This is a genomic window from Mesorhizobium sp. LCM 4576 (assembly GCF_001854815.1).
Classification (GTDB): Bacteria; Pseudomonadota; Alphaproteobacteria; order Rhizobiales; family Rhizobiaceae; genus Mesorhizobium; species Mesorhizobium plurifarium.
Map to the genome: position 1 here is coordinate 1 of NZ_MDDT01000008.1, position 54,656 is coordinate 54,656.

Here is a 54,656-nt window from a genome sequence, read left to right on the forward strand (position 1 = left end):
GATGGGTACGCAGAAAGCAACGCCTGTAGTAGTGGGCGTTGAAGAGCGACAGCTGCTGATGGCCGTGAACGACATCAACCGTATCGTCGACCCTATCGTCGTGCATAAGACGGGCTAGGTCGCAGCTTTGCTATCGCGGCGAGGTGGTGCTCCCTGCGCCCAGCCCCTCGGCATCATAACAACCCTGCATAAGGCGGGCTCTCAAGACGACCGCGAAGGAGCGTATGAAGGGCCGACAAGCCATCGTTCACTATCTGAAATTCGTTTGCGCCGCCAATGCCGATGCCTTCATGGCCGTCCTTCAATACATTGCACATGTCAGGCATCGTCATGATCCACCTCAATTTCGGCTAGCGCACGTCAGGGTTTCGTCAGTCGCAGGGAGTATTCCATGCCAGAGCGCGCGATTGTTCAAAAACGACGATCCGCACGCTGGTTGTGGCGAATTACGTCTCGTCGGCGCTGCCGAAGGAGCTTCGCTCGCTCAGGTCGCGGCCGCACTGKGTAATCGGCGCATCATCGGTTGCAAGGGAGACGGCTTATGACAGGAGTTAACCGACGTGCGAATGCGCCAGGCGGATCAGGCCCCCGCTGGTCCCATGCTGGGTCCGATATTGGCGCTGGAAACGATGCCACGGCGTTCAGTTCGGTCATGCAGGGTCTGCACTCTGACAGTCGAGATTCAGGAACCTCCTCCGCTCAAAGGCCGCCTTCGACCAGCGATGCCCGACACCGCCCCTCACATGACCCTTCGGTAGATGCGCGTGACGTTCAGCCTGATGCTCGCTATCTGCCGGATCGCAGCGCGACAAATTGGGAGGAACGTTCATCGCGTTCCGGTACGGAGGGCCACGGTACCGGTCAGTCCAGCAGATTGCGGCCAAGTGCCTCGCACAGGCAATCCGCAACAGGCCTGGATCGCTCATCAAAAAGGCGGCGCATGAGTGGTGTCGCCGCCCAGAGCAGTGCACTCTCAGAACAAGAATCTAACGAAGGTCTAGACGCAATTTACTTCGCCCGGGACATCGTTGGATTCTCGTGTGCAGTAGTGGAGTATGACAGGCGGCTGCAGGGAGCGGATGACGGAATCCATGCAGACTTCGTGCAAAAGGCCGCCGCCCAGTTCAGAAGTCAATTTGTCACACGTTTCGAGGAAGATATACGCCGCGGGAAATCATGGGGCTATGCCACAGCATGCAACGCAGTAAGTCGCGAGGCCGGAGGTGAGGAAGGCGTCGACGCCTGCAAGGCGATTGCAGCTCGGGTGTCGCAGCTTAATGATAGGTTGATGTGCGAAGTGGAGCCCAAAGCTCTTTCGCTCTTCGCGGCGTCGTTTGGTCGGCATCCGCAGTCGAGAACGTGCCGCAATGCAACTATCAGAATAGCCCAATTTTGCCGCGATGAAGACAGGGCACTTGGGGGGCTGAATAGTCAAAGTCTGTCGTTGCTGGTGAACGGTTTTAGCAAGTGGCCGCAGCGGCCGGAAACTCGTGGGGGCGCGGAAGCCGTTGCCCGTGAGGTCGGCCGTCGCACCGAGCGACGTTTCCGGCTGTCTGATTTTGCGCAGCAAAACTTGGCGAACCTTGCAAATGGCTTCGGCAAGTGGCCGCAAGCAGGCGATTGCCGCGACGCTATGATTGCGCTCGYCGGGGAGGTCCTTCGCCGCACTCGCAGCGACCCCGGGCTCTCCGCTTTCAATCACCAGGACCTTGCGAACCTTGTAAACGGCTTCGGCAAGTGCCCGGAAGAGGAGGTCATTTGTCAAGCCACCGACATGATCGCTGGCGAGGTCCTGCGTCGCAGCCGGCACTCCAGGCTCTCTGAATTTACTCACCAAGAGCTGGCAAATCTTGTGAACGGCTTCTCCAAATGGCCGGCGCAGGACTCATTTCGGGGAGCCACAGTCGCGATTGCCGGGGAGATCCTGCGCCGTGACCAGCATTCCCGACTCTCCGATTTCAATCAGCAGGAGCTAGCAAACTTGGTAAACGGCTTCAGCAAGTGGCCACAAGACGTGTCGTCTCGCCAAGCCACGAGCGCGATCGCCGTGGAAGTTCTGCGTCGTGACCGCCGTTCCCGGCTCTCCGATTTCAACCATCAGGATTTGGCAAACTTGGTGAACGGCTTCAGCAAGTGGCCCGAAGACGTATCGTCCCGCCAAGCCATAGTCGCCATCGCCACACAACTTTCCAGCTGCGCCCTTAATGAAGGGCTCGCTGATTTTACTGCGCAGGAGCTGGCGAACCTGGTAAACGGGCTGAGCAAATGCCCCACCAATGCGGGCTGCCACCAAGCCACAGTCGCGATCGCCAGTGAGGTCATTGGCCGCCGCGWTCAACTTTCTGATTTTACTCACCAGAACCTAACAAACCTCGTTWACGGTTTCAGCAAGTGGCCGGACATGGCGGATTGTCGCGAWGCAGGGATCGCAATCGCCGGCGAGATTTTTAGCCGCGTCGACCAGCTCCCTAGTCTTACTCAGCAGGCACTGGCGACTTTGGTGAACGGCTTCAGCAAGTGGYCAGCAGAGGCGGCATCTCAGCAAGTCTCAGTCGGGATCGCCAGCGAGGTCCTTCGCCGGGCACGGGGCGACGCTGGGCTCTCGGACTTTGATTACAAGAACCTGACGAACCTGGTGAACGGCTTGAGCAAGTGGCCGGAGCAGGTGGCATCTCAACAAGTCGTTGCCGCGATCGCCAGTGAGGTTCTGCGCCGCGCCGAACTCTCGGATATTCCCCCCCAGGACCTGGCGAACCTGGTGAATGGCTTCAGCAAGTGGCCCGAAGAAGAATGGTCTCGCCAAGCCACCGGCGCAATCTCCAGCGAGGTCCTCCGCCGCGATCGGCTTTCTGACTTTACTCACCAGAACTTGGCGAACTTGGTGAACGGCTTCAGCAAGTGGCCGGACGGGGAGGGCTGCCGCGCCGCCGCCATTGCAATCGCCGGTGAGGTCTTTCGCCGCGCCGACCAGTTCTATGACTTTGCACCGCAAGCGTTGGCGACAGTGGTGAACGGTTTAAGCAAGTGGCCGCAAGACGCGTCGGCTCGCCAAGCCACAATCGCCATAGCCTCTGAACTGCGTCGCCGAGGCACGCGCCAGCTCGAGCTCTCTGAATTTAATCGCCAGGACATCGTGAACTTGGTGAACGGCTTCAGCAAATGGCCCGAAGAGGCGGATTCTCAGCAAGCCGCAGACGCAATCGCCAACGCACTTTTTTGCCGAGCCGACCGGCTCTCTGATTTTACTCACCAGCAGTTGGCGAACTTGGTGAACGGTTTTAGCAAGTGGCCGAATGGACCGAATTGTCGCGAGATGACGTTCTCAATCRCACGGGAGGTCCATCCCGGCCAGCTCTTTGACTTTGCTCCGCACGAACTAGCGAATCTAGTGAATGGTTTCAGCAAATGGCCGCATGCGGAGGACTGCCGCCAAGCCACGATTGCAACCGCGCATGAGATTCTGCGCCGCGGCGCCTTGCTCGGCGATTTCGCTCACCAGCATTTGGCCAATCTGGTGAACGGTTTCAGCAAATGGCCGGAAGCCCCTACCTGYCGCGACGCGGYGGCCGCTATCGCAGAGGAGGTTCAAGGCCGTCAGCTCTCTGATTTTGTTGCCCAAGGACTGGCGAACCTAGTGAACGGTTTCAGCAAATGGCCCGAACGGRCGTCATCTTATCAAGCCACGGTCGCGATCGCCAACGAGGTTCTTCGCCGAGGCACCCGGCACTCTCAATTTACTTCGCAACATTTAGCCAATCTGGTGAACGGTTTTAGCAAGTGGCCGGAAGAGACGAACTGTCGCGACGCGATGCTCGCAATAGCATCAGAAGTTCATGGCCGCGCCGTTCGGCTCTCCGATTTCAGTTCGCAGGAGTTGGCGAATCTAGTGAACGGTTTCAGTAAATGGCCAGACCAGGCCGGTTCTGAGCGAGCCACAGTCGCCATTGCCCACACGATCGTTCACCGCGCCGTCCGCCTCTCTGATTTTACTTCGCAGGAACTTGCGAATCTGGTGAACGGTTTCAGCAAATGGCCGGAATCGTCGTACCCTCGCGATGCCACGTTCGCCATCGCGGGCGAGGTTCTCCGCCGCCCCGCCCGGTTCTCTCAATTTACCTCACAACATTTGGCGAATCTGGTGAACGGTTTTAGCAAGTGGCCGGAGTCGCCGGAACCTCGCGAAGCCACGTTTGCGATTGCCGCTGAGGTTCTCCRCCGCGCCGACCTCTCCCATTTTGCCCCGGAGGGACTGTCGAACCTGGTGAACGGTTTCAGCAAGTGGCCAGACGGGGRGGACGGCCRCAGAGCCACAGTCGCGATCGCCAGTGAAGCACGTCAGCGCCAGTTCGCTGATTTCGCTCCGCGGTTAATGGCCATCTTGATGAACGGGTTTAGCAAGTGGCCGGAAGAGGAGACGTGCAGGCAGTCCACAATTGACATCGCGCGCAGCTTAGGTGCTCGGGGACAGCGATTTGGTGTATTCACCACACCTCAGCTTAGCCTGATCGTCAATGCTCTGTCGCGAATGATCGTGAGGGCAGAGGACAGTGGCGAGATAACAGACGCCGTTCTGCCGAAGGATCGGTTGCACAAACTCGCTCACTATCTGAACTATGATAATGAGCGGCTGGCGCAGGCCGGCCCTTTAGACATCACGATCATTTTCAAGGGACTGGGTAAGGCTCGACTGGTCGACGATCTCGGTTTGCTGGCATCGGCAGGGTTGAATCGGCTCTCGGAATTGCGTCAAGCCCCTGATTTTGCGACGCAGGTCGATCTGGAAACGATGGGTAACATGTGTGCGGCTCTGCTGCCATTGGCGCGCAGCCCACAGAAGCCGCTGCGCTGGCACCRCAGGCAGGCTCTGACGTTGCTGAACGACCTTCAACCGGTTCTTGAGCAGAAGATTGAAGCGCATCTGAACGCAAGCGATGCCGAGCGGACGCGCGGCCCGCTTGCGAGCCGCTCCCCCGCACTATCGATCTACCAGACGCTCAAGGCGCGTGCGGTGCTGGAGAGACTATTCAGGTCGCCGTATGTCGAGGGTAAGCGGGCCGACTTGCGGGTGCGGCAACAAGAGCTGGAGGGCAAGACCAAGGATATCCTGCACAGGACGCGCGGTCTCATTGAAGGCGACCTTTCCAACATGAGCTGGAACTTGATCGCGCAGATCGAGGCCGACAGTCCGGTGGATGCGTTAGACCTGTTCATAGAACAGGATGCGGCGGCGATCCAGGCGCAGCATCCGGCCTCAGTGTTCGACGTGCTTCAGGTGCTGCAGAGCATGGATCACGAGCCCAGGCCGCCGCAGGGCGATGCAGGACTGATGCGGTTGCCTGTGGTGGACATGCAGGGGCGRCCGTTGCCCGGCGAGCCCGAAACACGCTATTCGATTTTCCATCRCCTGACCTCGGGAAGACTGCCCGTGGTCGCCGTGCAACTGCCAGCGACCCCGAGTGCATTCATGCTGGCGCGGACGCTCACCGTCGATGGCGTGCCATACCGCATGGACCTGTTCGGCGGTAGCAAATTGAAGCCGCCGCGATTGAACGTGTCTCAGGTTGCCGCGCGTGCCCCAGGCGAGCCAACAAAGCCTTCCGGGGGAAAGTTGCTGGCAATCCCTTATGCCGAAACCGCACCCGGCACTGCCTTCGAGCAGCTCTCGCGCGCCTGGGCACCTTTCAAGGAGGCCTATTATTACACTCAGCGCAGGGGCTTTGCGGCGCCTCCGGCGATCAAAGATCTATCTCCTCACGACTACGCGTTGGAAGGCGCCTTCAAATTGGTGCTGCTGCCGGACCGTCCCACGGGCGAGGCGCACCCCTTCAGGCTGACGGGGCCGGAAGGGCCAATCGCGTTGCGACCGCATGACGGCTGCGGTTTCATAAAGGCCTCGCTGGCGAATCTCATGCCGGCCGTTCGTCGTGGCGGCGAGCAGGAAGACGGTCCGGACCGGGTGCTTGCCTATGGTGAGGCAAAGAACACGTCCCTCCCGGTCTCGGCGCTGCAACATTATCCGCGCAGCGAGCAAGTGGCGGATGAGGCGCGCCAAAAGGCTCTGACCTGGCTACGTAGCAAGGAAAGGCCACAGTTGACGTCCGAAGAGCTATTTCGCACGGTTACGGCGGCAAACATCAATGGTCCGGGCGCAATCGCCGTCCCGTCCGCCGACAGCTGCCTGCATGTGCCAACGCTCAAGAGCCAGACCTTGAGCAGTGGCGGCACGCTAATCGGGCGATCCCCTTATGACAAGCCGAACCTGAGGCCGTTCGCCGCTGAGCAAGTCAAGTCGGCGGTCGATGGAGATCCGACCGCCGTGTTTCTCGATAACTGCACGGCCATCCAATACAGCTTCAATGTCGCGCATAAGTCTGGCGAGGAACTAGCGGCCGACGATCCAACTTTGTTTGCGAAAGGCGTTCTGATCGTGGTGCCGGATGAGATGTGGCCCGCCGACTATTCCGACCGAGGGCTTGTGATGTCTTCCGAGGACGTCAAGTGCCATTCGAATTGGACCACGGGCAAGGACCGCGCGAAGGTGGACACGCCGGTCGACTGCGTCGGCATCCTCCAGGCGACGGAGGTGTTTGCCCCGGGCTCGGTGGTTGCCGTGCCGCCCAGCGAACAGAAAAAGCTTGACGGCGATTTCGACGGGGATAGCGTCATCATTATCGGCGATCGGCCGCTGCTTTACGAGCATGTGAGGCAATTCGATAAAGAGGAGCAGGCGCGCGGGCTTGGCTCGCTCAAGCCGCCAAAGTCCCATACTCCGGCGATTGACAACGGTCACTACAAGTTCGGTCGCGCCAGCCAGATCCTCGCTGCCACGCGGAACGTTCTGGAAATCTACACCGGCTTGCAGCGAGGCTTTCTGGCTCAATCCCACGAAGCGCGACAGTGGTTTGCCGAGCGTGCCATCTTCGGAACGTACGAAGGCATTCACCCACAGCTCAAGCGAAATATTCGAAGCCTGCTGGAGCAGGAGCGGGTCAGCGCTCTGAGCTTTCTGGACGCGCGCGAGATAGCGCGGCGTGAGATCGTACTTGCCAACCATCCGGTCGCGCGCGAGATGGCCGAATTGCTCCTCGCCGAGCTCGAGGCTTGGTCCGGGAGGCTGGAGGAGCAAGCCCTGCCCGAAACGGACACGAGCATGAGCGAGGCTCCTGTCGCAGTAAGCCAACCGCTTTCCGCGCTATTTCCGGAACTGGCGGAGAGCTACTCGGTAACGACCCAGCCACGCGAGCGCGTCCAGCTTCTGGTGGACCGTTACCCTGCACGCATCGATCCGCGACCCGATGGTTATAACCCACACGATCTCGTGCAAAGTACAAACAATCTCCTCAGCCTGGGTATCAAAGTCGGAACTGACGCCTATAAATCCGACACTGGCGCCCACACATTTATGTTCAAGAGCGGGTACCTTCAGCGCCTGCTGCAACAGATCCCGGGCCTAGCCACCGTACCATATGTAAAGAGCACGGCGGCGGCTCTCCACCACGGAAGCTTTGATTCCGATGCAGCCTTGAAGGAGCTGAAGGACAACCCCACTCTGGCGGCTTCCATCATGGAATCCTCGATTAAGTTCGCTGCGGAGCAAGGCCTTCTGTCCAGGCCCTCCAACCTCCGGCTCGCCGTCGGAGATAGCGACATGACCATAACGCTGAACCGCGAGGAGGCGTTGGAGCGCGCCAAAATCGAGTCGTCGCGTGCCAAAGAGGTGGAAGAGAACATCACTGCAGCGGCGCTCGGAGTTGCCGCGAGTCTCAGGAAAGCCGGCATCCAAGTGAATATGCCTCATCTTGAGCACAGGCTGAGGTCGGACGCCTCCATGACAGACCAGCTCTTCGGCGTGCAGGTCCCCGTCGAAGCCGGCGCCCAGCTGATCGGCAACGCTGTACGTCATCTTTACGAACTCCCCGACAAGGAATTTACGCCCGCCTTCAAGAAGGCCATTCTAGCCTTCGAAGAGCGAGGCTATTCGGAGGTCAGCACAATCAACTGGTTCAAGACGCGATCTCCAACCTTTGTCGGCATCAAGACTGTTCTCGCCACGCCTGAGGGCTACCGCTTTGAAGTAGAGTTCCACACGGCCGACAGCTACAAGGCCAAGATCGACAATCATGACACGTACAAGGAGCTGCAGAAACTGCAGGAGCTCCAGCGAGGCAGCCGAGAGTCCCTGGATCCCTCGATAGCCGAGCCACTCTTGGAGCGTGTGCGAAACGCTTGCAACAAGGTTGTCATCCCTGACGGAGCCATAGGGATCCCGCACTGGGAACCCRACGCGGATAGTTCAGTCGGTGCCAGTCTAATTCGTCGATTGAAAGTGGAGCCGCCTAAGCACACGACGGCGCGGTCCGCGATCGGACAAGAAATTCTTGGCGCTCTGGGCTCGCGACCGATCGTGCTTGTCGGCATGAAGGGCGCTGGGAAATCCAGTTTTGGCCGGGTGCTCGCCAGACGACTGGGGCTGAAATTCGTCGATGCGGATAAGGAGATCGAGGCTAAGACTGGCAAGTCCATAGCTAAGATCTTCGCTGAGGATGGGGAGGTGCATTTCAGAGATCTTGAGATGAAAGAGATAAAGAAGTCGCTCGAACAAGGGCCGAAGGTGCTCGCAACCGGCGATGAAACGTTCATGTTCGAGGAAATTCGGCATCTTGTCAGTGCGAAGGCGGTCTCAATCTGGCTCAATACCCACGAGAACGTGATCAGGCGCAATCAGAGGCACGAGCGTCTCAAGACTAAAACCGACGATCAAGACCAGTCCGTCACAGATCTGATGCGCGTGCGTAATCCTGTCTATCAACTTGCCGATCTCACGATTGCCCCGCAGCACCAGCGAGATCTTAAGAGTGCGGATGCTTGCCTGAGCGCGTTGCACGCCCACCTATGCGGCGAGGGCAGGGAAGCCTAAACTTGTGTCGTGCCATGGGTAAGGACGGTGATGGCGTAGGTCAGCATGCGCCCCCCCCGCGTCGACACCCTGGTCGGTATAAGGGTTTTTCGGATAGTTTGAACGTACAGAACTGTAGATGTGGCGAAGGCAGCGCGGTGCGGCGCCCTTCAGCGGCACAGTTAAAAGTTGCGCAGTTCTGGACCGGACATCGGTCAATGGAACCAGGTGCCGTTCGAGAGTTGGGCGTTCAGAACGTCGAGTTCTTAGCAGGAGACGGATGCGCCTTTCCAGCACCAGGCATCAATACAGTCTACGCCCGCTTGCGGCTCGCTACAATCAGCCGGCGCTGTGGCCGAGCAGGCCGACAATCTCCCCGCCCCTTCTCGTCCGACGCGCGTATGGATCAGCTACCGTCGGCAGTCGGTCGGTGAACGTTCGTCGTGCGCATTGCCCATGTGCACATCGCTAGCGGCTCAGCAGGAGTTTCACTGTCACCGACTAGGCGGGRCAAGATGACTTGTGACGGCGGACCGAGCGCGTTGAGCAGAAACGGGAGTCCCGATGTCGCGAACATTGCGATAATTCTCTAAAAATGTGAGGCCGGCCCGACACACAGACGATTCCGGTTTGCCCATGGTCCATAGCGGCAAAGTAGGCTGYGCAATCACGGAGAAACCGATTTTGTCTACGCATCTAGACTAAGCCGGCGGCATGGAGTGCTCTCGCGACGGGCTCAAAATACTGCATTGGAACAGGTTTTCCTAGCTTTGTCGTCTGGATGAGCTGACGCGCCAGGCCATCATCGTCGACAATACTTAGACGTAGAGCTTGCGCCGCTTCGAAGATAGGTGAAACAGCCTCGCCCTCGCCGCGGCAAACCAAGACCGGCACCCCAGTCTCGCCCCTCACGTAACGCAGACCGACCAATATCGCCCGCCCTCTCAAGATCAATGTGGCGGACTTCACGCCAAGCGGAGGTTCGCCAGCCATCTCTTGACGTAGGCGACGTTGTTCACGCTTCAACTCTGGCGTACCTTCTTGTTCCTTCCTTTCGCGCTTGACCTCGGTCTCAGTCATGCGCATGTCGCRCAAAAACAACCAGCGCTGGAGCAGGAGATCGATCAAGCCGCCGACCAGAAGTGCACCAGCACCAATCCCGACCAGCAGTTTCACCTCCGTAAAGACGAAGCCGAGRCACGAAATGCCGCAGACCGGCAGATAGATCATCGTTTTCCACATGCCCAGAATGGCAAAAAGAAAGATAGCGCCGAGGACTAATAGCTTCACCAGCGCCTTGCCAAGGTCGGTTAAGGAGCRCATCGTCACGATGCGCTTAAACCCTTGAAAAGGATTTATTTTTTCAAGCTTTGGCGCCATCGGCTCAAACGAGAAGAGTAGTCCACCGTTAGAGATGAATGCGGCMGAGACCGCCGCGGCGGCTACAGTTCCAAGCAGCGGGCCGACGGTCGTCACGGTGAGTTCGGTCAAGAGAATTAGCGCTTGCCCGACAGCAATATTGAAAGGCAGATTCTGYAGCTTGTCGGTCAACAAAACCGCTTCGATGCATTTGTCTTCGATCGCGCTAGCTCTTAACCATAGATAGCCGAGACCGGCGCAGGTGCCGACGGCGCGGACGAAATCGGTGTTGCGTGYAATCTGCCCCTTCTTGCGAGCTTCGCTTAGCTTCTTGTGAGTGCCCGGGTGTTTCTTCTCTTCGCTCGTGCTCATTTCAGCATCTTTTCGAACGCCTCGAGCCCGCGGTTAGCCTGTGCGATATCTGACGCCATGGCGTCGATGAGATACRCAGTGTAGGTGACCATGATGATCGGAAAGCCGATATTTTTGATCGTCGGGGAAAGACGGTTCGATTTGAGTTGCGGGGCAAAGCGGGCAAGGATCATTACCGAAATGTCAACTAGTAACAGAAAGGCCACGACAGGCCCGGCGGCTAGTAAACTCGTCACCATAATCCGGTCGAGAAGTGCGATTAATTCCATTGCCCCTTGTGAGGTCAGGGCGGGATGAAATTGATATACGGGCCAGATTGAGTAGCTGCCATAAAGGGCGCTGATCATGATCTGCAGGCCGTCCGATGCGACGAAGATCGTGATTGCTGTGATTCCGAGAAAAAGTCCCATCGCGGATGCCTGAGTGTTCGTCGCAGGGTCTACCGGACCGACTTGGCTGGTGATGCCGCGCTGGGTGTCGACAAGCTCACCGRCCGCCTGGAGGCTCCATATCGGGATTCCGAGTGGAATCCCAAGTAGCAGGCCGACAAAGATCTCCTTCAAACCGAGCAGTGTCACTTGGATGAAACGGGTATCAGCATCGAGCAGCTGTAATCCGTCTCTGATGGGTGCCAAGCACGGTAGCCCGAACGCGACCGCAAGGCATGTTCTGATTAGCCCGCCAAGTTGAGACCGCGTAAATACAGGCAGGACCAGCATAATGCCGGCAGGGCGARCCGCAGCAAGACCGGCGGCGATGATGAGTTCGATGGCCGCATGGATGATCATTTGGGCATCGGCGGGTGACGAACMAGACATAATGAAGGCTAGTGACTCGGTATAATCGCGGGAAACTGTGAGAACACGTAATCGGCTTGCTCGATGAGCGGAGYGGTTAGCACAGGAGCAAACAGAGCAAGGATCGCAACAACGACCAAAAGTTTCACTGTCAGGTGCAAGGTTTCATCCTGAATCTGTGTTGCCGCCTGGATAATACCGATGCCAAGGCCGACAATCACAGCGGCAATAAGTGGCGGCAGAACCCAAATCATGAAAACGATTAAGGTTTGGCTTATTTGGGCTACAATGCTGGCCTCATCCATGGTCAACCTCCCGGCGTTGTATAACTCAACACAAGCCCTTGCGTTAGTCGGGACCAACCATCGATAGTAACAAATATAAATAGTTTGAAAGGGACAGCTATCATTGTTGGGGAGACCATTGACATGCCCATCGCCATCAAAATCGTCGTCACGATGAGGTCGATGCATATAAACGGAAGATAAAGAAGAAAGCCAATTTCGAAAGCACGCTTGAGTTCTGAAATTAGAAAGGACGGTACGAGAATGGCGAAATCATCAGGTGTCGCCCTGGCGCGCATTTCCTCTGGCCAGACTTGTTTGGTCGAAGATAGRAAAAATCGGCGCTGCTCTTCGCTTGTGAACTTCTTGAGATAGTCACGCAAAGGCTCTCGTGCCTCCTCGCCAGCGGCAACCCAGTCATCGAAGGTTTGATAGTGGAGCTTCGGGTCCGTGACGCGCTCATAGGTCTGCTCGATAACAGGCGCGCTAACGAAAACGGTGAGAATTAATGCCGTCGCGTAAAGAACTATATTCGGGGGTATCGTCTGCGTCCCGAGAGCATTGCGGACGAGGAATAGAACCACTGATATCTTTATAAAGGCCGTGGTTGTGACGACTGTGAGCAGCAGCAGACCCAGYCCAGCCGTAACCGCAAGAAGCGCCAGGATCCCTGGTTGAATCTCACTCATTGCAAGCCAACCTGCCACGTAGCCTGATGYCAAGCTCGTCGCCGATGCGCACGATGTCGCCACGGCCGATACGCCGGCCGTTGGCAACTATATCGATCGGACCGTCGACCGGCCGATTGAGTTCGAAGACATGTCCTTCGCCTGCATTCCTCAGTTCCCCCAGCGGCATCAGCCAGCGGCCGCATTCAAAAACCAGAGTGATTTCGATATCGTCGAGCTCGGCATCCGATGGCCCTTGCTGCAATTCCGGTTCTGTCATGATGTGCGCATACTCCAAAGGGCATGGTTGCGGGCGGAAAGGCCCCCGCAGGATCAGGCTGTCGTCCGCAACATCTGCCACGGCCCAGAGCCGGCCCGCAGAGAGGATGACCTGATCGCGGTGGAACGGTAATACGTCTGGTATCAAAGCATCACCGGCAGAAGTTTTGCGAATAAGCGCCGCCGGAACGCAAAGCGAGYCGATCTTTCCTGCAACCAGGATCGGGAGCTCAGCGGGTAATTCGCAGGGTTGTCGCGGCAGCTGTCGAATCAGATCCCCCAGGGCGTGGAACGCGAACGGCACCGGGCCATTGAGAGGCGAGAATAAGCACAGACGAGCTTTGCCGTTGATCGGGCCGCAGGCGACGTCGTATTCGAGATAGGGAGGTGGCATGGTGGTTTCGCGCAGCTGAGCCAGTTGCACGTCCTGCCCCGTCTGAGCCTCGAGCCGAGCGATAAGCGGCTCAAGTGCGAGTTCGAGAACGAGTGAACCGGTTGGCTCGGAAGGTAGGCCAATGCCGCTCTGCACGGTCGAGATGAGCCTCTCTATCAGTGCGCGGGAGATCGACAAGACGATCGTCTCATCTCCGAGCCGCCAAATGCACTCGAGCATTGGGATGGGAAGCGATTCCGGCTGCCAGACAAGCCGTCCCATTCGCACCGATAGCGGCTCGTCGCCGAGCCGGCACTGAAAAGGCGTGCGGGGGTGTGCGCATTCGTTGAGCCACGAGACGACGTCGTGGGACAGACTTAGCTTTGGCTTCAGGGAATCGTGCGTGCTCAATGTGTTTTCGGCCCTACAAGACGGCACCATTGCGACACGACAAGAATACTAGTGGTCATCAGATTGACTTGCCCGCCACCTCGGTGAGCGAGACACTCGCGTACCGAAGCAGGATCTCATCGTCGGCCTCCGTCTCGGCTGCGGTCTGAGAGCGGATATCGACGCCGCGCCGGACGTCGTCCTCGATTTGTTGCCACTTGTTCCTTGCCGCCGAACAGCTGATCCAGAGCGACCTTGCCTCAGACGCCGCTGTCTCGGCCTGTTCTTGAGCGATGCAGGCGTTATCAAGCGTCTTTCGCCTCAAGGCGACCTCAGCCTCAAGCCGCTCTATGTGGAGGTGGCCTTGATCGAGCGCCTGGATGGACAAGGCATCAAGCGTTGCAAACCGTTGGTAAAGCCCCATCTCCGCCCTTGCGCAGTGTTGCTGTGCGATTGCAAGCTCGCGGGAAGCATGCTGTGCGGCCTCGGCCGCTAAGTGGGCCTTGGCTTCCTTTTTGGACAGCTCACGAAAGGCGCTACGCTCTCGCATATCCTTCAAACGCCGCAAGCTCGTAGCGTGGAAACAATTCATTCGGTCAGCTGCAACATCCATGCGACGGTTTCCTCAAAGTCGCTCGCCTCGTCTTGTCCCTGGCGCAAAAATTCCTGCAGGTCGCCGATCGAATCGATAGCCCTGTCGGTAAGCGGATCGTTGCCTTGCTTGTACTCGCCGACCTTGACCAAAAACTCGGACTCGGCGTAGCGCGAGAGGAGATCACGGAACGTAGATGCCGCCTCGCGATGTGCCATAGGCACGACCGCATCCATTACGCGGCTGCGACTTTGGAGCACATCGATCGCGGGGAAATGGGATCGCGCAGCGATGGTGCGTGAGAGGACGACATGGCCATCGAGAATGCCGCGCGATTCTTCTGCGATGGGATCCCCCATGCCGTCACCTTCGACAAGCACTGTATAGAAGGCCGTAATTGAGCCACGCTCACCCATGCCCGCGCGCTCCAGCAGGCCTGGCAGCATGGCAAACACGGAAGGCGGAAAGCCTCGCCGGGTCGGCGGCTCGCCCGCAGCAAGTCCGATTTCGCGCATGGCCCGGCAAAAGCGCGTCAAGGAATCCATCATTAGAACGACGCGTTGCCCTTGTTCACGAAAATGTTCGGCAAGCGCGCTTGCCATGTGAGCACATTGCGCCCGCTCCATGGCCGAGCGGTCGGATGTTTCGACCACAACGATCGTACGACGAAGAGCCGCTTCCCCAAGGTGTCGCTCAACGAATTCGCGCACTTCGCGCCCGCGCTCGCCAATGAGGGCAATTATGTTAACATCGGCCGCCGCGCCCTTTATGATCTGCGATAGTAATGTTGACTTGCCGCAACCAGGCTCTCCATAGATCCCAATCCGCTGGCCTTCGCCGCAYGTCAGGAGACCATCCAAGGCGCGGATGCCAAGTGGGAATGGTCGCTCGATCATGCGCCTTGTCATGGGGTTGGGCGCCTTGCCCCGAAGCGGGCGCGTTTGGTCGGCTTTGAGAGCGCCTTTGCCGTCGAGGGGACGGCCAAAGCTGTCGATCACGCGGCCAAGCAAATCGGGGCCGACCGGCACTTCATGCATTCGACCGCTAGCGACCACTTCTGCGCGACTGGACAGGCCCACCATGTCACCGATCGGGGTGAGCAGCACGCCATCTTGAAGGAAACCGATCACCTCGGCTTCGAGAGAGCGTCCGGTGCGCGGATCCTGCAGCAGACAAAGTTCCCCAATTCGAGCATCCGGCAACACGGCATGGAGAACAGTACCGACGGCCCTAGTTAGGCGTCCGCGCACGACACGGGTGTCGATATGCTTTGCCGTCGCTCTCACAGACGAGAGCGCCGCATCCAGTGTCCTGTCTACAGCTGGACTGTTGTGTTGTGGTAGCAGTTTGGTCACAGCTCGCCTTGTTTAGCACTGCAATCCAAAGCCGAGGCGCAGCGCCCGGAATTGCRCATCAAGTCCAAGATCGACATTGCCATAGTCGCTCCACAGCACGCATTGCTGCGGCGACAGCGCCGGATCCGGATCAACTCGAACTTTCGGCCGGYCTTCCCGTCCGTCGTATGTAGCGAACTCGCCTGCGACGGCATCGACTTGCGTCGGACACACCTTAAGGCGGACTTCCGCGCCGCCTTTCCGGTCGATCGCGTGACGAACGGCGCTCACCAACAGCTCACCAGGGTCGAAAGCGCCCAGCAGGTCGCTTACGATCTCCATGACGAGTTGTGGCAATTGCTGCTCCAGGGCTGTCCTTTGGCGTGCCGCTTCAGAGACCGACTGCGCGATCAGCCGCGCCATTTCCTCAGCGCCACGATTCATCCCCTCACTACGTCCGCGCTCCCGTTCCCGCTGATATGCTATGCGCGCCCAGTTGCGAACCCGCAGCAGATACCGTTCCGCCGCCGCGCGCGCCYCAAAGGCACTGTGCCAGATTTCGAGCTCACTGGCCGGGACCAGCGGCCCGACGGGGCGCATCCGCGGAGCGACCGGAGCTTCGATATCGTCGAGCGTCATATCGCAGGGACCTCAGTCGTCAGATGAGCCAGCACAAGCGAAAACAATTGGTCTGCYGCATGGCGGTATTCGGTCGCAGGATTCTCGRCCGCGGTCCCGACGGGCAAGCGTAGGAACACCCTGTGGCGGTCGAGCAAAGAATGCCCATCGAGCCAAACCCCAAGACAGGCTAATCCATCGTTTTCAATCTGTCGGGCGAGTTTTTCCGGATCCGCGATCAAGCTGGTTGAGATCGCCTGCGCCTGGTGTCGGATACCAAACGTATGCGCTTCAGCGCCGATACGTTCGATCAGAACGGTAACTTCAGGCTTGGAAACCAGCTTCAGCAGCGAACGGGCATGCCAGATACTACCGGCAAACACAGCAGCTTGGCGCGGATCATGCCCGTGTAGAAGGTCCGACCCCCAGACGCTGCCATTCAGGTCCATTCCATCGTCGAGGAGCAATTTTGCCAGTCTTGGCTGCAGTCTTTGGTTGTTCTGCAGCCGCACCAACGTCGCAGCCGACAAAGCTGGGTCAAGGCGTGCAGCAAGGCGGGTCGGATGGGTTGAAGCGGCAAGCTCGCCCAAGACCGTAAAAGGCAATTTGAACGAGTCATTGCGTTTGAGGGTCTGCATCCGTATTGGCATTCGGAATACCTCCTATGCGGCATCGCCGATGGTGTTTTTTCGAGCGGCCCCGATCGCTGAAACACCCGAGCGCCCCTCGAGCCTTGCTCGTTGCGATGGCTGCCTCCGCCTATAGACAAGAGAACTGGCCAAGTAGGACAGCACCGCGAATACTGCCACGGCGAGCCCCACAATGACCGCCAGAAGTGGCACCGGAATTGATTTAGCTGCTTGGGTCGAGGCAGGCCGTTGCTCGACTGCCGGCCGTTCCGCCGGCACGAATACGACCTCTACCTTGTCGTACGACAAGCCTTGGATGCTGTTTGCAACGAGCATCTTTATCTGYGGCAGCAAAGCCGAGACATTTATGTTGGCATCGTGCCGGACGAATACCGAGGCCGAGGATGGTGTGGCGCGCTCCCGCAACAGGTCGTTGTCAGGCAAAACAACATGGACACGTGCTGAGAAAACGCCGTCGATTTCGCTAATGKTATGCGACAATTCTTCGTTCAACGCATAGACGTAACGGGCGCGCTCCTCGGTCGGCGAGGCAATGAGGCCTGATCCTTGGAAAATTTCGCCGAGATTCTTGAAAACCTGACGCGGCAGCCCCTTCGCATTCAACAGGTTGATTGAGAAGGCAACCTGCTCATTTTCGACCTGGAGCGTGCTGGTCCCATCCTTGGCGGCGACGCGGACCGCATCCACGCCGTTGTCAAGCAAAATCGCGAGCATCTCATTGGCATCGCGTTCCTGCAATTTTGTGTAGAGATCGTCCTTGCAACCACTCAGAATCAAGAGTAGCGGCAAAACATAATGACACGATCGCCGACCAGGCGGGCGGCGATCAATGCCTTCGCCGTGCGGTGACGCGATCATGCGCCTCGTTCATCCTTGTTTTATTAAAGTGTTCACGGATGATGTAGCGCCGCTGATACTCTTGGTGACAAGAGAAACCTCAGTAACGGCGCTGTATACTTCCCGCAGACCAGCAATCATCGCTTCGTAATTCTCCCTTCCTGGCGGAGCGCCTGACATGCGCATTCCCGACCCTGCTTGGGAAGGAAACTGCTCCGCCGGCCCGGGTAGGACGTCCTTCACAAGGGGCACCTCTTGGTCGGGCGTGGCAGGTGCCACGGCATTGTCCCTGTACAGCGATGAAAGGGTCTGGAGCACGCGGTCGCCCAACGGGCTCGTTTCGCTTGTCGCGCGCGAAACCTCCAGGACTGGAGCAACAGGCCCCGCCCCCGCCRTCGCCGACGGGCCATCGTTCTTAATCGAGGCGGCTGCCTCTACAAGCGCGCACTCAAACTGGGCATGCTCGCCGCACGCCGACGTTGCCCCCACCCTAGACAGGTTGTCGGCAAAATTGGCAGAGATGGACGTAACACCAATTGTCATGCAAAGACTCAGTTGTTCTGTTTGAGTGTGATGAGTTGATCGTTCATCACCTGCTATCGAGCTGCTGTCCTAGGGACGCCAACTGACCACAAGCTGACGAACTGGCCACGAAGCGTCATTTAAAGGCCACGTTCGGCGTTCAGGTCAGCACGAATTTCAGCTTTCGATTTGGGACAAGATGCCGGAAAATACACTCCAATCCACCATTCTGCACATTGGGATGAGAGTTCTCTTTCTCGTAATCCTTCTCTCCACCGGCATTGATACAACGCTGCCGGYCCCTCTGTCGCTGCCGTCGACGCCTTATAGGTATACAGTTCTGGATCAGGACCTGTCTGCCGCTTTGCGAGAATTCGGCAACAACCTCAATGTCGACGTCGACGTCAGCTCCGAGGTAAAGGGGCGCATCCGCGGGCGTATGCCGAGTATGTCGCCGCGCGCGTTTCTGGATCGCTTGACCGAGCTCTACGATCTCCAATGGTACTATGATGGGCTTGTGCTCCACGTATCTGCTGCGAAAGAAGCGCAGACTCGTATGCTGGTTTTGACTTCAGTCCGCTTCGAGGTGTTCAAGGCGGCCCTTGATCAGCTTGGAATTTCCGACGAGCGCTACGTCGTGAGACCGGCACCGGGAAACGGCCTGGTCATGGTTTCYGGCCCACCCCGCTTCATTGTGCTTGTAGAGCAGACGTACAACGGTCTCGTAGCGGAGGCACAGGCGCGACCTCACGACACCGGGACGCCCCCAAAGGAGACGGAACTGATGTTGTTTCGTGGCTCCTCGACCGTGGTCGTTCGCGATGGGCGACCTGAAGGACCGTTCTCTTCCGAGGTGCCGCACCAGGACAGCGTCGTCCGTGAGCCTGCACAGAGCCAGAGATGACAATTGAGCATACACCGCAGCTTCCCRCAGGAAGCAACACGGCCGCCATTCGCTAACAATCGCGTTTCCTTCCGCACTCGTCAGCTGTTCGACAGCTGAAGCTTGTAACCGGTGTTGTCGCTGACGAGGAACCAAAAATCGGCAGCATTGATTAGCCGCACGTTAGTCATGCGGCCGGCGTTCGGTATTCGTCGGGAACGACGGTGGCACCAGGTGACGCAATTGATCTTAACTGTGAGGATGCACGATGTCGCTTAGCCTTTCGGCAGCAAATAGCTCCAACCCCGCCCTCTCTCCACAGGCCTGCGCGGGCCCAGAAACTTCTTCCCAAATTGTCGCCCAGACCGGGCAAGGGGCGCTCTTGCCCTTCCAGGCGATGCTGTCCAGCTGCTCGCCGCAGGACAAAGTTTCCGATTCCATCGCGCAACTAAGCGCGTCGCCAGCGAATTTGAAGTCGTYCATGGACGAATTCCAGCAGCACCCGCTGGACGAACTGCCGCCAGATGTGAAGGCATCGCTGGAAGACTTGCGACAGCACCCGCTCGAGCTCATGCCACCCACTCTGAGGGAGGCATTCAAATCGTTGGATCAAGCCCCCCCTGCAGTCGCTTCACCTCCCGTCGCACCACCTCCCATAGCGCCTGCGCCGATAGCGAGCACGCGGATCACGTGGTGTGACGGCAAGCTGACTGAGCCCGAGCTGCAGATCGTAGCGGTGCTGAACCGCCATAAGGACAAATGCCCGCTCAGTTGGGATTCGCTGAGCGGGCTAGCCAATGATCCGTCCACGCCGCCGGATCTTAAGGCTGCAATCGAAAGTTTGCAGCAGGACCCGGAGCTCTTTTATGCCATTGGCTCGCAGGGTGATGGYCGCTGCGGCGGCAAGATCAAGGCCAAGGATTTGTCCGGGTTCTCAGACCTTCACCCACAAGTCGCCGCCTTCCAGGACCAGCAGGCACGAAGCTACGAGCAGAACTACATCCCATCCGACGGATCTGGAAATGGTCAGCCGACGGTCATGACCATGAACGATGCAGTGCGTGAACTTTACCGGTACTCCGACAACCTACCTGAGAACCTGAGCTTGGGTGATTTCGGGAAGATCGTTGACGGCACAGCAAAAACCGGCAAATGCCCGCCCCAAGTCATTGCGGCCGCACAATATTTCCTCACTCACCCAGATGCCTGGAAGCAGTTGTATGGTGGCTCGATCGATAAGGTCCACAAATACGACTTCCTGCAAGTCGCTTCATCCTCGATGAGCCTCACGCAACCCGAGCTGAACACGCTCGATGTGATTAACCGCAATCAGCAAGCCTTTTTTGATAGCGGTGTCCTGACTCGCGACAAACTGGCGAAGATGGCGGACGACAAGAGTCTCAGCCCAAAGGTACGACAAGCGGCATCGCAGCTACTGTCAGATCCCCTATTGTTCGGCTTGCTGAACAATTCAATTACGGGCTACAAGACCCATCATCGGTTCTTCGATTTTGGCGGCGGACATACTGTCGATTCCRGCAACATTAGCAACCGGGACTTCGCCAAATTCTATAACGATATGACCGTTGCGAACCGCACGGTTCAGYAGGCGAAGGCCCATGTTCCCAAAACCGCGGCAGATCAGGACGCGGTCGCGGATATGAAGATGGGTGTGGCGGACCAGCCGGATACCAAGTCTGCCAAGAAGAATGGCGGGGCTTTTATGCACGCCATCGACGGCGTCCTCAAGGTGGGTTCCAAAGTTTTTGATTGGGCCGCGACGGCTGTGGGCCTCCTCAGCTTCGTTCCGGGCCTGGGCCAAATCGCCGATGCCGTTTCAATGGCGCTCGAGGGGGCGTCGCAAGCAGGGAAACTCATTCATACCGCTATTAGTGGAGGCAACATTAAGAAGGCATTGGCCGAAGCAGGGCTCGATTTCGCTGCTCAGGCTGTGGGCCTTGTCGCTGGCCCCGAGGTCAAACTCGCGATTCGCAATGGGCTCGCGAAGGCGGCGCTGGAAGAGGCCTTTACGGCCGGCGTCAACCTACCGGTCGAGGCCGCCAAATCCTACGCGGAGAATTATCTAACCAATCTGAAGGCAAGCCTTGAGGCTGGCCCTATGCAAGCGGCAGGCGTTTCGGACTTTGTCGGCGTGGCGGCGCTGGCTCAACGCGTGGCCTGACAAATCAATCCGCGTCTCCTTCGGCGCGGATTGACCTATCTGCCAATCAGTGGCTGCAGACTTTGCAGCCCTGATTGGTGGGCTGGGTTGCGACGGGGTGAACCCCTCGATGGTGCGATAGATCGTCCATTGCATGGTCGGCGCACCATTCAAAAGGATTTCGTGGATGTCGCCGGCAACAAGTCCCGCATGCCGATCATCGACGCGGAGCGTAGCCTTCAATCGATCTGTTCCTGGCGGGGTCTTAGAATCGCCTGGCAGGCAAGGGGACGTTTGTCCGACTGCGATAGCGAACTCAWTGAAAGCGCGGCTGTCGTCCGGCTCTTCCCATAAACATCACCATCCGCGGGTGTGGCGGGGAGGCTTTGGTTGCACGAGTTGCGGGCTTCTCGAGCGTCTACAGCGGGAGCACCCTAGCTATCCCGATCACCTTGCGCATACGGTACAAGGCCGATCGAAAATGCGTCGCGGGACAGGAGGTATTTCACGCCCGAAATGCCGATCAGGCAAATCCAATCATTGCAACTTCATTCCCGGGGAAATCAGGCAACATTCTGATGACACTCTGAAGGACCTTTGGGAAGAGGTTCCTCAAGTCTGATCGCCTAATGGCCCCCGGGCATCGCCCGTTGCGTGACGCCTCTACCGATACCCATTGCCACCCAACGACCATTCCTGCCCTTGCGCAAACGCCGTCATGCGTAATGCCTGGTTGCGTATGTGCTATGGTCATGATTGCTGTTACTTTTCGTGTTCTGCGCTGCTGGTCTTGCCCGTCTCGAAGGTCCTGTATTTGGCAACCGGGATAGCCGCGCGATCACCGAGACTTGGCCTGACAGCGTTGTTGTCGATCAAATCGAGCGGGTCGTTGACCATGACCGCCAAATTGCGACGCGTCGAACAGCCAAGCGTCCGGTCGAAGGAACTGTCATTGGCTAAAGGACCGGACAATGGCGGGCAGTCAGGGGGGAGGCTATCGTAGACAATCGCCTCTATTCGCGCTGCAGAACGGTGGYGCTGTTCAAAGAGGCGGATGTGGTACGCGTCAACTCCCATCCCCATCACCTGACTGGCGACCTCCGCGGYCAGYCAGGGCGGACCGCTGATAGAAATATGGACGGCATCGGGCCGGCCACGGCTGGTGCTCGCAATGAAATTACGCAAACGCTGCCGTTCGACAGAGTGAAGGCTCTGCAAGAACAAGACGTTGCTCTCCTGCCGGACGAGGATTTCAGTCGATGACTCAACCGGCGAGGAGCTTRTGCAGCCACTCACGCTCGCGCTCAGAGCGACCAGAAGGATTGTGATCCGCATCGTTATTGGGCGTCACTATTCAATGATGAAGCCGTCCAGGACGCCTGAGCCGCCGGTAGCGTGGTCTTGCGGCGGATTTTCCGATGAGTTCATCGGAGTGGGCCCCACGTCGGAAGCCGAGCCGAGGCGATCGGTAGGCGTGCTCATCTGCTTGGGATTTGATCCTGGCCTCACGATGTAAGGGGTGACTATGATAACCAGTTCCGTCTCCTCCTTTTGAAATGATGAAGAACGGAAAAGGGCGCCGAGGATCGGCAAGTCGCCCAGCCAGGGAAAGGCGCGGATATCAGTATTGACGTTCCGCCTGATCAGCCCACCGATTGCGAAGCTTTGRCCGCTGCCGAGCTCAACGGCGGTGTCGGCACGCCGTGTGGAGACGCCAGGCACAGAAATACCGTTGATTTGGACCGCACCTTGTGTCGACAGTTCACTGACTTCCGACTTCACGCGAATATTGATCTGCTCGTTATTAAGCACCGTTGGCACGAACTCCAAGCCGATGCCGAAGTGACGGAATTCAACCGAAACTTGCCCACTCCCCTGCACGACCGGAATGGGAAATTCACCGCCGGCCAGGAAATTGGCGGATTCACCGGACATCGCGGTGAGATTCGGCTCAGCTAAGACAGAAGCGACATGCTCCTTTGCGAGCGCGTCGAGAACCGCCCCAAGGCTGACATTGCCATCATTGTACGCGACGCCGGYCGTACCGCCGCCGCTCGCCGCACCAGAACCGCCACCTTTGCCGCTGGCCAAACCCACTGTCAAATTGCCGATCTTGCCGAAAGCGGACAGGTTGATACCGAGTTCCTTCATGGCGCTACGGGAGACCTCAGCTACGCGCACACTCAGATTGACCTGTAACGACCCAGCGACTTGAATCTCATTGTCGACCTGCGCGCCGTCACCGAGAAATTGCTCAGTGACTTTCGTCGCGGTGTCGACGACTTGGGCATTGGGCGCTGTCCCGCTAAGGATCGCACCGCGTGGCGTATAGCTGACGTKGATTGGATAGTCGCCGACCCGAGTCCTCAACATGGCGCGCAGATCCTCGATTGGTTCAGTGACAACAATATTCAACTGGGCGAGAGCCTCCCCGTTGGCGTCCAAGGCAAATAGGCTGGTCCGCCCGGATTTCTTGCCAAAGACGAAGACAGTCTTATTCGAGGGTGCCTGAAAATCTGCGATCGTCGGATCAGCAATAAAGACGCTGGCGGCCGGCGCGGATAAATGAATTGTCTTGCCGAGCGAAGAGGAAAGATTCAGCGTGCCGTTGATGCTATTGGCAGTGGCACGCGGTGCGCCTTCATACCGTTTGTCTTGGGCCGTGGCAGAAAATGGGGAAAACAAAATGAGCGCGCAAAGAAGATAGGCCGGGCAAGGAGAAACCATAGTTCTCAAACCGCCAATGACGGTCGACCGCCGATTGGCGGGGGAATGGCCATTAGGAACGACTTTCAAGGCAATCTTCGCTTTCAACATGCGACCAGGTTAGGCAGATCGTGCGTCAATCGATTCAAGAATGTAGCCAATGCCACGCGCTGTGTTGATTCGGAKGGTTGCCCCTGACTGACACAGGTTTTTGCGCAAGCGATAGATGCCGACTTCGAGGGCGTTGGCCGAAACTTCATCGTCGAACGCATAGAGGCTATCTTCCAGCTGCGCGCGTGGAACAGTGCGACCTGCGCGGTTGAGTAGATGCTCGAGAATACACAATTCGCGGCGTGCTATCTTTATTGGCTGGCCCCCAACGAAAACTTGTCGACCGATCGGATCGAATTGTAGATTGCCAAATTCAACGGTGGGATCGGCAATCTGTGTTGAACGCCGCAGAATGGCCCGCATTCTGGCGATGAGTTCTTCGGTGCAGACTGGCTTTGGCAGGAAATCGTCCGCACCACCGTTGAAAATCGCAATACGCTTTTCGAGATCGTCGATACTGCTCATGATGAGCGCAGGAACCGAATGACCGTTGCTCCTTAACTGTGTCAACCAGGGCAAACTATCACCGTCCGGCATGACCAACTCCAACAGGAGAATGTCATAGCTCGCACAACAGAATGCAGTGGATGCCTCGTCCAGGGTACGAGCCACATCAACGGCGAAACCGCAATCCTCGAGCGCCCCCTGTATCGTGCGTGTAAGATGGGCATGATGGTCAATAAGCAGAGTTCGCATTTCATCACCCATCAAGCACGTCAAAACATCCTAAGAGTGCGCGGTTTGTCACGCACGTTGTCGGGTAGAGGGTAGTSAACGCCCTCCTGTCCGAACATCTGGTCGCTCCTTGCGCCGCAAATGACTTCTCCGGACGGGGTGGACTCGTGGCCGCCCCGACGGTCGATCCAGTCAATGCCATGAGGCCGCTCTATCAGATCGTCGCTCTCGCTGCTGAAGACGGTGCCGGGTCCAGTCATGCCGCGAAGAGGGTTTGCCATCGGACATACTCCTGATGATGGCCCCCATCGTACTTTTTACACTTTACTTTGGATTCTTGAAAATCGATTGCTTGGATAATGTCCATCCATATTACGGATGGATCACATTTCGCCCTTCCACTTTGCACTTTGTGTAATCTCATGAATTCCATGCAGCTATAACTTTGAATTTTCAGGCTAACCGGGGCAGACGCCCACCTGTGAAGCACTGGATCAAAAACAGCCCTACCGCCAGTCCCCTTCAATCGGCGAATCCCTGCCGGGTTCGCGGATTGACACGCATTTGTAACCGGCCGTATTGACGGCCCAATTCTCGATCGGGGTTCGAGGTCCCTAAGGCCGCAAAATCCGCAACCGAGCAGTAGTTTCATGAGACGGTCCTGGCCACGAACCGGTTGAGTTCTCAGCGCAAGAAACCATTGAACGCGAACTCGGCCCACCTGAACGTGCTGCGCGCCTTCGAGGCCAGACAGAGACGATATTGTCGTGCTCGAGGTGATGGCGCCAACGGTGGATGCTTCGGATTGGCAGCGCCGACGCAATCGGTGATCTGCGGCCGTTGATATGGCTACAAGGGAGCCGAAAACGGCCGGCGGGCTTCGGCTGGGATTTGCGATAGAAGGAACCAGCGCGCGCGACCAGGAGGGATTAGTTGAGGGCGGGGATGGTGGTGACGATCTCCTCCAGAAGATTCGGCTTAATCTCCTCGGGTGTGAGGTCGGGGCCGCCCGGAATCAGATCGCGCTTCTTGAGCCACCAGATCGGTAGCTGCTCGGCGTCGCAGTAAGCCGGGTTCGCCTTGATCTGCGATCGCAACCGTGGCGCATCGTTCGTGTGCGGTGTTGATCGCTCACCGGATGTGGTGAGCRCTGCCGCTCCCCAGTTTGCCGATGCGGTGCTCGTCATAACTGCCGCCGTCGGCGTCGAGCGTCGCACCTTTGACCGAGGCCTGCGATGGGCGCATCACGAAGGCGACAAGTTGGACGACCTCGGCCGGCAAGGCCATCTCGCCAATCGGAATATCCGCGACCGCGGCTTGCTCGCCGGGCGCCGCGACAAAATCGTCAGCCATGTCGGTTCGCACCCCGCCGGCGCGATTGCAACGGCCGTCACGCCATCAGTGCGGAAGGTGCAGCAATGGACTTCGTCAGATTGAGGAGCGCTGCCTTGCTCGCGTCGTTAGGGCATTGGCATCCCCGCGATGGACGGCGCGACTCGCCATATTGACGGTGCGTCGCCCGCCGTTGCCTTGAAGTGYCGGATAGCTTCCCTCGCGAGGACGGCAGCGGCAAAAAGTTGAGCTGAAACTCCTTTTGCCCAGCCGATTTCCAGCGGCGCCAGCGCGCCAGCAGCGTTCGGCGCTTAGCCTATGCGACCGTACTAAGCGATGGGACGGGATCCWTCCGCGGCAAATTTTCACGATTACCGCGCCGATATCGCCGGATTCCGCCATAACGAGAACAGTCTAAGCCGCCAATCAGCTTGCCCATCCTTGTCTCACTTACGTCAATAGATCGACCTGAGGTCCCCAAGTGTCGGAGAGCACAAAGCCGGCAGGGAACGGTTGTAATTGTGAGCGCCCGTATACATAACCGCGGCCGGTGATGCGCGGCAGCACGGCCTTGCGGCCGCCGATTTCCGTTTCGCCTATCGCCTCGGCCGTGAACTCGCCGCCGATGATGGACCGAGAGAGGCGGGCATCGCCGACTTTCACCAGGCCGCGTGCAAAAAGCGCCGCGAGGTTGGCGGAACTTCCGGTACCGCATGGCGAGCGGTCCACCCGGCCCGGCGGCAGCGTCGTGCAGGTACGCACTGCGCCATCGGGCTCGTGATCGCGGAACATGACGTAGCCCAAAAAAAAGTCGGGATGGTCGTAGATGTTCTGTGCCATTGTGTACTCTGTCCTGGTAATGGGACGAGGTACTGCTCATGCTGAAAGCCTCGTCCAGGGTGGCGAGGYCAAGGGATCGTTACCRCAATATGAGGCTAGCGCAATCGATATCCCCGCATCCCGCCGATGGGAATGCGGGCGAAACGAGATACGATGTGGGTATCCTCTTCGACCATACCTCGAGCGTGTAGCGCGCCAGCCGCAATGTCAATATCCCGGCGATCAATGGGCTATTTGGGAGATTGCCCAACAAGAGGGCGAGTGAAGCCTGCGGATCGTAACCATCTGTTCACCATAAGTTGGCAGACTGATGGTCGGCCCTTCCGGGCCGGCGTCATTGATGACGCACTCTTGCCGCACACCGGCGGCCGACGKTTTCATGTCCCTCACCCCGCCCCAAGCAGTATGCGTCGGCCGCCGGTTTTTCTATGTCCCGAGTACATAAGCGGCAAGTCTCTATTGGATTTCAACTCATCAGCCATCCGCCGGCTCGGCCAATGAACTCGTCTCGGTCCCTCGCCAAATCGGGTATTTCCAATCTCAGCGCACCGAGGAGCACGCGCATGTTGGTCGCGATCAAGTCAGYGAAACGCTTCGCCTGACGCGCTTCAAGAGCGCTCAGGCAGTCAGCGAGGCCCGATGCAATCTGCGATGGGTAACGCTCATGCATGCGTTTGCGTGCTGCAGCACTTTCTATTCCCAATGCTAGGAGAAACGCATCGAACTCTTCTGAGGTAACTTCCATCGAGCGTTTCAGCCTCACCGATCCTGTAAGCGAGTTCGTCTGTCAGAGTGTCATCCAGCCTGGTCGGCAGGATATCGTAGCGCGGCGCAAAGTGGATTCTGCCCCCCCGTTCATAGAGCAGCGCGAAGTTTTTTGCGTGTCCATCGTTATTGCCGACCAGGAGATCGAATATGGTAGCCCTAATGAAGGTCTCCTTGGCCTGGGCGGGATCGACTGTCGTCTCAAGTATCCTGCGGATAGCCGAAACGTCGAAGCGCCGGCCTGCCTTGCCACGCCTTTCGTACTTCATTGAAGCGGCCAAACCGAGCGCCTGCGCGAAATCCTCCTGATGAAGACGCACGATCCTATTCTGTCGATCYCTGCCTCGGTCGAAGCGAGTCACCAGTAGCGCATCGATTCCGCCAATCGGCACCATTGAGGCTTCAGCCGTGTTGAAGCCAAGCTCTCGGGAAAGTCTCATYGCCTCGGCCTCATACCGGGCATCCTGCTGATGATCGCGGTCGGGCACCTTGAGGATGTGTGTCGTCGGCGCTCCAGATCCGTGCCTCGGTTCAGCAAACCTACCGTCCGGCAGAACAGTCACGGCTATTTTGCTTTGTATGYCAGCCAAGGGAGACGGATCTTCGGTTCCATCAGGCAAGCGTTTACGCAGATGGAGTGCCTCGACGATCGCGATCATGCGATCTTGCGAAATGGGTACATAGTCCTGTTCATAGTCGCCCGGAACCTTTGTCGGTGGCGATCCGGACGGAAGAACGGAAAGTGCGCCAGCACAGTCCTTTCCAAGGTGATACAGCAAGCCAGCTATGTCATCGCGGGCTAGGCCTTCTCGTGCCATCACGTCGCTGAGCACACCGTCGCGCTCCTGCAGAAGGTTGTCGAAGAATGCTCGCGTAGTCACGTCGTTATAAGGCTCTTCGGCGAGCGGGAGGGAGAGCGACAACGCGGTCGCATCTGATTTTCGAAGGTAATCAGCCTTGTAGACAAAGGCGACTGAGYCGTTTTCGTCACGCACGAGGACACCGATCGGATCAGCGAAACCGTCGAGCCTCACATCGAGGGCAAGTACCTCCATGTATCATCGTTCCCGAGCAAGCAACGATATGCCGGCTGCGTGCGCGACTTTCAGGACCTTGCCGAGTTCAAGTGTGGCTTTGCCGTTCTCCAACTCGGATAAAAATCTGCGCCCCACTCCGGCAAGGTCAGCAAAACTCTGTTGTGAGAGATGTCGGCCCTCGCGAGCGCRCCGGACTAGCCGCCCAAGATCTGAGGCGGAGACGATCTCCAGCCCTAACGTATCCGTCTYGCCATGGCGCGGTGAGGCGGCGCCGGCGCCCTCGTCCTCATCACTGCTCCCGCTGCTGCGAGGCAGATAAGCGTCGGGAAGCGTTCTGGGCAGGGCAGTCGTAATGAATTCCGAAACATCAGGAAGCTGCAGATTGACCTGCGGCATTGCGTCGGTCAGTCGTTTGCTGACGTCCGCCAGGGCATTGACGCTGGTAAGTGCCTCGGAAATTCCCCTCGTGTCCAATGAGCTCCTGATGGCCTCATCTTGACGTGAATATTCTTTACTGACCGCTTTGAGTGCTTCGCTGGACGCATTGATGTCTGCACTTTGTTTCGCCAGGGCTTGGGTTGGAGGAATCTGCGAAATTGCCTTGGCGATCTCTGTGGCGTTCAAGGCGAGTTTGATCGTGTCTTTGGGGCGCGACGGGTCTCTCGTGACGTTCTTGAAGGCGTCGCCAGACGCGTTGATTTCCATAAGCAGCTTCGCCAGCTCCTGGGAAGGACCTGCCTGGGCAAGCAGCTTTGCGATGTCTGTTGCGCTCGTGGCGCCGATGGATTGAGAGGTCTTGGTCATCGTTTGCTCCCGATCGGGAACATAATCTTACTTCCTATTTGATTCAAGGCCTGGGGCTCCCGATCGGTATCAGAGCCGAATTTGATCCCGAGCGGGTTCATCAACCCTAAAGCAGGGCAGAACTGGGCCGCCTGATACCGTTCGGGTGCAAAATTGGCAAGTGCGGGGTGTGACCTTTAAAGCCGACGAGGCCGCCCGAATAGAACTTTTCGTTAGTCGAAGGGCATTGTCGGCAGCACAGCCCCCGATCTTCGATTGCTGCCGCTGGCGCGACCCGGTTCCATGCCGAATGTTTAAGTCCTGTATCCTGCAACCAACTTCAATGCCTGTCCCCTTCATCGGCCACGACCGGGGTCTGGTGCTCGCCATCGGCACGACCACAAGCAGACCGACGTGGTCTCGCTTCTTCGGTCAACTCTGGGCGCCGAGGCGCTTCGACTGTTCGCCAGCATCCGCACCGGCAAGGACGTAAGCGCCAATAAACCGCATCCGGAGGTCTATCGACTGGTGCTTTCGGATCTCGACCTCAACGGCCTGGAGTGYCTCTGCATCGAGGATTCCAGGAACGGGCTTCTGGCCGCGCGCGCTGCCGGCATGCGCACTGTGATAACCCCCAGCCAGTTCACCTGTCATGAGAACTTCAGYGGCGCCGATCTGATCCTGCGCAATCTAGCCCTGCCATGGTCGTCGCCCGAGTTCCACCCTTTCACCTCCTTGACGGACCAGCCGGTTGATTTCTGTCGCCTGCTTGCCCACAGGACGTTAGAGCGCTTCACTGTTTCAAGGAACCGGCGAACCACCCCTTCTCTTTGTTTTTCAAGCAATTCCGCACGAAAGTCGTTACACGCTGTTCCTGGAATTGYTCCCCCCGTCGGGGCGAAATGGGTGAGGTTCCAGTCTTCGGCCAGTCGACACACCKACGTTGCGCCGAGGAGAACGAACTGCTAATCAAGTAGACACTTTGGAAACATAGTTTCATGGATCATTCGGGTACGGTCGTCATTGTCGCTCGTCCAGGCAGCGACTGGTCGGACAGCCTGGAAGTGCTGTCGGAACGCTATGCCTATCGGGTCCTGCTGGTCGGCAGCCCGGCCGAAGCCCTGACCGCGATGAGCAGCATTCATGTCGATCTCGCGGTCGCCGAAGACCGGCAGGATGAGACCGTCGGCCTCGATTTCCTCACCCGCCTGCGCGTCTCGCATCCGGAGATCATGCGTGTCTATGTGAGACGGGCTCCTTCGTCGGTATCGCATCATGAGCTCTCCAAGGCCGCGATATATCAGTTCCTTCTGACGCCGCTCGACCCGGCGCAGCTTGGCCTTGTCGTCGAGCGGGCGTTGGAAGCGCGCGAACTTCATCGCCGGCATCGCATACTTTCGCGGGAATTCAAGATTTCCGGCGCACTCATGTTCGGAGAGCGCCGCGACCCGGCGTTCAGGCCGGAAAGCCATCAGTTCGAAAAGCTCGTCTACGCCAGCGAGAAGATGGCGGAGATGTGCGATCTCGCGCGGCAGGCGGCGGCGACGGAACTGCCGATCCTGATCCAGGGCGAAACCGGTACCGGCAAGGAGCTTTTGGCGCGCGCCATCCACTACAATTCGCCGAGGCGCGCGAGTCCTCTCCTGGTCCAGAACTGTGGCGGCATGCCCGACGAGTTGCTGCAATCGGAGCTGTTCGRCCACAAGCGCGGCGCCTTCACGGGGGCGATTTCCGATCGCCTCGGCCTGTTTCGCGCCGCCGATGGCGGAACGGTCTTTCTCGACGAGATTTCGGATGTGTCGCCATCCTTTCAGGTCAGCCTGCTGCGCTTTCTCCAGGAAGGCGAGGTCAAGCCGCTGGGCGCTGACAAGGTCATCCACTGCAACGTCCGCATCATCGCGGCCTCCAACAAGCTTTTGCAGGACCTTGTCGCGCAAGGCAGGTTCCGCCAGGACCTCTATTTCCGGCTGAAGGGCTTCGAGTTCGAGGTGCYGCCGCTGCGGGAACGACCGGACGACATCGGGCCGCTGGCCGAGTTCTTTGCCGCCAAGCATGCCGATGCCATGGGCCGCAAGGTTCTGGGCATCACCGCCAACACGCTGGAGAAGCTCGCCCTCTGCGGCTTTCCCGGCAACGTCCGCGAACTGGAGAACGAGATCCGCCGCATGGTCGCGCTGACCAAGGATGGCGAATACATCACCACCCGCAACATGGCGCCCTCGCTGCTCGCCGCCGCATCCGCTCGCAAGCAGGGCGACGGCCTCAGGGGCTTCGTGCCCGAGGGCACCACGCTCAAGGACCAGGTCGAGAGCCTGGAAAAGCAGATCGTCGGGCGCGCTCTTATCCGCAACCATTGGAACCAGAGCCGCACCGCCTCCGAACTCGGTTTGTCGCGCGTGGGGCTTGCCAACAAGATCAAGCGCTACAATCTCAACGAAAACGGTTGAGAGGCATCATGAGCAACGACAAACCGCAGCAGCCGGGCGCAGCCGTCATTCGCTTTCCCCAGTCTCGCGTGCTTCCGTCCGGACATGCGGAACCGACGCGATATCTGGGCTTCGGCGCGATGGCCACGGCAATCGGCGCGCCCGAGCACCAGGCCACGGGTCACTGGTGCAGCCGCTGCAAGGGCATCTGGTACGGTATCTGCTCGAGGTCACCTGCCCAGCATGCGGCAATCGTCACGGTTGAGCCGCGGCCGTGCGGGACGCACGGGCGATAAACGAACTTTCCACCTGCTAAGATAGTTTGCAGGTCGACACGCGGGCAATGTTGCGCCGCAAAATATGCCTGATAATGCCAACCATCTGATTTAACGTCATTTTCCTCACTTGCGCCAACTTGGCACGCCGCTTGCGATTTCCTTTTCGTAGACGCGCTGCACCCAAAGGTCAGTGCGTAGCGAAGGAGGAATTAATGGCCAATCTTCTATGGCTCCAGGGCGGAGCCTGCTCAGGTAATACGATGTCGTTCCTCAACGCCGAGGAACCAAGCGCTTGCGATCTCGTGACCGATTTCGGCGTCAACGTGCTTTGRCACCCGTCACTGGGACTGGAGCTCGGCGAGAATCTGAAGAAGCTCTTGAACGCCCTGACCTCGGGCCAGATGCCGCTCGACATCTTCGTCTTCGAAGGTACCGTCGTGAACGCGCCGAACGGAACGGGCGAGTGGAATCGCTTTGCCGGACGGCCGATGCGCGACTGGGTAAGCGACTTGAGCAAGGTGGCGAATTTCGTGGTCGCGGTCGGCGACTGCGCGACCTGGGGCGGCATCCCGGCGACGGCGCCGAATCCCTCCGAAAGCCAGGGGCTGCAATTCCTCAAGCGCAACCAGGGCGGCTTCCTCGGCAAGGACTACAAGTCGAAGGCCGGCCTGCCGGTCATAAACATTCCCGGCTGTCCGGCCCATCCGGACTGGATCACCCAGATCGTCGTGGCGGTGGCGACCGGCCGCGGGGCCGATCTCAAGCTCGATGAATTCCAAAGGCCGAAGACCTTCTTCACCTCCTTCACCCAGACGGGCTRCACCCGCAACATGCACTTCGCCTACAAGGTGTYGGCCACCGAATTCGGCCAACGCAAGGGCTGYCTCTTCTACGATCTCGGCTGCCGCGGCCCGATGACCCATTCGCCGTGCAATCGCGTGTTGTGGAACCGGCAGTCGTCCAAGACGCGCGCCGGCATCCCCTGCATGGGCTGYACCGAGCCGGAATTCCCGTTCTTCGATCTGGCGCCGGGCACGGTCTTCAAGACGCAGACTGTCATGGGCGTGCCGAAGGACATGCCTTCCGGCGTCGACAAGACCGGCTACATCAAGCTGACCGCCGCCGCCAAGGCTGCTTCGCCGCGCTGGGCTGAAGAAGACATCTTCGTCGTCTGACCGCGCTTCACCGAACCCGATCGACAAAGGTCAAGACATCATGTCCGCTGCAGTTCAAACACTTGATATTTCGCCCGTGGGACGCGTCGAGGGCGATCTCGACGTGCGCGTCGACATTCAAAATGGCGTCGTGGTCAACGCCTGGACCCAGGCCGAGCTCTTCCGAGGCTTTGAGGTAATCCTGCGCGACAAGGATCCGCAGGCGGGGCTGGTGGTGACACCGCGCGCCTGCGGCATCTGCGGCGCCTCCCACCTGACATGCGCGGCCTKGGCGCTCGACACCGCCTGGAAGACGGAGGTGCCGCGCAACGCGATCCTTGCCCGCAATCTGGGGCAGATCGTGGAAAGCCTGCAGAGCCTGCCCAGGCATCACTACGGCCTGTTCATGATCGACTACACGCACAAGAACTACTCCCACTCGAAATACTATGAGGAAGCCGTCAAGCGCTGGTCGCCATTCACGGGAACCAACTACGAGCTCGGCGTGACCATCTCCGGGCGCCCGGTGGAAATCTACGCCCTGCTCGGCGGGCAATGGCCGCATTCGAGCTATATGGTCCCGGGCGGCGTCATGTGCGCGCCGACGCTGACCGACATCACCCGCGCCTGGTCGATCCTGGAGCACTTCCGCCGCAACTGGATGGAGCCGGTCTGGCTCGGCTGCTCCTTTGAGYGCTACGAGCAGATCCAATCCTATGACGACTTCATGGCCTGGCTGGACGAACGGCCCGAACATGCCAATTCCGATCTCGGCATGTTCTGGCGCATGAGCCTCGACGTCGGCGTCGACAAATACGGCAAGGGGCACGGCAAATACGTGTCGTGGGGCTACCTGCCGCATGAGGACAAGTATGACCGCCCCACCATCGAGGGCCGCAACACCGCGGTCTTGATGAAGAGCGGTGTCTATGACGGCGCGACCGACAGCCACAAGCTGATGGACCAGGTCTACACCCGCGAGGACCTCATGCATGCCTGGTACGACGAGCCGGGCGGCAAGCATCCTTTCGACCGCGTCACCAAGCCAGTGGGCAAGAATCCGGTCRACTACGACAGTCAATACTCCTGGGCCGTCGCCGTTCGCCACGACCAGAACGGCCGRCTCGAGGCAGGCCCGCTCGCGCGGCAGCTCATCGCCGGCGGCCGGCACGGCGAAAGCTGGCAGCACTATGACCCGCTGGTGCTAGACATGTATAAGAAGCTCRGCGGGGCAAGCGTAATGCTGCGCCACTTCGCGCGCATGCACGAAGGGGTGAAGCTCTATCGCCAAGCCGAGCACGCGCTGCGGGAATTCCGGCTGAACGACCCGTGGTATGTCAAACCGACAGAGAAGGACGGCCGAGGTTGGGGGGCGACGGAAGCCATTCGCGGTGCGCTTTGCCACTGGATCGAGGTGCAAGGCGGCAAGATCAAGAACTATYAGATCATCGCGCCCACGACCTGGAACGTCGGCCCGCGCTCCGACGGCGGCGAACTGGGCCCAATCGAGGAGGCGCTGATCGGAACGCCGATCGCGGATATGAACGACCCGGTGGAGGTCGGTCATGTCTGTCGCTCGTACGATTCGTGCCTTGTCTGCACCGTGCACGCCCACGACGCCAGCACCGGCGAGGAGCTTGCCCGGTTCCGTACGGCATAGGTCACCTGCCGCTTCAACGACGCTGCCCGGTCGTCTGCCTCGCCGACGGCCGGCCCGCTGCACAAATGTCGGGGACGGTAGCCGATGAACAATGAGCAACAGCACGCCCTGCTGCGCAAGATGGCGCAGCTGATGAGGTCGGGCCTCGAGACGCAGACCGAGCCTTTTCYGGAAACCGAAAAGGAGTTCGCCGCGATTCTGGACGAGTTGCGCAAGCTCGATCCGAACAACGTCCAGGGCAAGATGGTCATCAGCGGCTTTGTCGACCACCCCTACGGGCCCGACAAGCAGCGCTGCATGGAATGCATGTACTACCTCGTCCACCGGGAATGGTGCGACTTGCCGGAGCTTGCGGTGCCTGTCGACGCGGACTGGTGGTGCCGGCTCTGGCGCATCTGACGTGCCCTTGCGCAGGCGTGCTCTGGACGGAGGCTGCGATGACGACCATTGACGACGGTCAGTTGCGTGAAACCATCGAGACGCTGCTGACCCGATCGCCGGACACGGAAGCTTTTCCACGGGCCGACAGCCACGAGGATGTGCTCGCCGTCATTGCCCGCCTGCGGGCGGCCGGAAACGATCTGGCGGCGAAACTCGTGATCGCGGGCTTCACCTTGCGCCCCGTCGAGCATCAGGGGATAGGGCAGGCATGTGAGAGCTGCATGTACTATCTCGTCCACCGGAGGTTCTGCGAGCTTCCCGAACTCGCGGTGCCGGTCGAGGCGGAGTGGTCGTGCCGCCTGTGGCGGATATGACGGGCCGGCGGGCATGATCGCGATCGTCGGCTGCGGCAACCTCAACAGGCAGGACGATGGTGTCGGGCCGGAGGTGATCCGCGCGCTGCGCGCCGGCGGCCTGGAAGGGCCCGGCGTCAAGCTGCTCGATGCCGGAACCGACGGCATGGCCGTCATGTTCGCGGCTCGCGGCTGCACATCGCTGGTCCTGGTGGACGCGGCCCGCACCGGCGTCGAAGCCGGCGCCGTCTACGAAGTTCCAGGCCGCGAACTGGAGCGCCCCTATACGCCAGGGCTCAATCTCCACGACTTCCGCTGGGATGCCGCGCTTCATGCCGGCCGGCGGATCTTTGGCGCAGCCTTCCCGCAGGACGTCACCGTGTTCCTGATCGAGGCGGAGCATCTGGATTTCGGGACGGACCTCAGTCCGAGCGTCGCGGCGGCCGCATTGTCGGTGGCCAGCCGTATCGAACGGATCGTCGCTGAACGCCGGACGGATCGACCCGGATGAACGCAGGCGGCTTCATGGTTCGCGTGAGCCGCGGCGGCCTGCACGTGTCCGCCGAAGACTATGAGCGATATTTCGATGGCATCAGCGGGATCGTCCTGATCCGGCGCGACAGCGACCTTCTCATCCTGCCGGTGCGGCTGGCGCAGGCCGGCGGCTATATCCTGAAACGCAAGAACCTGGCTGGCGACCGGGTCGCGCACGCGCCCGACTTCTTTCGCGCAAGCGGGATTGCCGACGAGAACGACCGGGAAATCGAGGTGACYTGGGACAAAGCTCAGGGCGGATTGGTCGGCCGGGGTGCATTTTTTGCATACTAAGTTTACACTTCGTAATTCAAGTAGACAACATACAAAAAGCTGCTAGCATCCGACCCCCATAGAGCTGCAGCCAARCAGCATGGGAGGATATCGGGTGAGGCAGTCTCGCGTGGAGGAGGAAGTGCGCGCCGCATTGGCGGCTGCGGACGACCCTTTGGCCTCGCCCCAGGAACGGGCCGAGATGCTGATGGAGATCGCGATGGGTTTTCAGCAGCGCCCGAAATCCCCCGACCAGATCGAAGCCGCGATTGATCTCTACGATCGGGCCGGAGCCATCTGTCCGACCGGCGAGCGGTTGCTCGGCGCCCGCATCGCCGCTCGCCGCGCCACCGCCCTGCTGGCCCTGCCGGAGGGGGGCGCCGAAGCTCTTGAAAAGGCGCGGACCGAACTGGAACGCGCGATCAGGCACTTCGCCGATCTCGGCCGGCCGGAAGAACTGGCGGAAGCGGAGATGAATCTCGGGCTGGCGATCCACAATCTCGTCGGCCTGAACAGGGCGCGCATCACCGACGCCATCTCCGCCTATCAGCGGGCGCTGCGGACATTCGACCGCGCGAGGTACCCGAAGGAATTCGCCATCCTGCAAAACAACCTGGCGACCGCCTTCCTGTCCATGCCTTTCACCGACAGTCGCGCCAGGATGCGCGAGGCGCTGGCCGTGCAGGCTTTCGAGGAAGGGCTGAAGAGCGTCAGCCTGATCGACCATCCCGCCGAATACGCGATGCTGCAGAACAACCTCGGCAACGCGCTGCAATATGCCTCGTCGAGTCATGTGGTGGAAAACAATCTGCGGGCGCTCGACGCCTATGACGAGGCGCTCAAGGTGCGAACCCGCGCGGCCATGCCGCTGGAATACGCCAACACCATCGCCAATAAGGCGAACTGCCTGTGGAACCTTCCCGACGATCCCGCGCAGCCGGGTGACGGCAACCGCGCCAACCTGACGGCAGCGCGCGAATACTATCGTGAATGTCGGGAGATATTCATGAGCGCCGGCGAGACGGACAAGGCGCGCATCGTGGCGGAGGCCTGCGAACAGATCGACCGCGAGCTGCTTTCGGCGCCACCCGCGACATCCGACGGCCTGGCCGGGACCGTCCGGCATCATCTCAACTGAGGACRACAGGGAGCACGACGTGACAGGTGTTGAACTGACTRCAGGCGGAGCGGCACTGGCCCTGGTGGCCGGCATCGTGACGTCCGGGATAGGCGGCGCCATCGGCGGCATCGCTACCGGCGRCAAGGCGATCGGAAACCAGCTGGCGGCGATGATGGGCAGCTTCTACGGGCCGGTGGGCGGCGTGGCTGGCATCATTGTCGGCCTGGTCCTGCTGGCGCTTATCGGGTGAGGTTCAATCATGTGGGAAATGGCGAAAAGCTCGATCCTTCTGTTCCTCAAGGGCAAGCTCTTTGCGGAGCCCGCCAAGGTCTACAGGCAGACGGCGATCGGTGCGCTGGTCACGGCCGCCTTGCTGCTCATCCTGGCCAAGCTCGGTGTCCCGGTGGTCGCCGCCGCGGCGGTGGCCGGCCTCGTGGGCGGCGCCCTGCAGCCATACCTCTTCAAGGACCTGCGGTATCGGTAGGATAGGAAATGAACGCCGTCGATCTCGTTCCGACCCATCGCGAGACGCTTGCCGGATACGTCGGGGACATCGAGCGGCTGGAAGCACTTTTCACTTCCTGGGACGAGAYGCAGCGCGCCGCCGTGGACGCCTACCGGCGATCGATAGAGGAACTGCAGGGCGAGGCATTTCGCCGTCTGATCCGCGCTCTGAAAGCCGATCCGGCGGCGATGCAGGCCATGAAGACCGCGGTCGCGGACGAGATCGTCTACGCCGTGCTGCGGCGTCACAACATCCTGAAGCCGAGCCTGAGCGAGCGGGTCGAGGCAGCGCTCGATGGCGTGCRGCCGATGCTCGCCTCCCATGGCGGCGATGTCGAGCTCGTTTCGATACGTCCGCCCGCCATAGAGGTCCGCTTCACCGGCGCCTGCGACGGATGCCCCGCCTCCGCGCTGACCTTCCATGCAGGCGTCAAGAAGGCCGTTGAGGAAGCCTGCCCGGAGATCACCGACATTCTTCAGCTCAAGGGATCCGGCGGCGRCTCCAACGACAGCGTACGTTTCGTCAGTCCGTTTGCCCTTGGCGCCGTGGATGGCTGGCACCTTGTCTGCCGGCTCGACGAGATCCCGCAGGGCGGCATCACCACGCGGATCGTCGGCGGGGAGAACGTCATCCTGTCTCGCCAGGGCGCGGTCGTCTCCTGCTTCCAGAACGCGTGTGCCCATCTCGGGCTGGAGATCGATGGCGGCGAGGTCGAGGACGGCATAGTGACCTGCCCGTGGCACGGCTTCCGCTACGATCTTGCGACCGGCGAGTGCCTCACCGCTCCCGAAGTGCAGCTCCAGCCGCACATGGTCAAGGTCATCGGCAACCGCGTCGAGGTGAGACTCGCCAAATGACGCGCGTCGCCCTGGCATCCGCCTTCCGGCCGGCATGGGCGCATGCGTCRTCGGCAGCACAGCTGCTCGACCCGGCCGGTGCCAGGATCATCCTCGGCGACCATGTCGCCGCCAACGGACTGCCGGTGCCGATCGCGCCCGGCCGCTCGACATTGTTCGGGCCGCGCGGCGTTTGCCTCGCCGGACCGGACGGCCCCCTCCTGGTGGCGGACACCGGTCACCATCGGCTGCTCGGCTGGCGTCGGATTCCGCGGGCCGACAACGCTCCAGCGGACTTTGTCATCGGCCAGCCGGACTTCTTCGCGGAAGGCCGAAACGCGAAAGGCGGGCCGGGACCGGCGACGTTGAACATGCCGACAGGCATCGCCAGCGATGGCCATATGCTGGCCGTGGCGGACGCGTGGAACCACCGCGTCCTGATCTGGAACTCGCTGCCGGAAATCTCCAATCAGCCGGCGGACCTTGTGCTCGGGCAGCCGGACTTCAACGGCGGCCTTGCCAATCGCGGCGTCCGGCAGGCCGGCCCGGACACGCTGAACTGGTGCTACGGCGTGACGATCTCGGACGGACGCCTTTTCGTCGCCGACACCGGCAACCGCCGCGTCCTGGTCTGGAACTCCCTCCCCGAGCGCAATGGCCAGCCCGCGGACCTTGTGCTGGGCCAGCCGGACATGATCGGGCGCGACGACAATGCTGGAACCGGAGCGAGCGCCGTCGGCATGCGCTGGCCCCATGCGATCGCTATGGCCGGTGGCAGGATCTTCGTCGCGGACGCCGGAAACAGCCGCATCATGGCCTGGAACGGCATGCCCAATGCCGACGGCGCGCCGGCCAGCCTCATCCTGGGCCAGAAGCATTTCGAGGAGCTCGATCACAATCGCGCCGCCTATGATCCGACCGAGCGGGCCTTGCAGATGCCCTACGGAATTGCGGTTCGGGACGGCACGTTGATATGCGCCGACACCGCGAATTCGCGGCTCGTCGGTTTCCCGCTCGCGGACATCGACATGGATGCGCCGGCGACCGCCCTCGCCGGCCAGGACGGTTTCGGCGCCAAGGGCGACAACCGCTGGAAGGCCGCCACGCGCGACAGTCTATGCTGGCCCTTTGCCGTAGCGGTCCGCGGCGACCTAGTCGCCGTGGCCGACACAGGAAACAACCGTGTGCTGCTTTGGGAGGCCGCGCCATGACGGCGATGCTCGCCCGCGACATCGCAGACCGGCGGGACAGCCTGCAGATCCGCGTGCGCGGGCGGGTGCAGGGTGTCGGTTTCCGCCCGACGGTATGGCGGTTTGCCCGGGAATACCGCCTCGACGGCGAGGTGCTTAACGATGGCGAAGGGGTCTTGATCCGGGTAAGCGGGCCGCGCGGCGAAATCGAACGTCTGGTCGAGCGACTGCGCGGTGAGCCGCCGTCCMTGGCGGCGATCGAGGCGATCGAGCTTTCTCCATTCGTCGGACGGCTGGACGAAGGCTTCAGGATCGTCGAAAGCGCGGCGGGCGAAGCCCGCACGGAGATATCGCCCGACGCCGGAATTTGCGCCGCTTGCGCGGCCGAAGTGCTGGACCCGTTCTCGCRCCGCTATCGCTACCCCTTCACCAATTGCACGCATTGCGGCCCGCGACTGACCATCGTGAGAGGCATTCCCTACGACCGTGCCTCGACGACCATGGCGCCGTACCCACTCTGCGCCGATTGCGCCGCCGAATATAGCGAGCCGGCCGACCGGCGCTTCCACGCCGAACCGATCGCCTGCCACGCCTGCGGGCCAAAGGCCAGGCTGGTCCGTTTCGACGGACGCGCGGTGAGCTACGAGCAGCACTCGATGCTGGACGATGTCGATGCGGCGATGAGCCTGATCCGGAAAGGCGAGATCGTCGCGATCAAGGCGCTTGGCGGCTACCAGCTGGCCTGCGACGCCACGCGCGCCGAGGCCGTCGCCAGGCTACGGCAATTGAAGCGCCGCGACCGGAAGCCCTTCGCGCTGATGGCACGGGACATGGACGTGATCCGCAAATACTGCGCGGTCTCCTCCGAGGAAGAGCAGGCGCTGCGCTCGGCCGCGGCGCCAATCGTCCTGCTCGATGCCCCAGGCCCGCAGTACCTGCCCGAAAGCGTGGCGCCGGGCATCTCGACCCTCGGCTTCATGCTACCTTCGACACCGTTGCATGTGCTTCTGTTTCGCCGCATGGGCCGGCCGGTGGTGATGACCAGCGGCAACCTTTCCGACGAGCCRCAGGTGACGGATGACGCCCAGGCAGCGGCAAGGCTCGGGACGATCGCGCCCTTCGCCCTGATCCATGACCGCGACATCGCCAACCGCGTCGACGACAGCGTCGTGCGCCTCACTGCCGGCAAGGTCCGCCTGCTGCGCCGCGCGCGGGGCCACGCGCCCGCCTCTATCCGCCTGCCGCGGGGGTTCGAGACGGCACCGCAGATCCTCGCTTTCGGCCCGGAGATGAAGGCGACCTTTTGCCTGGTCAAGGACGGGCGCGCGGTTCTCTCGCAGCATCAGGGCGACCTCGAGGACGCGGCGACCTTCGACGACTATCGCAAGAACCTCGCGCTTTTTCGCGACCTGTTCGACCACCAGCCACAGGCCTTGGCCTGCGACATGCACCCCGAATATGTCTCGGGCAAGCTGGCGCGGGAGCGCGCGCAGGCACAGCAGCTCCCGCTTGTCGAGGTGCAGCATCATCATGCGCACATAGCCGCCTGCCTCGCCGAGAACGGCAGACCTCTGGACGCGCCGCCCGTGCTCGGCATCGCGCTCGATGGCCTGGGTTTCGGCGCGCGCACCGATATGCGGGGCGGCGGGATCTGGGGCGGCGAATTCCTGCTTTGCGACTACCGCCGCTTCGAGAGGCTGGGAACCTTCAAGCCGGTCGCCATGCCGGGCGGCGCGCAGGCCTCGCGCGAGCCCTGGCGCAACCTCTACGCCCATTTGATGGCCGAGATGGGCTGGGCGCAGTTTGCGATGAATTTCGGCGAACTCGAAATCTTCCGGGCGCTTGCCGGCAAGCCGCGCGCCACGCTCGACGCCATCATCAAGGGCGGCGTCAACTCTCCGCCGGCATCGTCATGCGGCCGGCTGTTCGACGCCGTAGCCGCCGCCCTCGGCATCTGTTTCGAACGCCAAGCCTATGAGGGCGAGGCCGCGATGCGCCTGGAGGCGATGGTCTGCCGGAAAACCATGGTCGAGGAGGGTGATGAACTCGCCTATCCGCTCGCCATCCCCAATCTGAAAGGCAGCGGCCTCCCGTATGTCGAGCCGGTCGCGATGTGGAATGCGATCCTGGGCGATCTCGTCCTGCGGACGCCCGTCGGCGTGATGGCGGCGCGGTTCCATAAGGGGCTGGCGAACGTGCTTGTCGCGATGGCTTTGAAACTCGCGCGCCGCGACGGCGAGACCGGCCCGCGCTTCGAAACGGTCGCCCTCTCCGGCGGCTGCTTCCACAATCGGGTCCTGCTCGAAGAGACGACACGCCGCCTCGAGGAGAAGGAATTCGAAGTCCTTACCCACGCCGAGGTGCCCGCCGGTGACGGCGGCGTCGCGCTCGGCCAGGCAGCAATTGCCGCAGCGCATTGCATGGACGCCGGGACAACCCGGCAAGAAGGAGGAAACCCATGTGTCTCGGTATTCCAGGACGKATCATAAGGATCGACGACGCCGGGCGTAAACTCGCGACCGTCGATGTCAGCGGCGTCCGGCGCCAGATCAACATCGCCTGCATCGTCGATACCGAGCACCCGGTGGAAAGCTGCGTGGGCGACTGGGTGCTGGTCCATGTCGGCTTCGCGATGAGCCGCATCGATGAACACGAAGCCGCCGAAACGTTGAAAATCCTTACAGAGCTCGGCGAGGCGCAGGCCGAAATCGAGGCGATGYGCGCATCCGCCGTCCATTAGGGAAGGAGATTGGCGATGTCGAACGAAGGCACATTGAGCGGGCTCTACCCCTTTCTTCACGGAAAAACGCAGGACCCCGCCAAGCTGCAGGCTGCCCTGCTGCATTCGGTTGCGGAGAAGGCCCGCGACTCGCGCGAGACGAACGAGGCGTTCTTCGGCGGCCAGGCCGAGATCCTCGTGGCGGCTGCGCATACGCTGGCCGACGTCTACAATAGGGGCGGGCAGCTCTTTTCCATGGGCAATGGCGGGTCGAGCTGCGACGCCAGTCATGTCGCGGTGGAGTTCGTCCATCCGGTGACGGCGGGCCGCCCGGCGCTCGCCGCGACCAACCTTGTTGCCGACCTCGCCATGATCTCGGCCGTCGGCAACGATCTCGGCTTCGATCATGTCTTCGTGCGCCAGCTCGTCGCGCATGCGCGCAAAGGGGATGCCTTGATCGGCATCTCGACCAGCGGCAACTCGCAGAACCTGATCGCGGCCTTCGTCAAGGCCAGAGAGATGGGCGTCGCCACGATCGGGCTGACGGGCGGCGACGGCGGCAAGATGAAGTCCTCCGGCGCGGTCGACCATTGCCTGATCGTGCCTTCGACCTCGATCCACCGCATCCAGGAATGCCATGTCGCCGCCTACCACATCATGTGGGACCTCGTGCACACGCTGCTCGCAGATGAGCGCGGCTCCGCGGCCAGGAAGGAAAAAGTCCAATGAAATTCGCCGACGAATTCCGCGACCGCGACAAAGCGGCGACACTGGTGCGCGAGATCGAGAAGCTGTGCGACCGGATCGAGACGACCAGGCACAGGCCGCTGAACATCATGGAAGTGTGCGGCGGGCATACCCACTCGATCTTCCGCTACGGATTGGAGGGCATGCTGCCGCCCGCTATCGAACTGGTGCATGGGCCGGGCTGCCCGGTCTGCGTCCTGCCGATGGGACGGGTGGATGACTGCGTGGCCATCGCCGAACAGCCCGGCGTGATCTTCACGACATTCGGGGATGCCATGCGCGTGCCGGGTTCGCGCAAGAGCCTCATGCAAGCCAAGGCCGACGGCGCCGACGTGCGCATGGTCTATTCGCCGATGGATGCGCTGGCGCTGGCGCGCAAGAACCCCGGCCGCGAGGTGGTCTTCTTCGGCCTCGGCTTCGAGACCACCATGCCGTCCACCGCCCTGACCGTCTTGCAGGCGGAGGCCGACGGGATCGAGAATTTTTCGGTGTTCTGCAACCACATAACCATCGTGCCGACCATCAAGGCGATCCTCGACAGTCCGGATCTACATCTCGACGGCTTTCTCGGGCCCGGCCACGTTTCGATGGTCATCGGCATCGCTCCTTACGAGTTCATCGCCAACTTCTACAGGCGGCCGATGGTCGTCGCCGGCTTCGAGCCGCTCGATGTGCTGCAATCGATCTGGATGATCCTGAAGCAGATCAGCGAGGGCCGCGCCGAGATCGAGAACCAGTACACGCGCATCGTGCCGGAAGCCGGCAATGATCCGGCGCTGGCCGCCGTGGCGAGGGTCTATGAACTGCGCGAGTTCTTCGAATGGCGCGGGCTGGGCTCCATCGACCATTCCGGTGTGAGGGTGCGCGATGAATATGCGCGCTTCGACGCCGAGCGGAAGTTCTCGGTACCCAACATCAAGATCGCGGACCCGAAGTCCTGCCAGTGCGGCGAGGTGCTGAAGGGCGTGCTCAAGCCGTGGCAGTGCAAGGTGTTCGGCACACTCTGCACACCGGAGACGCCGCTCGGCGCGCTGATGGTCTCGCCGGAGGGCGCCTGCGCCGCCTACTATCAGTATGGYGGCGTCAAGCGGCAGGCTCCCACCGAAGCCGCCACAGCCGCGTCATGAACATCATGTCCCCCCCTCCCCGCAAGCTCGGCCGCATCCACGTGCCCGCCGTCACGCTTGCCCATGGCGGCGGCGGCAAGGCGATGAAGGATCTGATCGACGACGTCTTCGTCAGTGCCTTCGCCACCGACACGTCGCAGGCCCTTGAGGATCAGGCGCGCTTCGATCTCGCCGCGCTGGCCGCCCATGGCGACCGGCTTGCCTTCACGACGGATTCCTTCGTCGTCGATCCGCTGTTCTTCCCGGGCGGCGACATCGGCAAGCTGGCCGTGTTCGGCACGGTGAACGATCTTGCCGTCGGCGGCGCGAAGCCGCTTTATCTGTCCTGCGCGGTCGTCATCGAGGAAGGCCTGAAAATCGAGGAACTGCGGCGGGTCGCGCAGTCGATGGCTGCGGCAGCGCGGCGCGCTGGCGTCACGATCGTCACCGGTGACACCAAGGTCGTGCAGCGCGGCGCCTGTGACAAGCTGTTCATCACCACGACGGGCGTGGGTGTGATCCCCGCCGGCGTCGAGCTTGCGATCGRCAGCATCAGACCGGGCGACGGCATACTGGTCAACGGGCTTCTCGGCGACCACGGTGCGGCGATCCTGGCGGCGCGAGGCGACCTTTCCCTCGAAACCGAGATCGAGAGCGATTGCGCGCCGCTGCACGGCCTGWTCGACGCCGTTCTGAAGGCAGCCCCAGCGACGCGCACCATTCGCGACGCGACGCGCGGCGGCATCGCCACCGTGCTCAATGAGATGGCGGAGGCATCGGGCGTCGCTATCGAGATCGACGAGGCAGCCACGCCGCTACGCGAGGAGGTGCGCGGCTTCTGCGAGATACTCGGCCTCGACCCGCTCTACCTCGCCAACGAAGGCAAGATCGTCCTCGCGGTTCCGCCGGCCGAGATTGATGCCGCGCTGGCCGCGATGCGCGYGCACCCGCTCGGCGCATGCGCCATGCTCGTCGGCTACGCCCATGCGGGGGAGCAGGGACGCGTGACAATGCAGACCGCGTTCGGCGGCAGGCGTATCGTCGACATGCTCGTCGGCGAGCAACTGCCGCGGATTTGCTGAGGCGCGCCATGCACGAGCTCGGTATTACGCGAAACATCGTCTCGATCGTCGAGGAGGCGGCGAACGGCCGGCGGGTGAGACGCGTCACGCTCGATGTCGGCCGGCTGGCCGGGGTCATCCCAGAGGCGCTGAACTTCTGCTTCGATGTCGTTTCAAAAGGGACCGCGCTCGACGGCGCCCGCCTCGATATCAGGGAGATCGCCAGCCGCTGCTGCTGTCTCGACTGCGGCGACGAGTTCGAGACATCGACGCTATACCAAGCCTGCGGCTGCGGCTCGCGCCATCTTGAACGGCTGGCGGGCGATGAACTGAAGATTAGGGAAATGGAACTYGAGGAGGCTGCCTGATGTGCGCGACCTGTGGATGCGGCTCGAATRCCGACGCACGGATACTGAATCTCCAGACCGGCCAGGTCCGGCCGGTGGGCGACGACCACGACCATGTCCATGCCCATCCGCACGACCACGGCCACCATCACCATGATCATGAACATGAACACCCCCATTCGCGTTCCCATGATCACGGCCACGGCCATCACGACGATGAGCACGGCCACAGCCCCCACGACCACGACCATCCGCACGGCCATGACCATCACCATCATCACGACGGCTTGCATGATCACCACGACCATCATCATGGGCATGGGACGACGGTGGTCGAGTTGGAGGCCCGCCTGCTGGCCAAGAACGACAAGCTGGCCGCGCGCAACCGAGGCTGGTTCGAAGGGCGCGAGATCCTGGCGCTGAACATCGTCAGCTCGCCCGGCGCAGGCAAGACCACCTTGCTGGAACGCACCATCCACGACCTGAAGGACGAGATCCCGATCTTCGTCATCGAGGGGGATCAGGCCACCGCCAATGACGGCGAGCGGATTCGGGCCGYGGGGGCTGCGGCGGTCCAGGTCAACACCGGAACCGGATGCCACCTGGAGGCCGACATGGTCGCGCAGGGTCTCGAGGAGCTGAAGCCACCGGCAGGCGCGATGCTGCTCATCGAGAATGTCGGCAATCTCGTCTGCCCCGCGCTGTTCGACCTCGGCGAGCATGCAAAGGTGATCGTRCTGTCGGTAACCGAGGGGGAGGACAAGCCGCTCAAATATCCGCACATGTTCCGAGCGGCCGACCTGATGATCGTCAACAAGACCGACCTCCAGCCCTATGTCGATTTCATGCTCGACACCGCCATCGCCAATGCGCGCACGGTCAATCCGGCGATCACTGCGATCGCTGTGTCAGCGCGGACCGGCGAAGGCATGGACCTTTGGTACGACTGGCTGCGCAGCCATGCCGGATCTATCGGCCGGCCATCGGCGGCGCCGGTGAAAGACGCTGCCGCGAACAGCGCCGGACACTGCGGATAGGCAGCGGCCGCGACTGGYAATCGGCATTGCCGCAGATTGATGTTTTGCGGTCCTGGTTTTCGTTGCGCGACAAGCCACTCGGGGGAACCTTAAAGCGTGATACCCAATCCTTTCGATGATCGACCGGGGCTGCTCCGGTCCAAGGTGGCACTGACTTGTGCCCTCATGATAGCGGCCAACATCTTCGCTTGGGCCTGGGCCTGGATCGCTTTCTCGGATCGCCCTGCTCTGCTCGGCACGGCCCTGCTCGCCTACACCTTCGGGCTTCGCCACGCCTTTGATGCCGATCACATCGCGGCAATCGACAATGTTGTGCGCAAGCTTGTGCAGGAGGCAAAGGCACCCTTTTCGGTCGGGTTCTTCTTCTCGCTCGGACATTCTTCCATTGTCGTGTCGGCCTCCATCGCCATGGCCGCCACCGCCGCGGCGTTTCAAGGCCGGCTCGATGAATTCCACGACGTGGGCGGCGTGATCGGAACCTSCGTCTCGGCYTTGTTCCTGATTGCYATCGGCATGGCAAACCTCTTCATCCTCAAAGGCATTTGGCAGGCCTTTTCGCGCGTGCGGCGCGGTGAGCCCATCGTTGAAGAGGATCTTGAGGCGCTGCTCACCGGTCGCGGATTCCTCGCCCGGATTTTCCGGCCGGTGTTTCGCGTCGTCACGCGCTCTTGGCACATGTATCCGGTCGGCTTCCTGTTCGGCCTCGGTTTCGACACCGCGACCGAGATCGGGCTTCTGGGCATCTCCGCCTCGCAAGCGGCAGCCGGCTTGTCGTGCTGGACTATTTTGGTCTTCCCGGCCCTGTTCACCGCTGGCATGTCCCTTATGGACACCACAGACAGCGTAATGATGACCCGCGCCTATGGCTGGGCCTTCGTCAACCCGATGCGCAAGCTGTGGTACAACATGACGATCACCGCCGCTTCAGTGGTCGTCGCCGTATTCATCGGCGGCATTGAAGCACTGGGCCTGATCGGAGACAAACTCAGTTTGCAGGGTGGAATCTGGTATGTCGTCGGCAGCATCAACGGCAGTCTGAGCAGCTTCAGCTACGTCGTCGTCGGAATTTTCGGTTTCAGCTGGTTAGTCTCCGCGCTGCTATACAAGCTCAATGGATATGACAGAGTGGAGGCGGCTGCCGTTCCATGAGTTCCACCCCATGCCTGCTGATGACCGGCGCAGCACCGACCGACCGGACACTTACGAAGCGTACAACGACCCTCGCTTGGCGCTACCCGCCGATCTCAAGAGCTACCGTGTACGCTGCCTGAGGGATCGGGAGTAGCGAAACCTCTGGCTCGATCACGCGCGCCATCTAAATTCAATGGCAAGGGACTGACAGGTCCTATTCGGGAACCAAACCTATCCACAGAAATATTTTGTTGGTATTTCTGTTGGTAGCACCCGCGGTTGACCTTCCCCTAAACATCTGAAAGCAAAATAGGATTTTCTTTACTTGGATTCCGCCTCTGGGCACCATCCCCACAGTTCCTTCCGCCGAAGCCTCTACGCTTCAGTCTCCGCAAATGGCTGAATTTGCCTACTTTTTCGGCGCGCAAGTCGCGGCTGGGCAAATTTTATCGCGTTTCTCTAGGCGGCTATCCTGTCATTCTCGCGGATGCCCGCCGAGCGCGCGATGAAGTAAACGCCTCCTCAAGACCCCTCACGATGTTCGATTTTCGACGCGCGGCACGGTCGTGGTCATCTTCCGAGCGCCAGGTACAGCTTGGGCAGCAGGTCGGTCAGTCGGTCGATCGTGGCGATGCTGAAGGCGTTCTTCTGGCCAAAGATGCGGCCCAGATAGGATTCGGCGTTGGAATCCAGCCCGACACAGAATGTGTTGACGCCAAGACGGCTGAGACCTTGCACCGCTTTGCGCGCATCTTCTACCAAATAGCGACGGTCCTCGACATCAATGTCCGATGGCTCGCCATCACTGACGACGAGAAGCAGTCGCCTGTAGCTGCGTTGTGTCGCGAGGTCGGCGCCAGCGTGCCGGATGGCGGCGCCGAGCCTGGTCGAAAAGCTGCCTTGCAGCCCCGCCAGCCGCGCCTCGACCAAGCTGTCATAAGGCTGGCTGAAATCCTTGATCCGTGTATAGCGCACGTCCTCGCGACGATCGGAACAGAATGCGGCGATCGCGAAGGGATCGTCGAGACCGGACATAGCCTGCGACAGCAGCGCCGCGGCCTGGCGCTCGATGTCGAGCACGGTCCGGCGCCCGTTGGCGACGCGATCGTTGGTCGATTGCGAAACGTCCAGCAAAAGCAGCACCGACAGGTCACGGCTGCGCCGCTCGTAGCGGCCATGGATGCGCGGGCTCGGCGTCTCCCCGATCCGACGCGCGATCGCGGCATCGATGCAGGCATCGATGTCGAGGAATTCGCCCTCCGATTGCCGCCGCAGGCGTTCAGCACGGCTGACCCTGGCCGAACGAATCAACGCGGTGACCCTATCGGCAAGGTCGCCGCGCTTCTCGCGCAGCCGCGCCACCTGCGCGGCCGTTGCCGCATTTGCGGGATATTCCTTGACTGACACCCAGTCCGGCTGTTCGCGGCCGGTCACGTAGTCGARCTCGCCATAGCGCGCCACCAGCACGCCTCCCATGCTCAAAGGTTCGATCTGCACGCGTCCCGCCTCGCCGTCCGGCCTGCTCTCCTGCTCAATGCGGTCGGGGCGCTCGTGGTTCTCCTCTTGCCGGATGCGCGCCGACGACAGGACCTGTTCGGCATCCTCGGCCTGGCTGTCGTCATCGCCGAAATCCCAAAGACCGAGATTGTCGTCGCGATACGGCGGCTGCACGACATAGTTCCTGGGGTCGAACTGGATCCGCATCTGGCCGAGATCGTTGCCAAGCAGGTTGCCGATCCGCCGGCTGAGCTGCTGGTCATGCGGGTCTTCCCGTAAAAAGGCCTCGCGCGCCTTGGCGATCCACGGGTTCGGATCCTCGTAGGATGGATCGGCGAGCGCGCGCGCCAGCCGCGCGAAAAGGGCCGGCGCCGTGACGGCGCTCGATGGCTGCACGGTGTGAAAAGGCAGGAACAGTCGCGCAAGCCCGGGCAGTTCACGAATTGCGAGCTGCTCGACGCGAGCGTCCTCGATCAGCGATACCAGCGCGATCTGCGCCGGTTTGAGGCCGCCGACGGGAAAGCGTTCGCGCGTGAAGCGCAGATGAGCGCCGATGTGGGCGACCGCCGCGCGGTAAAGGCGCTCGGCATCGGCGGACTGGAAGCCGGGGAAGGATGAGGGCAGGCGGACCACGCTGCCGTCGAAGCCGGCGCGCCGTCGCGCCTGCTCGTGCGCGTTGGAAGGCGTCTCGCGAAGTGGCGGGCTGTCGCCCCACAGCGCCGTGAGAAAGGGCCTGAGCTTTGCTTCCATATCGGCAAAGCCGATCTGGCCGCTGGCCCGCTGCAGCCATCGGATGGCGGAGGGGTCGTCAAGCCGGAAGAAACGCAGGCGTCTTTCCCGATCTCCTTCGGCCATACGTATGCCGATGCGGGTCCATGATTCCAGGCCCTCCAGCCCGACCTGGAGCAGCAGCTGGGGCATATGGGCGAACAAGAGCGCCAACGATTCCGGCGCGCTGTTGCTGACATATTCCACGAGCAGCAGCCAGCGGGGAAAGCCGTCCCGCCCGACAGTCTCGGCGGCGGCGAGCGCCTGTTCGGGCAGCAGCGCCGCCGCGGCTCGCCCCGCGCGGATGGCAACGCCCGAGACGACGCCGGCGAGATCGACGGCCGTCTGCGGCGAGACCAGGCGCGCGATTTGGGGCGACAAGCGGACATAGGCGTCGGTGACCCCCTCGCCATAGCCCGCCCCGGACAGGCGCCGGCAGGCGCGTATCCAGGCCTGATGAAGATCGCCGGGAAACGCGTCAGCCAATTGCCGTTGCAAGATTTCCTCATCGGTCGCGTCGTGCCGCGCCGGTGTTTGCACAAGGCTGGCCATGACGCTCAAATGCAGGCGGCGACGGCGGACTTCAGCGCGTCGCGCATGTCGGGGTCGTCGGTGATCGGCAGCACCAGGGCGACTTCGCAGGCCTCGTCGATCGGAATGCCGCGGCGGGCGAGCAGACCGGCGTTGATCAGCATGCGGGTCGRAGCGCCTTCCTCCAGTCCGTGTCCCTTCAGGTTGCGGGCGCGATGGCCAATCCGAACCAAGGTCTGCGCCAGCGGCCGATCGACGCCGGCCTCGTTCGCGACGATCTCGGTCTCGACCGCTTGCTCGGGATAGGAGAAGGCTATGGCGACAAAGCGCTGTTTGGTCGATTCCTTGAGGTCTTTCAGCACGCTCTGGTAACCAGGATTGTAGGAGATGACGAGGTGGAAGTCCGGGTGTGCCTTGAGCACCTCGTTCTTCTTCTCCAGCGGGAGGATGCGGCGGTCGTCCGTCAGCGAATGGATGACGACCGTGGTGTCCTGGCGGGCCTCGACGATCTCGTCGAGATAGCAGATGGCGCCGGAGCGGACGGCGAGCGTCAGCGGTCCGTCGTGCCAGACCGTGCCGTCGGCATCGAGCATGTAGCGACCGACGAGATCGGAGGCGGTCATGTCCTCGTGGCACGAGACGGTGATCAGCGGCCGGCCGAGCCGCCATGCCATGTGGTCGACGAAACGCGTCTTGCCGCAGCCCGTCGGACCTTTGAGCATAACCGRCATGCGCGATGCGAAGGCGGCTTCGAATAGGGCGACTTCATTGCCGACGGGCCGGAAGTAAGGCTCGGAAACGATGCGGAAATCCCCCAACGCATCGCCTTCTACCGCGGCGGATCCGGTCCCTCGATCCATTTCAATCTCCAAACGCGTGGCACAAGTCCATGTCTTTGCGTATGCCGCCAAGATCGCTGCGCGCTTTTGGGCGGCATGCTTTCTAGGTGCGCCGCGGCCCCTCGCAGGCCGCGGCGCTTGGCAGCGACCGTCGCTCAACGATGGGCTGCCACCTTGTTGGGAATGCCTTCGATCGGGCTTTCCGGCGTGCCGACAGTCTGCCGGGTCAGCGCCTCGACCTTCTCGCGCGTGCCTTCCGGATCGGTGATCCACTGCTTGTAGAAATTATACGGACACACAGCGTGCCCGCGCGTGTCGTCGCCGGAGTTGATGAGGCCGGTATAGCCACGGWGCAGCAGCTTGAAGAGATGGTTCTGCGACTGCATGTTGCGGCGCGCGTCGCGCAGCAGTGATGTCGAAAGCTGCGCGTACTGGATGCCGTTTTCTTCCGTTCCGCATTCGCCAAGCGTGCGGCCATCGAAGCCGATGATCGAGGAATGGCCGAAATAGGAGTAGACGCCGTCGAAGCCGGACGCATTGGAGACCGCGACATAGACGTTGTTGGCCCAGGCCATCGACTTCGAAATCAGGATCTGCTGTTCCTTGGCCGGATACATATAGCCCTGGCAGCGGATGATCAGCTCGGCGCCGCGCATGGCGCAGTCGCGCCAGATTTCCGGGTAATTGCCGTCGTCGCAGATGATGAGGCTGATCTTCATCCCCTTCGGACCTTCGGAGACATAGGTGCAGTCGCCCGGATACCAGCCCTCGATCGGCACCCAGGGCATGATCTTGCGGTATTTCTGCACGATCTCACCCTTGTCGTTCATCAGGATGAGGGTGTTGTAGGGAGCTTTGTTGGGGTGCTCCTCATGGCGCTCGCCGGTCAGCGAGAAGACGCCCCAGACACGGGATTTCTTGCAGGCCTCGGAAAAGATCTTGGTTTCCTCGCCAGGGATCGACGAGGCGGTCTCGTACATCTCCTTCTGGTCGTACATGATGCCGTGGGTGGAATATTCAGGGAAGATCACGAGGTCCATGCCGGGCAGACCGGCCTTCATCCCCTCGACCATCTTGGCAATGTTGCGGGCATTGGCGAGCACTTCGTCGCGCGTGTGCAGGCGTGGCATTTTGTAATTGACGACGGCAACGCCGACGGTGTCGTTGCTGCTCGAAATATCGCCGTGATACAYGTCTTACTCCTCCTGGGGTTTGCCGGTGTCCATCTAGACAACCAGATGCTGGTGGATCATCTCATCGCTGAGCTGCCCGATCGGGCCGCTGACCGCGACGCTGCCTCTGTTGAGGATGGCGAAACGCTGTGAAGCGCGGCGGGCGAATGCGATGTTCTGTTCGACCAGGACGATCGTCAGCCCGTGCTTGCGATTGAGGTCGATCAGCACATTCTCGATCTGTTCGACGATGTTGGGCTGGATACCCTCGGTCGGCTCGTCGAGCAGCATGATCTTGGGCTCGGACAGCAGGGCGCGCGCAATGGCGAGCTGCTGCTGCTGGCCGCCTGAAAGGTTGCCACCGCGGCGGCCGAGAAATTCCTTGAGAATGGGGAAAAGTTCCAGCACCCACTCGGCGATCCGCCCGCCGCCGCCCTTCGCGGCGAAAGTCCCAACCATGAGGTTTTCCCGCACCGTGAAGCCCGGCAGGATGCCGCGGCCCTGCGGGACGTAACCGACGCCAGCCAGCGCGCGCTTGTGCGTGGGCTGGTCGACCAGTTCCTCGCCGTCCAGCCTGATGGAACCGGTGGTGCGGCTCATCAGGCCAAGCACCGTCCGCAGCAGCGTCGTCTTGCCCACACCGTTGCGGCCCAACACGGAAAAGAAGTCGCCCGTGCCGACGCTCAGTGACACCGACTGGAGCGCGCGGCTGCGTCCGTAGAAGCCGTCGACATTGGCAAGCTCAAGCATGGCCGATCCCTCCCGAGCCGAGATAGGCATCGCGCACCGCCTGGTTGGATTCGRTCTCGGAGATCGTTCCTTCGGCGAGCAGCTTGCCTTGGTGCATGACGGAGATGGTCTGGGCGATGTCGCGCACGAAACCCATGTCGTGCTCGACGACGATCAGCGTGTGCTTGCYGCGCAGCCGGCAGAACAGGTCGGCGGTCTTCTTCGTCTCCTGCTGGGTCATGCCGGCGGTCGGCTCGTCCATCAGGATCAGAAGCGGGTTCTGCGCCAGGATGAGCGCGATCTCGAGCCATTGGGTCTGTCCGTGCGAAAGATGCGCCGCCGGCGTGCCCAGCTCATCCTCCAGGCCGACGAGCTCCGCCAGCCTTTCGATATCGGCCTTGTCGCGGCTCTGTCGGAATCTGAACAGGTTTGACAAGACGCCTGGGCTTGCGGAGCGCCCGATCTGGAGATTGTCGCGCACGCTGAGATCGCGAAAGACACTCGGCACCTGGAATTTGCGGCCGATGCCGGTGCGGGCGATGGCATGCTCGCTCAAGCGGTGGATGGGCTTATCCTGGAAATACACCTCGCCGGCAGCGAGCCGCRTCTTCCCGCAGATCAGGTCGAGCGCCGTGGTCTTGCCGGCGCCGTTCGGCCCGATGAGGCAGCGAAGCTCGCCCTGCGCCACACGCAATGTGAGATTAGAAACGGCTACAAAGCCGCTGAAGGATACTTTCGCCTTGTCGACAACGAGCTGAGCGCCGGCCTTGGTCATGGCAGGCTCTCCAGATGGTGGGTGCCGGCGCCCGCGGCGTCGGTTCGCTGCGGCTGCTGGGCAGGCGCGGGGCACCGACGCTCAAACCGTGCCGTGATCGTTTCCACGGCGCCGGCTATGCCCTTGGGCAGGAACAGCACGACAAGGACGAAGAGCAGGCCCATGACGAGCGTCCAGGAGTCTAGAAATGTCTCCGATTCCGACAGCGCGCCCTGCATGCCGG

At 60.9% G+C, this 54,656-nt stretch carries 49 protein-coding genes and 3 pseudogenes; 25 read left to right on the forward strand and 27 right to left on the reverse strand.

The genetic code is table 11. The features are described from left to right. Positions 1 to 173: 173 nt before the first annotated feature. Positions 174 to 332, reverse strand: a complete 159-nt coding sequence (locus tag LCM4576_RS36460) for a hypothetical protein (protein ID WP_157901193.1) — start codon at positions 330 to 332, stop codon at positions 174 to 176. Between the two features lie 608 nt (positions 333 to 940). On the opposite strand from LCM4576_RS36460, the gene xopAD reads away from it, so the two are divergent. Beyond that, positions 941 to 8,917 carry a XopAD/skwp family type III secretion system effector gene (xopAD, locus tag LCM4576_RS03635; RefSeq protein WP_071030591.1) on the forward strand — a complete coding sequence of 2,659 codons (7,977 nt, stop codon included), beginning with the start codon at positions 941 to 943 and terminating at the stop codon, positions 8,915 to 8,917. Between the two features lie 321 nt (positions 8,918 to 9,238). On the opposite strand, the pseudogene LCM4576_RS37685 reads toward xopAD, so the two are convergent. The 12 genes and pseudogenes from LCM4576_RS37685 to LCM4576_RS03690 form a co-directional block, all read right to left on the reverse strand. Beyond that, positions 9,239 to 9,394: pseudogene (locus LCM4576_RS37685) on the reverse strand (ISL3 family transposase); the annotation flags it as partial. Positions 9,395 to 9,592: 198 nt separating this feature from the next. Beyond that, positions 9,593 to 10,627 carry an EscU/YscU/HrcU family type III secretion system export apparatus switch protein gene (locus LCM4576_RS03640; protein ID WP_071030592.1) on the reverse strand — a complete coding sequence of 345 codons (1,035 nt, stop codon included), beginning with the start codon at positions 10,625 to 10,627 and terminating at the stop codon, positions 9,593 to 9,595. Continuing rightward, positions 10,624 to 11,445, reverse strand: a complete 822-nt coding sequence (gene sctT / locus LCM4576_RS03645; protein WP_071030593.1) for a type III secretion system export apparatus subunit SctT — start codon at positions 11,443 to 11,445, stop codon at positions 10,624 to 10,626. Before sctT ends, LCM4576_RS03640 begins: the two co-directional genes overlap by 4 nt. Before the next feature lie 8 nt (positions 11,446 to 11,453). Further along, the gene (locus tag LCM4576_RS03650; RefSeq protein ID WP_071030594.1) at positions 11,454 to 11,729 is read right to left on the reverse strand and encodes an EscS/YscS/HrcS family type III secretion system export apparatus protein; all 276 of its coding nucleotides are present in this window, start codon (positions 11,727 to 11,729) and stop codon (positions 11,454 to 11,456) included. A gap of 2 nt (positions 11,730 to 11,731) precedes the next feature. Next, the gene (sctR, locus tag LCM4576_RS03655; protein ID WP_071030595.1) at positions 11,732 to 12,397 is read right to left on the reverse strand and encodes a type III secretion system export apparatus subunit SctR; all 666 of its coding nucleotides are present in this window, start codon (positions 12,395 to 12,397) and stop codon (positions 11,732 to 11,734) included. Then, positions 12,390 to 13,439 (reverse strand): type III secretion system cytoplasmic ring protein SctQ, encoded by a 1,050-nt coding sequence (sctQ, locus tag LCM4576_RS03660; protein WP_244510611.1) that lies wholly within the window; start codon positions 13,437 to 13,439, stop codon positions 12,390 to 12,392. The genes sctR and sctQ overlap by 8 nt, the downstream gene beginning before the upstream one ends. A 58-nt stretch (positions 13,440 to 13,497) precedes the next feature. After that, entirely contained in the window at positions 13,498 to 14,031 is a 534-nt protein-coding gene (locus LCM4576_RS03665) for a hypothetical protein (protein WP_040971368.1), read from the reverse strand. Next, positions 14,007 to 15,365 carry a type III secretion system ATPase SctN gene (gene sctN, locus LCM4576_RS03670; RefSeq protein ID WP_040971391.1) on the reverse strand — a complete coding sequence of 453 codons (1,359 nt, stop codon included), beginning with the start codon at positions 15,363 to 15,365 and terminating at the stop codon, positions 14,007 to 14,009. The genes LCM4576_RS03665 and sctN overlap by 25 nt, the downstream gene beginning before the upstream one ends. Before the next feature lie 12 nt (positions 15,366 to 15,377). After that, positions 15,378 to 15,983, reverse strand: a complete 606-nt coding sequence (sctL, locus tag LCM4576_RS03675; RefSeq protein WP_071030597.1) for a type III secretion system stator protein SctL — start codon at positions 15,981 to 15,983, stop codon at positions 15,378 to 15,380. Further along, positions 15,980 to 16,612: a nodulation protein NolU gene (locus LCM4576_RS03680; protein ID WP_071030598.1), complete on the reverse strand. Its 633-nt coding sequence runs from the start codon at positions 16,610 to 16,612 to the stop codon at positions 15,980 to 15,982. Before LCM4576_RS03680 ends, sctL begins: the two co-directional genes overlap by 4 nt. Before the next feature lie 12 nt (positions 16,613 to 16,624). Beyond that, positions 16,625 to 17,470 (reverse strand): type III secretion system inner membrane ring lipoprotein SctJ, encoded by an 846-nt coding sequence (sctJ, locus tag LCM4576_RS03685; protein ID WP_071030599.1) that lies wholly within the window; start codon positions 17,468 to 17,470, stop codon positions 16,625 to 16,627. A 9-nt stretch (positions 17,471 to 17,479) separates the two neighbouring features. Further along, positions 17,480 to 17,992 (reverse strand): nodulation protein NolB, encoded by a 513-nt coding sequence (locus tag LCM4576_RS03690; RefSeq protein ID WP_071030600.1) that lies wholly within the window; start codon positions 17,990 to 17,992, stop codon positions 17,480 to 17,482. Positions 17,993 to 18,170: 178 nt separating this feature from the next. Between LCM4576_RS03690 and LCM4576_RS03695 the strand changes: the two genes are divergently transcribed. Together LCM4576_RS03695 and LCM4576_RS03700 are read left to right on the forward strand one after the other, a co-directional pair. After that, positions 18,171 to 18,875: a secretin N-terminal domain-containing protein gene (locus LCM4576_RS03695; RefSeq protein ID WP_116397874.1), complete on the forward strand. Its 705-nt coding sequence runs from the start codon at positions 18,171 to 18,173 to the stop codon at positions 18,873 to 18,875. A gap of 247 nt (positions 18,876 to 19,122) precedes the next feature. After that, a complete protein-coding gene (locus LCM4576_RS03700) occupies positions 19,123 to 21,036 on the forward strand; it encodes an HrpF/NolX family T3SS translocon protein (RefSeq protein WP_071030601.1) in 1,914 nt (637 codons plus the stop codon). A gap of 741 nt (positions 21,037 to 21,777) precedes the next feature. Here the strand turns inward: LCM4576_RS03700 and LCM4576_RS03705 are convergent. The 8 genes and pseudogenes from LCM4576_RS03705 to LCM4576_RS36745 form a co-directional block, all read right to left on the reverse strand. After that, entirely contained in the window at positions 21,778 to 22,350 is a 573-nt protein-coding gene (locus tag LCM4576_RS03705; protein WP_244510613.1) for a CpaD family pilus assembly lipoprotein, read from the reverse strand. A gap of 15 nt (positions 22,351 to 22,365) precedes the next feature. After that, positions 22,366 to 23,811, reverse strand: a complete 1,446-nt coding sequence (locus tag LCM4576_RS03710; protein WP_071030624.1) for a type II and III secretion system protein family protein — start codon at positions 23,809 to 23,811, stop codon at positions 22,366 to 22,368. A 30-nt stretch (positions 23,812 to 23,841) separates the two neighbouring features. Then, a complete protein-coding gene (locus tag LCM4576_RS03715) occupies positions 23,842 to 24,528 on the reverse strand; it encodes a response regulator transcription factor (protein WP_071030625.1) in 687 nt (228 codons plus the stop codon). Between the two features lie 908 nt (positions 24,529 to 25,436). After that, positions 25,437 to 25,604, reverse strand: coding sequence for a hypothetical protein (locus LCM4576_RS36465; protein ID WP_157901194.1), 168 nt, complete (start codon positions 25,602 to 25,604; stop codon positions 25,437 to 25,439). Between the two features lie 34 nt (positions 25,605 to 25,638). Next, positions 25,639 to 25,860, reverse strand: a complete 222-nt coding sequence (locus LCM4576_RS36740; protein ID WP_052459187.1) for a hypothetical protein — start codon at positions 25,858 to 25,860, stop codon at positions 25,639 to 25,641. Between the two features lie 429 nt (positions 25,861 to 26,289). Beyond that, positions 26,290 to 26,643: pseudogene (locus LCM4576_RS03730) on the reverse strand (proline racemase family protein); the annotation flags it as partial. A gap of 698 nt (positions 26,644 to 27,341) precedes the next feature. Continuing rightward, complete coding sequence (locus LCM4576_RS03740) at positions 27,342 to 28,499, reverse strand: HipA domain-containing protein (protein WP_071030605.1); 1,158 nt, start codon at positions 28,497 to 28,499, stop codon at positions 27,342 to 27,344. 3 nt (positions 28,500 to 28,502) lie between these two features. Further along, positions 28,503 to 29,285 carry a helix-turn-helix transcriptional regulator gene (locus LCM4576_RS36745; RefSeq protein ID WP_198540199.1) on the reverse strand — a complete coding sequence of 261 codons (783 nt, stop codon included), beginning with the start codon at positions 29,283 to 29,285 and terminating at the stop codon, positions 28,503 to 28,505. Between the two features lie 393 nt (positions 29,286 to 29,678). On the opposite strand from LCM4576_RS36745, the gene LCM4576_RS37690 reads away from it, so the two are divergent. The 22 genes from LCM4576_RS37690 to LCM4576_RS03850 all read left to right on the forward strand — a co-directional run bounded on the left by LCM4576_RS37690 (position 29,679) and on the right by LCM4576_RS03850 (position 48,140). Continuing rightward, a complete protein-coding gene (locus tag LCM4576_RS37690; protein WP_157901195.1) occupies positions 29,679 to 30,233 on the forward strand; it encodes an HAD family phosphatase in 555 nt (184 codons plus the stop codon). 29 nt (positions 30,234 to 30,262) lie between these two features. After that, positions 30,263 to 31,711, forward strand: coding sequence for a sigma-54 dependent transcriptional regulator (locus tag LCM4576_RS03755; RefSeq protein ID WP_071030607.1), 1,449 nt, complete (start codon positions 30,263 to 30,265; stop codon positions 31,709 to 31,711). A gap of 8 nt (positions 31,712 to 31,719) precedes the next feature. Beyond that, positions 31,720 to 31,986: a hypothetical protein gene (locus tag LCM4576_RS37000; RefSeq protein WP_244510615.1), complete on the forward strand. Its 267-nt coding sequence runs from the start codon at positions 31,720 to 31,722 to the stop codon at positions 31,984 to 31,986. A 194-nt stretch (positions 31,987 to 32,180) separates the two neighbouring features. Next, positions 32,181 to 33,143, forward strand: a complete 963-nt coding sequence (locus LCM4576_RS03760; protein WP_071030608.1) for a hydrogenase — start codon at positions 32,181 to 32,183, stop codon at positions 33,141 to 33,143. A gap of 40 nt (positions 33,144 to 33,183) precedes the next feature. After that, on the forward strand, positions 33,184 to 34,782 hold the full coding sequence (locus tag LCM4576_RS03765; RefSeq protein WP_071030609.1) for a nickel-dependent hydrogenase large subunit: 1,599 nt from the start codon (positions 33,184 to 33,186) through the stop codon (positions 34,780 to 34,782). Positions 34,783 to 34,866: 84 nt separating this feature from the next. After that, positions 34,867 to 35,181, forward strand: coding sequence for a hypothetical protein (locus tag LCM4576_RS03770; protein WP_071030610.1), 315 nt, complete (start codon positions 34,867 to 34,869; stop codon positions 35,179 to 35,181). 38 nt (positions 35,182 to 35,219) lie between these two features. Further along, a complete protein-coding gene (locus LCM4576_RS03775; RefSeq protein ID WP_040971353.1) occupies positions 35,220 to 35,537 on the forward strand; it encodes a hypothetical protein in 318 nt (105 codons plus the stop codon). Between the two features lie 13 nt (positions 35,538 to 35,550). After that, positions 35,551 to 36,027 carry a hydrogenase maturation protease gene (locus LCM4576_RS03780; protein ID WP_040971352.1) on the forward strand — a complete coding sequence of 159 codons (477 nt, stop codon included), beginning with the start codon at positions 35,551 to 35,553 and terminating at the stop codon, positions 36,025 to 36,027. Further along, positions 36,024 to 36,344, forward strand: coding sequence for a hypothetical protein (locus LCM4576_RS03785; protein WP_052459186.1), 321 nt, complete (start codon positions 36,024 to 36,026; stop codon positions 36,342 to 36,344). The genes LCM4576_RS03780 and LCM4576_RS03785 overlap by 4 nt, the downstream gene beginning before the upstream one ends. Positions 36,345 to 36,438: 94 nt before the next feature. Continuing rightward, the gene (locus LCM4576_RS03790; RefSeq protein WP_116397875.1) at positions 36,439 to 37,461 is read left to right on the forward strand and encodes a hypothetical protein; all 1,023 of its coding nucleotides are present in this window, start codon (positions 36,439 to 36,441) and stop codon (positions 37,459 to 37,461) included. Between the two features lie 19 nt (positions 37,462 to 37,480). Further along, a complete protein-coding gene (locus tag LCM4576_RS03795) occupies positions 37,481 to 37,693 on the forward strand; it encodes a hypothetical protein (RefSeq protein WP_071030611.1) in 213 nt (70 codons plus the stop codon). Positions 37,694 to 37,702: 9 nt separating this feature from the next. Further along, the gene (locus tag LCM4576_RS03800) at positions 37,703 to 37,927 is read left to right on the forward strand and encodes a hypothetical protein (RefSeq protein WP_040971350.1); all 225 of its coding nucleotides are present in this window, start codon (positions 37,703 to 37,705) and stop codon (positions 37,925 to 37,927) included. Between the two features lie 8 nt (positions 37,928 to 37,935). Beyond that, entirely contained in the window at positions 37,936 to 38,805 is an 870-nt protein-coding gene (locus LCM4576_RS03805) for a NifU family protein (protein ID WP_071030612.1), read from the forward strand. Next, entirely contained in the window at positions 38,802 to 39,995 is a 1,194-nt protein-coding gene (locus LCM4576_RS03810; protein WP_071030613.1) for an NHL repeat-containing protein, read from the forward strand. The genes LCM4576_RS03805 and LCM4576_RS03810 overlap by 4 nt, the downstream gene beginning before the upstream one ends. Further along, the gene (gene hypF, locus LCM4576_RS03815) at positions 39,992 to 42,463 is read left to right on the forward strand and encodes a carbamoyltransferase HypF (RefSeq protein ID WP_244510617.1); all 2,472 of its coding nucleotides are present in this window, start codon (positions 39,992 to 39,994) and stop codon (positions 42,461 to 42,463) included. The genes LCM4576_RS03810 and hypF overlap by 4 nt, the downstream gene beginning before the upstream one ends. Beyond that, positions 42,433 to 42,714, forward strand: a complete 282-nt coding sequence (locus LCM4576_RS03820; protein WP_071030614.1) for a HypC/HybG/HupF family hydrogenase formation chaperone — start codon at positions 42,433 to 42,435, stop codon at positions 42,712 to 42,714. The genes hypF and LCM4576_RS03820 overlap by 31 nt, the downstream gene beginning before the upstream one ends. 15 nt (positions 42,715 to 42,729) lie before the next feature. Further along, a complete protein-coding gene (locus LCM4576_RS03825) occupies positions 42,730 to 43,422 on the forward strand; it encodes an SIS domain-containing protein (RefSeq protein ID WP_040971346.1) in 693 nt (230 codons plus the stop codon). Further along, positions 43,419 to 44,567, forward strand: a complete 1,149-nt coding sequence (hypD, locus tag LCM4576_RS03830; protein ID WP_071030615.1) for a hydrogenase formation protein HypD — start codon at positions 43,419 to 43,421, stop codon at positions 44,565 to 44,567. Before LCM4576_RS03825 ends, hypD begins: the two co-directional genes overlap by 4 nt. Continuing rightward, the gene (gene hypE, locus LCM4576_RS03835) at positions 44,564 to 45,628 is read left to right on the forward strand and encodes a hydrogenase expression/formation protein HypE (protein WP_071030616.1); all 1,065 of its coding nucleotides are present in this window, start codon (positions 44,564 to 44,566) and stop codon (positions 45,626 to 45,628) included. The genes hypD and hypE overlap by 4 nt, the downstream gene beginning before the upstream one ends. A gap of 8 nt (positions 45,629 to 45,636) precedes the next feature. Then, positions 45,637 to 45,975 carry a hydrogenase maturation nickel metallochaperone HypA gene (locus LCM4576_RS03840; protein WP_071030617.1) on the forward strand — a complete coding sequence of 113 codons (339 nt, stop codon included), beginning with the start codon at positions 45,637 to 45,639 and terminating at the stop codon, positions 45,973 to 45,975. Next, positions 45,975 to 46,991: a hydrogenase nickel incorporation protein HypB gene (hypB, locus tag LCM4576_RS03845; protein WP_083361293.1), complete on the forward strand. Its 1,017-nt coding sequence runs from the start codon at positions 45,975 to 45,977 to the stop codon at positions 46,989 to 46,991. Before LCM4576_RS03840 ends, hypB begins: the two co-directional genes overlap by 1 nt. Before the next feature lie 96 nt (positions 46,992 to 47,087). Further along, positions 47,088 to 48,140: a HoxN/HupN/NixA family nickel/cobalt transporter gene (locus LCM4576_RS03850; protein ID WP_071030618.1), complete on the forward strand. Its 1,053-nt coding sequence runs from the start codon at positions 47,088 to 47,090 to the stop codon at positions 48,138 to 48,140. Between the two features lie 552 nt (positions 48,141 to 48,692). On the opposite strand, the gene LCM4576_RS03855 is transcribed toward LCM4576_RS03850, so the two are convergent. The 6 genes and pseudogenes from LCM4576_RS03855 to LCM4576_RS03880 form a co-directional block, all read right to left on the reverse strand. Next, a complete protein-coding gene (locus tag LCM4576_RS03855; protein ID WP_157901196.1) occupies positions 48,693 to 50,873 on the reverse strand; it encodes a nitric oxide reductase activation protein NorD in 2,181 nt (726 codons plus the stop codon). A 71-nt stretch (positions 50,874 to 50,944) separates the two neighbouring features. Continuing rightward, complete coding sequence (locus LCM4576_RS03860; RefSeq protein ID WP_071030619.1) at positions 50,945 to 51,778, reverse strand: CbbQ/NirQ/NorQ/GpvN family protein; 834 nt, start codon at positions 51,776 to 51,778, stop codon at positions 50,945 to 50,947. A gap of 134 nt (positions 51,779 to 51,912) precedes the next feature. Next, positions 51,913 to 52,950 (reverse strand): aliphatic amidase, encoded by a 1,038-nt coding sequence (locus LCM4576_RS03865; protein WP_071030620.1) that lies wholly within the window; start codon positions 52,948 to 52,950, stop codon positions 51,913 to 51,915. 33 nt (positions 52,951 to 52,983) lie between these two features. After that, the gene (gene urtE, locus LCM4576_RS03870) at positions 52,984 to 53,679 is read right to left on the reverse strand and encodes an urea ABC transporter ATP-binding subunit UrtE (protein ID WP_040985665.1); all 696 of its coding nucleotides are present in this window, start codon (positions 53,677 to 53,679) and stop codon (positions 52,984 to 52,986) included. After that, positions 53,672 to 54,433, reverse strand: coding sequence for an urea ABC transporter ATP-binding protein UrtD (gene urtD / locus LCM4576_RS03875; RefSeq protein ID WP_071030621.1), 762 nt, complete (start codon positions 54,431 to 54,433; stop codon positions 53,672 to 53,674). Before urtD ends, urtE begins: the two co-directional genes overlap by 8 nt. Then, a pseudogene (locus tag LCM4576_RS03880) lies at positions 54,430 to 54,656 on the reverse strand (urea ABC transporter permease subunit UrtC); the annotation flags it as partial. The pseudogene LCM4576_RS03880 and the gene urtD, both read right to left, overlap by 4 nt.

What these genes read in the sequence shown, in the direction of transcription:
- LCM4576_RS36460 (WP_157901193.1), bottom strand. Translation starts at nt 332, where the DNA reads ATGACGATGCCTGACATGTGCAATGTATTGAAGGACGGCCATGAAGGC.
- LCM4576_RS37000 (WP_244510615.1), top strand. Translation starts at nt 31,720, where the DNA reads ATGAGCAACGACAAACCGCAGCAGCCGGGCGCAGCCGTCATTCGCTTT.
- LCM4576_RS03825 (WP_040971346.1), top strand. Translation starts at nt 42,730, where the DNA reads ATGTCGAACGAAGGCACATTGAGCGGGCTCTACCCCTTTCTTCACGGA.
- LCM4576_RS03800 (WP_040971350.1), top strand. Translation starts at nt 37,703, where the DNA reads ATGTGGGAAATGGCGAAAAGCTCGATCCTTCTGTTCCTCAAGGGCAAG.
- LCM4576_RS03780 (WP_040971352.1), top strand. Translation starts at nt 35,551, where the DNA reads ATGATCGCGATCGTCGGCTGCGGCAACCTCAACAGGCAGGACGATGGT.
- urtE (WP_040985665.1), bottom strand. Translation starts at nt 53,679, where the DNA reads ATGCTTGAGCTTGCCAATGTCGACGGCTTCTACGGACGCAGCCGCGCG.
- LCM4576_RS03665 (WP_040971368.1), bottom strand. Translation starts at nt 14,031, where the DNA reads ATGGATGTTGCAGCTGACCGAATGAATTGTTTCCACGCTACGAGCTTG.
- LCM4576_RS03775 (WP_040971353.1), top strand. Translation starts at nt 35,220, where the DNA reads ATGACGACCATTGACGACGGTCAGTTGCGTGAAACCATCGAGACGCTG.